At 57.8% G+C, this 47,898-nt stretch carries 42 protein-coding genes (1 of these 42 running past the window's edge); 14 read left to right on the top strand and 28 right to left on the bottom strand.

The genetic code is table 11. The features are described 5' to 3' along the window. The 3 genes from AAC076_RS04840 to AAC076_RS04830 form a co-directional block, all read right to left on the bottom strand. Window positions 1-1,119, bottom strand: a 1,119-nt coding sequence (locus AAC076_RS04840) for a hypothetical protein (RefSeq protein WP_339843277.1), incomplete at its 3' end; no start/stop codon positions are given. Further along, window positions 1,116-1,460, bottom strand: coding sequence for a hypothetical protein (locus tag AAC076_RS04835; protein ID WP_339843276.1), 345 nt, complete (start codon window positions 1,458-1,460; stop codon window positions 1,116-1,118). The genes AAC076_RS04840 and AAC076_RS04835, both read right to left, overlap by 4 nt. A gap of 755 nt (window positions 1,461-2,215) precedes the next feature. Further along, window positions 2,216-2,548, bottom strand: a complete 333-nt coding sequence (locus AAC076_RS04830; RefSeq protein WP_339843275.1) for a YegP family protein — start codon at window positions 2,546-2,548, stop codon at window positions 2,216-2,218. A 441-nt stretch (window positions 2,549-2,989) separates the two neighbouring features. On the opposite strand from AAC076_RS04830, the gene AAC076_RS04825 reads away from it, so the two are divergent. Further along, a complete protein-coding gene (locus tag AAC076_RS04825) occupies window positions 2,990-3,475 on the top strand; it encodes a pyridoxamine 5'-phosphate oxidase family protein (RefSeq protein WP_339843274.1) in 486 nt (161 codons plus the stop codon). Between the two features lie 58 nt (window positions 3,476-3,533). On the opposite strand, the gene AAC076_RS04820 is transcribed toward AAC076_RS04825, so the two are convergent. Genes AAC076_RS04820 through glyQ form a run of 5 tightly spaced genes read right to left on the bottom strand, consistent with a single transcriptional unit; the run spans window position 3,534 to window position 9,055 of the window. Further along, window positions 3,534-4,721: a PilT/PilU family type 4a pilus ATPase gene (locus AAC076_RS04820; protein WP_339843273.1), complete on the bottom strand. Its 1,188-nt coding sequence runs from the start codon at window positions 4,719-4,721 to the stop codon at window positions 3,534-3,536. 40 nt (window positions 4,722-4,761) lie between these two features. Then, window positions 4,762-5,493, bottom strand: a complete 732-nt coding sequence (locus AAC076_RS04815; protein WP_339843272.1) for a lysophospholipid acyltransferase family protein — start codon at window positions 5,491-5,493, stop codon at window positions 4,762-4,764. Window positions 5,494-5,496: 3 nt separating this feature from the next. After that, on the bottom strand, window positions 5,497-6,033 hold the full coding sequence (gene gmhB, locus AAC076_RS04810) for a D-glycero-beta-D-manno-heptose 1,7-bisphosphate 7-phosphatase (protein WP_339843271.1): 537 nt from the start codon (window positions 6,031-6,033) through the stop codon (window positions 5,497-5,499). Window positions 6,034-6,053: 20 nt separating this feature from the next. Beyond that, entirely contained in the window at window positions 6,054-8,111 is a 2,058-nt protein-coding gene (gene glyS / locus AAC076_RS04805) for a glycine--tRNA ligase subunit beta (protein WP_339843286.1), read from the bottom strand. Beyond that, the gene (gene glyQ / locus AAC076_RS04800) at window positions 8,108-9,055 is read right to left on the bottom strand and encodes a glycine--tRNA ligase subunit alpha (protein ID WP_339843270.1); all 948 of its coding nucleotides are present in this window, start codon (window positions 9,053-9,055) and stop codon (window positions 8,108-8,110) included. The genes glyS and glyQ overlap by 4 nt, the downstream gene beginning before the upstream one ends. Window positions 9,056-9,185: 130 nt before the next feature. Between glyQ and AAC076_RS04795 the strand changes: the two genes are divergently transcribed. From AAC076_RS04795 to AAC076_RS04785, 3 genes are all read left to right on the top strand, one after another. After that, complete coding sequence (locus AAC076_RS04795) at window positions 9,186-9,794, top strand: DNA-3-methyladenine glycosylase I (protein ID WP_339843269.1); 609 nt, start codon at window positions 9,186-9,188, stop codon at window positions 9,792-9,794. 95 nt (window positions 9,795-9,889) lie between these two features. Beyond that, window positions 9,890-10,774 (top strand): lysophospholipid acyltransferase, encoded by an 885-nt coding sequence (locus AAC076_RS04790; protein ID WP_339843285.1) that lies wholly within the window; start codon window positions 9,890-9,892, stop codon window positions 10,772-10,774. A 33-nt stretch (window positions 10,775-10,807) separates the two neighbouring features. After that, window positions 10,808-11,086 carry a PilZ domain-containing protein gene (locus AAC076_RS04785; protein ID WP_339843268.1) on the top strand — a complete coding sequence of 93 codons (279 nt, stop codon included), beginning with the start codon at window positions 10,808-10,810 and terminating at the stop codon, window positions 11,084-11,086. Between the two features lie 16 nt (window positions 11,087-11,102). Here the strand turns inward: AAC076_RS04785 and AAC076_RS04780 are convergent, their stop codons facing one another. From AAC076_RS04780 to def, 5 genes are all read right to left on the bottom strand, one after another. After that, a complete protein-coding gene (locus AAC076_RS04780) occupies window positions 11,103-12,551 on the bottom strand; it encodes a TrkH family potassium uptake protein (RefSeq protein ID WP_339843267.1) in 1,449 nt (482 codons plus the stop codon). A 39-nt stretch (window positions 12,552-12,590) separates the two neighbouring features. After that, window positions 12,591-13,964 carry a Trk system potassium transporter TrkA gene (trkA, locus tag AAC076_RS04775; protein WP_339843266.1) on the bottom strand — a complete coding sequence of 458 codons (1,374 nt, stop codon included), beginning with the start codon at window positions 13,962-13,964 and terminating at the stop codon, window positions 12,591-12,593. After that, window positions 13,961-15,313: a 16S rRNA (cytosine(967)-C(5))-methyltransferase RsmB gene (gene rsmB / locus AAC076_RS04770; protein WP_339843265.1), complete on the bottom strand. Its 1,353-nt coding sequence runs from the start codon at window positions 15,311-15,313 to the stop codon at window positions 13,961-13,963. Before rsmB ends, trkA begins: the two co-directional genes overlap by 4 nt. Then, entirely contained in the window at window positions 15,310-16,263 is a 954-nt protein-coding gene (gene fmt / locus AAC076_RS04765) for a methionyl-tRNA formyltransferase (protein WP_339843264.1), read from the bottom strand. Before fmt ends, rsmB begins: the two co-directional genes overlap by 4 nt. Before the next feature lie 66 nt (window positions 16,264-16,329). After that, window positions 16,330-16,842, bottom strand: a complete 513-nt coding sequence (gene def / locus AAC076_RS04760; protein ID WP_339843263.1) for a peptide deformylase — start codon at window positions 16,840-16,842, stop codon at window positions 16,330-16,332. Window positions 16,843-16,980: 138 nt separating this feature from the next. Between def and AAC076_RS04755 the strand changes: the two genes are divergently transcribed. From AAC076_RS04755 to aroE, 5 genes are all read left to right on the top strand, one after another. After that, window positions 16,981-18,006: a LysM peptidoglycan-binding domain-containing protein gene (locus AAC076_RS04755; RefSeq protein ID WP_339843262.1), complete on the top strand. Its 1,026-nt coding sequence runs from the start codon at window positions 16,981-16,983 to the stop codon at window positions 18,004-18,006. 56 nt (window positions 18,007-18,062) lie between these two features. Next, window positions 18,063-19,193 (top strand): DNA-processing protein DprA, encoded by a 1,131-nt coding sequence (dprA, locus tag AAC076_RS04750; protein ID WP_339843261.1) that lies wholly within the window; start codon window positions 18,063-18,065, stop codon window positions 19,191-19,193. A 118-nt stretch (window positions 19,194-19,311) separates the two neighbouring features. Further along, complete coding sequence (locus AAC076_RS04745) at window positions 19,312-19,869, top strand: L-threonylcarbamoyladenylate synthase (RefSeq protein WP_339843259.1); 558 nt, start codon at window positions 19,312-19,314, stop codon at window positions 19,867-19,869. A gap of 9 nt (window positions 19,870-19,878) precedes the next feature. Beyond that, window positions 19,879-20,811: an oxygen-dependent coproporphyrinogen oxidase gene (hemF, locus tag AAC076_RS04740; RefSeq protein WP_339843258.1), complete on the top strand. Its 933-nt coding sequence runs from the start codon at window positions 19,879-19,881 to the stop codon at window positions 20,809-20,811. Beyond that, window positions 20,811-21,620: a shikimate dehydrogenase gene (gene aroE, locus AAC076_RS04735; protein ID WP_339843257.1), complete on the top strand. Its 810-nt coding sequence runs from the start codon at window positions 20,811-20,813 to the stop codon at window positions 21,618-21,620. Before hemF ends, aroE begins: the two co-directional genes overlap by 1 nt. A gap of 29 nt (window positions 21,621-21,649) precedes the next feature. Here the strand turns inward: aroE and trpA are convergent, their stop codons facing one another. Then, window positions 21,650-22,462: a tryptophan synthase subunit alpha gene (trpA, locus tag AAC076_RS04730; protein ID WP_339843256.1), complete on the bottom strand. Its 813-nt coding sequence runs from the start codon at window positions 22,460-22,462 to the stop codon at window positions 21,650-21,652. Then, window positions 22,459-23,670 (bottom strand): tryptophan synthase subunit beta, encoded by a 1,212-nt coding sequence (gene trpB, locus AAC076_RS04725; protein ID WP_339843255.1) that lies wholly within the window; start codon window positions 23,668-23,670, stop codon window positions 22,459-22,461. The genes trpA and trpB overlap by 4 nt, the downstream gene beginning before the upstream one ends. Window positions 23,671-23,783: 113 nt before the next feature. Between trpB and AAC076_RS04720 the strand changes: the two genes are divergently transcribed. Genes AAC076_RS04720 through AAC076_RS04705 form a run of 4 tightly spaced genes read left to right on the top strand, consistent with a single transcriptional unit; the run spans window position 23,784 to window position 31,184 of the window. Beyond that, complete coding sequence (locus AAC076_RS04720) at window positions 23,784-24,665, top strand: LysR family transcriptional regulator (protein ID WP_339843254.1); 882 nt, start codon at window positions 23,784-23,786, stop codon at window positions 24,663-24,665. Then, window positions 24,662-25,807 (top strand): aminopeptidase, encoded by a 1,146-nt coding sequence (locus tag AAC076_RS04715; RefSeq protein WP_339843253.1) that lies wholly within the window; start codon window positions 24,662-24,664, stop codon window positions 25,805-25,807. Before AAC076_RS04720 ends, AAC076_RS04715 begins: the two co-directional genes overlap by 4 nt. After that, a complete protein-coding gene (locus AAC076_RS04710) occupies window positions 25,804-29,226 on the top strand; it encodes an EAL domain-containing protein (protein ID WP_339843252.1) in 3,423 nt (1,140 codons plus the stop codon). The genes AAC076_RS04715 and AAC076_RS04710 overlap by 4 nt, the downstream gene beginning before the upstream one ends. Next, entirely contained in the window at window positions 29,223-31,184 is a 1,962-nt protein-coding gene (locus AAC076_RS04705; RefSeq protein WP_339843251.1) for an acetoacetate--CoA ligase, read from the top strand. The genes AAC076_RS04710 and AAC076_RS04705 overlap by 4 nt, the downstream gene beginning before the upstream one ends. Here AAC076_RS04705 and dkgB read toward each other — a convergent pair whose 3' ends face one another. Next, window positions 31,185-31,985, bottom strand: coding sequence for a 2,5-didehydrogluconate reductase DkgB (dkgB, locus tag AAC076_RS04700; RefSeq protein WP_339843250.1), 801 nt, complete (start codon window positions 31,983-31,985; stop codon window positions 31,185-31,187). Between the two features lie 127 nt (window positions 31,986-32,112). Between dkgB and AAC076_RS04695 the strand changes: the two genes are divergently transcribed. Then, a complete protein-coding gene (locus AAC076_RS04695; protein ID WP_339843249.1) occupies window positions 32,113-33,150 on the top strand; it encodes a nitronate monooxygenase in 1,038 nt (345 codons plus the stop codon). An 11-nt stretch (window positions 33,151-33,161) separates the two neighbouring features. On the opposite strand, the gene AAC076_RS04690 is transcribed toward AAC076_RS04695, so the two are convergent. The 12 genes from AAC076_RS04690 to AAC076_RS04635 all read right to left on the bottom strand — a co-directional run. Beyond that, the gene (locus AAC076_RS04690) at window positions 33,162-34,292 is read right to left on the bottom strand and encodes a response regulator (protein WP_339843248.1); all 1,131 of its coding nucleotides are present in this window, start codon (window positions 34,290-34,292) and stop codon (window positions 33,162-33,164) included. Then, window positions 34,289-35,944: a diguanylate cyclase gene (locus tag AAC076_RS04685; protein ID WP_339843247.1), complete on the bottom strand. Its 1,656-nt coding sequence runs from the start codon at window positions 35,942-35,944 to the stop codon at window positions 34,289-34,291. The genes AAC076_RS04690 and AAC076_RS04685 overlap by 4 nt, the downstream gene beginning before the upstream one ends. Next, window positions 35,931-36,323 carry a response regulator gene (locus AAC076_RS04680; RefSeq protein ID WP_339843246.1) on the bottom strand — a complete coding sequence of 131 codons (393 nt, stop codon included), beginning with the start codon at window positions 36,321-36,323 and terminating at the stop codon, window positions 35,931-35,933. Before AAC076_RS04680 ends, AAC076_RS04685 begins: the two co-directional genes overlap by 14 nt. Window positions 36,324-36,491: 168 nt before the next feature. Beyond that, window positions 36,492-40,964, bottom strand: coding sequence for a PAS domain-containing protein (locus AAC076_RS04675; protein ID WP_339843244.1), 4,473 nt, complete (start codon window positions 40,962-40,964; stop codon window positions 36,492-36,494). Between the two features lie 39 nt (window positions 40,965-41,003). Next, window positions 41,004-41,777: an SDR family NAD(P)-dependent oxidoreductase gene (locus AAC076_RS04670; protein ID WP_339843242.1), complete on the bottom strand. Its 774-nt coding sequence runs from the start codon at window positions 41,775-41,777 to the stop codon at window positions 41,004-41,006. Between the two features lie 114 nt (window positions 41,778-41,891). Continuing rightward, window positions 41,892-43,256, bottom strand: coding sequence for an ATP-binding protein (locus AAC076_RS04665; RefSeq protein WP_339843241.1), 1,365 nt, complete (start codon window positions 43,254-43,256; stop codon window positions 41,892-41,894). Continuing rightward, window positions 43,253-43,915 (bottom strand): response regulator, encoded by a 663-nt coding sequence (locus tag AAC076_RS04660; protein WP_339843239.1) that lies wholly within the window; start codon window positions 43,913-43,915, stop codon window positions 43,253-43,255. The genes AAC076_RS04665 and AAC076_RS04660 overlap by 4 nt, the downstream gene beginning before the upstream one ends. A gap of 9 nt (window positions 43,916-43,924) precedes the next feature. After that, window positions 43,925-44,545 carry a tetratricopeptide repeat protein gene (locus AAC076_RS04655; protein WP_339843238.1) on the bottom strand — a complete coding sequence of 207 codons (621 nt, stop codon included), beginning with the start codon at window positions 44,543-44,545 and terminating at the stop codon, window positions 43,925-43,927. Further along, a complete protein-coding gene (locus AAC076_RS04650) occupies window positions 44,542-45,393 on the bottom strand; it encodes an SDR family oxidoreductase (RefSeq protein ID WP_339843237.1) in 852 nt (283 codons plus the stop codon). The genes AAC076_RS04655 and AAC076_RS04650 overlap by 4 nt, the downstream gene beginning before the upstream one ends. Further along, window positions 45,377-46,054 (bottom strand): iron-containing redox enzyme family protein, encoded by a 678-nt coding sequence (locus AAC076_RS04645; protein ID WP_339843235.1) that lies wholly within the window; start codon window positions 46,052-46,054, stop codon window positions 45,377-45,379. Before AAC076_RS04645 ends, AAC076_RS04650 begins: the two co-directional genes overlap by 17 nt. After that, on the bottom strand, window positions 46,041-47,528 hold the full coding sequence (locus tag AAC076_RS04640; protein ID WP_339843234.1) for an AMP-binding protein: 1,488 nt from the start codon (window positions 47,526-47,528) through the stop codon (window positions 46,041-46,043). The genes AAC076_RS04645 and AAC076_RS04640 overlap by 14 nt, the downstream gene beginning before the upstream one ends. Continuing rightward, window positions 47,515-47,898, bottom strand: the 3' portion of a protein-coding gene (locus AAC076_RS04635) for a thermostable hemolysin (RefSeq protein ID WP_339843233.1). 303 nt of this gene lie beyond the right edge of the window; the window shows 384 of its 687 coding nt (coding positions 304-687); its start codon lies off the right edge, out of view — the gene reads right to left on this strand; its stop codon occupies window positions 47,515-47,517. Before AAC076_RS04635 ends, AAC076_RS04640 begins: the two co-directional genes overlap by 14 nt.

Here is a 47,898-nt window from a genome sequence, read left to right as displayed (position 1 = left end):
CAAGTGGGTCAATTTTATTGGCCAAAAGTGGGTCAAAATTAATGGCCATTGACAGAAGGGATCACCTTTCACAAGAGCTCTGGTGAAACCACCGCCACATGCCATGCTTTGGGCGAGGATTTTCATATCGAGATACTTCGGTTGGTCGCGCCAGGCCAGGTACTGCTTGGCCATATCCGCAGGATCACAGGTGAAATCGACATGACCTTTCTTGACGCCCTCGAGAAATGCAAACAGCTCTACACCGATCTCCATAAGACCAGTGATTACTAGGCGCCTTTTAAATCCGCCTACCCCAGCGCCAAAATCGCTTGTCCAAAATACCCGCTCGTTAAGCATGCCAGTCTCATATAGCTTTAGCATGCATTCGCCCAATGATGCACCCTCTGGCATTAGGTTATCGTCACCGTAAAACCGGTTTATCCATTTTGGCCAGTCGAGGTCAGGACACATTTTCTTCAACAATACGTATGCTTTTCCAAGCTCCCCTACTTCTTCAGCGCTTCCCCCCGCCGCCAAGAAATCCTCTTTAGCATTCTGTTCCCATAAATAAGCCATGAATTTTAAGGGCAAGCTTTGTTTGGTTACCCGATCAGCAGCCATATGGGAATCCCATAGGATCTCAGCCGCTTTGCGGGACATCGGTGCATAGCTGTGACGGGCATCCCCCGTCACCAACTTGTCGATCACCGCTTCACGGTCAACGTGGTTATAGACCCGGTGGTTCTTAGGAGAGAGTTTGAAGCCATCCCGAAGCTTCAATAGTTCGCTCATGTGCCTGTAATGGTCTATGAGTGTTCTGGGGGAAGATTTTTCACGGCCGAGGACGTTATAGCCATCCTCTGCTAACGCCTCAAATCCAGGTGCTTCAAGGGCCTCCTCAACGTCAATGTTCTGCCGATCATGACGCTGATGCATGCGGCTACGAAAAGCTTGATCAAGCACCTGGTCCGCAACACTGGCCAGAGCTCCAAGTGCAATCGCATAGCCAATAGAAATGCCGTCTGATTGACTGGTGGGAAAGGCTATTCCGGAGGTCGATTTATAGTCACTATCCCAAGAATCAATAAGCTCATTACCGCCTATCTCGGCGAGGATTTGAGCAATATCGGTGCTCACGCCTGACTCCGGTAAATACCCAATTTCTCGAGTCGAGAGATAATGTTCTGCGTCTGCTTTTCGCTTAGCTTGTGTCTTTCTAGGATAGAGGATAGGTCAGCAGCATTGGACGGCTTAAGGCTTGCCACTTCAGCAATGATGCCTTCCATTTTGAGGTTTTGGCTCTTAAATGTCCGCAGAACAGAATCCATTTTCCGGTTCCCTTCCACAATTTCTTCCTCAAGACCGGCAACCACCTTTCTGTTGGATATTTTAGCCATGACCCAAGTACCCCCGGCAGTCAAAATGCTGGCCGCAGTTACCAAGGTTGCCGTCACCGCTAGTTCACCAAGACGAGCCACTTGAACTCCTTTTCACGCTTAAGCTATCTTTATAGAGGTAATGGGCACTGACATCAAAATGATATCTCGAGGGTAGGCAAGCAAACGCGGAAAGGCAACAAAAAATTGACTTGCAAAGCCGTCATGACTTTGGCGATAACAAGGGCTTCAATGGGTAGGTGAGCGGCGATTTGGCTAGGACACCAGTGCATGGCTTTATTTCGTTCGACTAGGCAAAGGGAGCTTAAGGATCACCTGGATTCCGTACTATGCTCGCGAAGCGGAATGGCCGCGCTGGTGGCGATTTCAGCACGGGTGGTTGTTTCAGCTGCTTTATTCGCTGCTTCCAATGGTCTATGATTTCCGTATTGACAAAAAGTCAATTTCGGATCCCAAGGCATTGGTTATAAAGGGTTTTTAGGGCATCAATATTTGTGGCGTTTAACTTTGTCCGAACGTAGGTTTTGGCCGATTAACTTTGACCGAAGCGGAAAATAACTTTGGCCAAAGTCGTTTAGAAGCGTGATTTTTGGTTAGGTAAGGGCCGTTTAACTTTGTCCGTCTACACCCTCGGTGCGGTAGATCAGCTCGCCAGTTATCTGGCGAGCTAGATCAAAAGTAGGGAGTCTGGGTTTGGTAGTCGCTTGCTTGGTGCTTTAACAGCAAGGACATGTGTTTCTGACTACCAAACCCGAGGCTAGCGAAGTCAGTAGTGATTATTTTGCTAAACGGTCGGCTAGTACTACGGCTGACCGAGGGCGGCAAATCACCTACCTTCAAGCTACTTCAACGACCTTTGCATCAGGGGCGTTGTTCTTAACAGACTCGATGCCATTATCTCTGGATGCAGCAGTGCTGTATGACTGACTGCTACCTATAACCTGATGGTTACCAGCTTTCAGGTTGAACATGAACTTCCCTGCCGCAGTATCTTTGCTCTCATAGCGGGCGTCGTCGGGAGCGTTTTTCTTTACCGATTCAATACCATTCAGACATCCAGATTTGTCTTTGTAGCCCTCGCTAGCGAGTATCGCCTGGCCGTTGCCTGCCTTCAGTCTGAAACGATATTCACCCGCTTTGTCTTCGTAAACTTCAAATGTACCTGACATGTTGATACTCCTGGTAAACATGGGAACGATTAATTACATGCGACGTGCGAGGTGAGTAGATGCAACAGCCCTTAGAGTAAAGCTACCTGCATCAGTCTGGTGTCCTCAAAAATGTGTAGGATCATTTTATTTGGCCATCATAACCAAGCTCGTAACTCAATAATGCCGGCAGGACGGGTACTTGCCAAGCGCTTATGAATCGCACAAACGCAGCCATGCAATTGGATAAATTGGAGCGGAACAGGGACTTCTATGGTCAATACAACCAGGCAGACACCATTGGTATGACCCTCCCTATCCTACAACGACATGTTACTGGGAGTTTCTCATTTAAATCAGGGGCTTAGGTGAGTTTTTACCTCTTTCAGCGAATGTGTCCGAATTGACGAACAGATAGGTCGTGACTAGGTTGAGGGCATCCAATTATTCAGGAGGCGCTATATGTCCAGTCCCGAGCACAAACAGAAAATCTGGAATATGATCAAGGACATCAAGACAGGAATGCTTACCACGCTACACGGCACTGAGGTGCGATCACGTCCCATGCGACTGGTACAGCAGGAGTACGACGGTACCTTGTGGTTCTTTACTGACCTGGAGTCCGAGAAGGTACTTGAGGTGGAAGGTGATAACGATGTGTGCGTATCCTTTGCCGATTCGGAGAAGGATATCTACGTTTCGCTTACCGGTGTTGGTCGACCCATCAAGGACAAGAGCCTTATCGACAAATACTGGAACGGTTTTGTCGGGGTCTGGTTTCCAGAGGGCAAGGATTCACCGAATGTGGGCATGCTGGAGATCAAGGTCCAGAAAGGTGAGCACTGGGATTCTGATACCAGCACCATGGTCAAAAGCTACAAGATGGCCAAGGCCAAGTTAAAGGGCGAACAACCCGATATCGGTGAGCATGAGAAATTCGGTTCCTGAAGGGCTAGGCTTTGAGCCTGAGCCGCCCCTCCCTCCGGGTAGTACGAATGAGCAAATTTTAGCGAAAATCGTCAGTTAAATCGGAATCAAAGGAGGTAGATGGGGCAGGTTCTGCTGGCTTCTGCTTGACGGCTTCAGGGTCTCTAGCAGGAGCAGGCTTGGCAGGCGGGGTGGATGGGTTGCTGGACGCCTCCATCCTTGTACGCAGGATCAGATCGTTGCGAGAGTCTGCCAGCCGCACAGCTTCCTTGAGGGTAATCGCTTTCTCGGTGATCAGCTGAAACAGGTGCTGATCGTAGGTTTGCAGGGCCTTGTCGTCGGTCGCCCTGGCCATAGCATCGCGAATATCCTGAATCTCCCCACGGGCGATCAAGTTCACGATGTAGGGCGTTCTGACCAGCACTTCTACAACAGGTAGACGCGATTTCTGAATGCCTTTCGCTAAACGCTGACCAATGATAGCGGCCAGGTTCATCGAAATATCCCCTAGGATCTGAGCGCGTGCATCCTCGGGGAACATGTTGGCCATACGATCCACCGCCTGGACGGTGTTGGTAGCGTGCATGGTGGCCAGCACCAGGTGGCCCGTCTCGCTGTAATGGAGCGCATGCTGCATGGTTTCGCGGTCGCGTATTTCACCGATCATGATTACATTGGGCGCTTCGCGAAGGACGTTGTGCAAGGCATCCTTGAAACTGTGAGTGTCGAGACCCACCTCCCGCTGATCAATAATCGATTCCTTGTGGTGATGAAGGAATTCGATGGGATCTTCGATGCAGACAATATGACCGGCACGGTTGGTGTTGCGGTAATCCAACATCGCTGCGAGGGTGGTGGATTTACCCGAGCCGGTAGAGCCGGTCACCAGAATGAGGCCCCTATCGAGCATGACCAATCGTTCCAGGACCGGTGGTAAACCCAGTTCGGCAAAGCTGGGTATCTGATCGTTGATGTATCGCACTACCATGGCGACTTCACCACGTTGCAAATACACGTTAGCTCGAAACCGTCCGGCGCCGGCAATGCCAACAGCCAGGTTCATCTCCAGGTCACGCTCGAATTCTTCCGCCTGGCGTTCACTCATCAGCTCGTAAGCCATGGTTCTGACGGCGCCCTTGCCAAGCGGTTCAGAGCCCAGACGCACATATGAGCCTTCACATTTGGCAGTAGGTGGCGCACCAACGCTCAGGAACAGATCCGATCCCTTGAGCTCCGCCAGACGGCGAAGATAATCATTGATACCCATAAGTAAAACGACCTCCTGACGGCAACTGGCGGATCTGGTTTCAGCCCTTGGCCACGGGGGCGAGTGCCTGATTGATCCATGCTTCGGTTTGCTTGTTGAGCTCCACAATAGCACGGGGATCACTGCCCTTGGGATACAACGCCGGGCCAATCATCACGTGGATCGTTCCGGGTTTCTTGCCCCACCCCACCTTCGGCCAGAACTCCCCCGCATTATGGGCGACCGGCACCACAGGTGCGTTATTGGCGCAGGCGAGGGCGGCCCCACCCCTGGAAAACTTGATTGTTTCCCCGGGTAGTTTGCGGGTTCCCTCTGGAAAAACCAGGATCCAGATACCCTCTGCCAACCGCTTACCCCCAAGCTGACTCAGCTGCTTGAGTGAATCTCTACCCTTGGCGCGATCAATGGCAATGGGCTTGGCCAAAGCAAAGGCCCAACCAAAGAAGGGTACATACAGCAGTTCTTTCTTGATCAACTGCGTTTGCGGACGAAACACCTGTTGCAGGAAAAAAGTTTCCCAGGTGCTCTGATGGTTGGCCAGAATTACACCAGCGCGATCGGGAATATTCTCCATGCCGCTCACTTCATAGCGAATTCCGACAATATGCACGGTCAACCAGATAGCCAGTCGGCTCCACCAGCCGACGATCAGCGTGAAACGCCACCGGTAAGGCAGCCAGGGGGCTATGATGAGCATCAGCAGGCCCCAGATGCCCGCACTGGCGGCTAACAGTAAATAGAACAGGACGACCCGCAGGGGCATCAGTGACATGGTTCAATTATCCAGGAGATGATCGGCCACAGCGGCCAGGTTATCGAAAATAGATGTGCCGGGGGGTAGGGGTTTGCTTTCGCTCAGCAAGCCCTTGCCGGTTCTGACCAGAATGGGCCTGCAGCCTACTGAGACCCCAGCTTCCAGGTCGCGCAGGCTGTCACCGACCACCGGGACGCCAGCAAGCGGCAATCCAAAGTAATCACCAATCTGGCGAAACAGACCACTACGCGGTTTGCGGCAGTTACAGCCGTCGTCCGGACCATGAGGACAAAAACGGATCAGGTCGACCTGTCCGCCCTGTTCAGCGACCTTTTGCTGCAAAGCATCATGCATCTTTTGCAGGTCGGAGACGTCGAAAAATCCGCGCGCCAGGCCTGACTGGTTGGTTGCGACTGCAATGCGCCAACCATGCCGACTCAGCCTGGCGATGGCCTCGATGGAGCCCGGAATCGGTATCCACTCCGCCAGGCTTTTGACGTAGTCATCGGAATCCTCGTTGATTACGCCATCGCGGTCGAGAATGATCAGTTTGTCCATGCCCTCACCCGCTCCTGCCATCAACCCAGTAACGAGATATCAGCGACGCCAAGAAACAGCCCACGTAATCTGGCCAGCAAAGCATAGCGATTGGTCTTCAGCTGGTCGTCTTCCGCGTTCACAAGCACCTGATCAAAGAAGCCATCCACGGGGCCGCGCAACGATGCCAGGCGTTCCAGAGCCGCGCTGTAATGGCGATCAGCGGCCAGAGGCGCAACGCTGCTTTCGGCTTCGGTAATGGCCTGGGCCAGCGTCTGTTCTGCGGGCTCGTGCAGCAGTGACTGATCAATCGTGATGCTGACTTCTGTTCCTGCCTTCGAGAGCAGGTTGGAAACCCGTTTGTTTGCAGCAGCGAGGGCCTCGGCCTCAGGTAGCCGGCGGAAATGCTGCACAGCCTGTACGCGCTGGTCAAAATCCAGGGGGGAGACAGGTGCTACTGCCCTCACGGATTGATAAACAGCAACATCGATACCTTCGTCCTCATAACGGGCACGCAGACGATCAAACACGAACTCCTGTACTTGCGCGGCAAGATCAGGCTCGGTCTTGATCTGCGAGGCATACTGCTTCACCGCTGCATCAATGGCGGCATTCAGGTCCAGCTCAAGACGTTTCTCGATCAGGATTCGCAACACGCCAAGTGCGGCTCTGCGCAGTGCGTAGGGGTCCTTGCTGCCGGTGGGCAGCATACCGATACCGAAAATGCCGACCAGGGTATCGAGTTTGTCTGCCAGTGCAACGGCAGCGCCGGTAAGGGTGCTCGGCAGCTCCGCACCCGCGCCGCGCGGCATGTATTGCTCATTCAGAGCAAGGGCCACATCCTCTGGCTCGCCGTCATGCAAGGCATAGTAATAGCCGGCGATTCCCTGAAGCTCGGGAAACTCCCCAACCATTTCGGTCGCCAGATCGCACTTGCTCAACAAGCCTGCGCGGGCAGCACGGCTGGCGTCGCCACCAATCTGGCCAGCAATGAACTCGGCGAGTGCCGATACCCGCTGGGCCTTGTCGAAGACACTGCCAAGCTGGGCCTGGAAAACCACGTTGGCGAGCTGGGTGTTGCGATCTGCCAGCGGGTTCTTCTTATCCTGGCGGAAGAAAAATTCGGCATCGGTCAGGCGTGGGCGGACGACCTTTTCGTTGCCGGACACGATCTGCGCCGGGTCGAGGCTGTCGATGTTGGCTACCGTAATAAAGCGCGGTAGAAGCTTGCCGGCGTTGTCCAGCAAACAGAAATATTTCTGGTTGTCCTGCATGGTCGAGATCAGTGCTTCCTGGGGTACATCGAGAAAGCGCTCCTCGAAACTGCAGACCAGGGGCACGGGCCATTCGACCAGCGCAGTGACCTCATCAAGCAAGTCGTCGGGCATGATAGCCGTGCCCTGCTCTGCGGCGGCCAGTTCATTAACACGCGAACGAATCATTTCACGACGTTCAGCAAAATCGGCAATCACATGTGCCCCACGCATCTGCTCGACATAATCTGCCGGGGTCGTGATACGTACCTGTTCGGGGTGATGAAAGCGGTGACCCCGCGAGCTGCGATCAGCCGTCTGGGACAGAATCTCGCCTGGGACAATAGCGTCACCCTGGAGCATGACCAGCCATTGGGTAGGACGCACAAATTCAGTTTTCCGGGCGCCCCAGCGCATGCGCTTGGGAATCGGCAGCGCAGCCAGAGCACTGTCGACTATTCCCGGCAGAAGCTGGGCGGAAGCCTGGCCAGGAATGCTCTGCACGTAGCGCAGTTTCGGGCCGCTGCTATCGAGTTCCGACACCGTTACGCCGCACTTGCGGGCGAAACCCTCTGCGGCCTTGGTCGGCTTACCCTCAGCGTCATATGCAGCCTGCACTGGAGGACCATCCATCTGGTTGGTGCGGTCAGGCTGCTGACTCTCAAGCGCATCGACCAGCACAGCCAGACGGCGCGGCGCTGCGTAAAAACGCGCAGCGCTGTAGGACAGTCCCGCCTCTTGCAAGCCCTTTTCGATACCGCTCAAAAAGGCTTCTGCGAGTCGCTTGAGGGATTTGGGGGGCAGCTCTTCAGTGCCCAGTTCTACCAGAAAATCCTGCTGCATTATTCGGCCTCCTTCAATTTGGCCAGAACTTCGTCGCGCAGCTCTGCCGTTGCCATCGGAAATCCGAGACGGGCCCTGGCCATCAGGTAGCTCTGGGCGATGGAGCGCGAGAGGGTTCGCACGCGCAGGATATAACGCTGTCGCTCAGTCACCGAAATAGCGCGGCGGGCATCCAGCAAATTGAACGTGTGTGAGGCCTTGATCACCATTTCGTAGGCCGGTAACGGCAGGTCTGCAGCCATCAGACGGTTGGCTTCGCTCTCGTAGAAATCGAACAGCTCAAGCAACTTTTCGACATTGGCGTGCTCGAAGTTGTAGGTGGACTGCTCCACCTCGTTCTGGTGGAACACGTCGCCGTAAGTCACCTTGCCGAAGGGACCATCGGAATACACCAGGTCGTATACCGAATCTACGCCCTGCAGATACATGGCCAGACGCTCCAGGCCGTAGGTGATTTCGCCAGTCACCGGATAGCATTCGACACCACCCACTTGCTGGAAATAGGTGAACTGCGTGACTTCCATACCGTTCAGCCATACTTCCCATCCCAGACCCCAGGCACCCAGCGTAGGCGACTCCCAGTTGTCCTCGACAAAGCGGACGTCATGGACGTTGGTGTCGATACCGATATGATTCAGCGAGTCCAGATACAACTCCTGCATATCCGCAGGATTGGGCTTGAGTACAACCTGGAACTGGTAGTAGTGCTGAAGGCGGTTGGGGTTTTCACCGTAGCGACCGTCACCTGGACGACGGCTCGGTTGCACGTAGGCGGCGTGCCAGGCTTCCGGGCCAATTGCGCGCAGGAAGGTGGCTGTGTGGAAGGTGCCGGCACCCATTTCCATGTCATAGGGCTGGAGCAGTACACAGCCCTTTTCTGCCCAGTAACTTTGCAGGGCAAGGATCAATCCTTGGAAGCTTTGGGTGGCTGGGTTGGTCTGAGTCACGTTGTCTGTCCGATTTGGCATTTTAAGAAAGGGCGCAGTATACAATCAGACGGGCCCCGACATACAGAAGTGGAGGCCCTCTGGCTTAACAACATGGGGTGCCCGCTTGGCGCAGCGGTGAGGAGAAAACATGAATTCAGAGGCAAAGCCGGGTGGTCAGGCCAACACGAGGTGTGCCTGGTGCTCGAACGATCCGGTATATCAGCACTACCACGATACCGAATGGGGAGTGCCCGAGTATGACGCCCAGCGGTTGTTCGAGAAGTTATTGCTCGACGGTTTCCAGGCCGGATTGTCCTGGATAACCGTGCTGAAAAAGCGTGAACGTTACCGGCAGGTGTATCGGGATTTCGATCCGCATTTCATGGCGCAGCAGAGTGATGATGATTTGCTCGAGCTACTCGATGATCCGGGAATCATCAGAAACCGCTTGAAGGTGCGGGGTGCACGGCAGAATGCTCAGGCCTGGCTGCGCCTCGCCGATGGCACTGATCCGGGTCAATGGCTATGGGCCTTTGTCGGCGGGTCACCACGGGTGAACCATTTCGTTGATCTGACAGAGGTGCCGGTGATGACCGACGAAGCCCGATCAATGAGCAAGGCCCTGAAGAAAGCCGGCTTTACCTTTGTGGGCCCGACAATCTGCTATGCCTTCATGCAAGCTACCGGGATGGTCATGGACCACACCAGAGACTGTTTTCGTTACCGTGAGCTGGCCGGGGCTCAGTCGCACCCTTGAGTTTTAATCTGGCTGGAGGATGGCCGACCTGTACGCTATAGGGTCGTTGCAAGTATGCGGCTACAATGACATTTTTGATTGGACAAGGGGTAGTTGTGGAGCGGCTAAAGGGCGCAATCATCATTGGATTTCTCAGAGTGTTTTCGCTACTGCCGTTCGCGATGGCACAGCGCCTGGGTGCTGCGGTTGGGTGGCTGTTATGGATACTCCCCAACCGCTCCAAGGACGTGGTTCGGATCAATCTGAGCCATTGCATGCCCCACCTTGCTGCGGGTGAGCGGGATGATCTGGTGCGGCAGACCTTGCTGGATACCGGTCGCAGTTTTGCCGAAAGTGCCTGCGCCTGGATGTGGAAACCCGCGAAAACCGTTGCGCTTATAAAGGAAGTCGAGGGCGCTCAGGTTTTGCAGAAGGCCCTGGAGCGTGGCAAGGGCGTGGTGAGTATCACCAGTCACCTGGGGAATTGGGAGGTACTCAATCACTGGTATTGCTCCCAATGTTCACCGGTGATTTTCTACCGCCCTCCCAAGCAGCAGTCCGTCGACGCGCTATTACGCCGGCAAAGGGCACAGCTGGGCAACCGGGTGGCGCCCTCAACCCGAGAGGGTATTACCATGGTCATGCGCGAGGTGCGCCGTGGTGGCGCAGTAGGGATTCCGGCCGACCCTGAGCCAGCGGTAAAGAGTGGCGAATTCGTGCCTTTCTTTGCGGTATCGGCGCTTACCAGTAAATTCGTTCCCAATCTCCTGCGCGGTGGTGAGGCTCAGGCCATATTCATGCACTGTGTGCGCCTGCCGGGGGGCGGATTCAAAGTCATTGTGGAAGCGGCACCCGAAGCGCTTTACAGTAGTGACGTCAACGAGGCTACAGCGTGCATGAGTGCAGTGATCGAAAGCTACGTGCGACGCTGGCCAAGTCAGTACATGTGGAGCATGAAGCGCTTCAAGAAACGTCCAGCGGGCGAGAAAAGGTGGTACTGAATTAATCCGTGGTCATTCGACAGGGACTAAAGCATGACAAATCAGCGGCAATACCCGCGCACTCCGATGAAATGCAGAATTCGAATCAGTCATCCGGACATCGGTGACGTCTACGGACAAACGCGGGATCTGTCGGACGGCGGCGTGTTTGTTGAGAATCCGGACCTCGCTGCCCTGGCTGCGGGCACTATCGTGGAAGGTCAGGTTCAGGATATGCCGATTGAAGCCCCTATTCTGAAGATGATCGTCCAGCGCTGTATCGCTGGTGAAGGGGCTGGTCTGGCTTTTCTGGATGATGAAGAGGACCAGTAGTGCTGGTCCTCTGGACTCAACGGGCCCAGAACATGGGAGTAAAGAGTACCAGCAAGGTAAATACTTCCAGACGGCCGAGCAGCATCGCAAAGCTGAGGATCCATTTCACCGTGGCACTGAGTTCACCATAGTGCGCCGACACCTCTCCCAGGCCTGGACCCAGGTTATTCATGCAGGCTGCCAGCGCCGAAAATGCTGTAACAAAGTCCAGGCCGGTGCTCAGTAGTGTCAGAAACAGCACCGCGAAGGCAAACACGTAAACCGCACAGAATCCCCAAACGGCCTCCACTACCCTGTCGGGCACAGGCTTGTTGCCGAGTTTGACCGGGAAGACCCCATGGGGGTGAATCAGCTTTTTGGTTTCCCGGGTGCCCTGCTTGTAAAGCAGCAGCACGCGAATCACTTTCATGCCGCCCCCTGTCGATCCCGCACTGGCACCGATAAAGCTCGCATACAGCAGCAGGAACGGCAGGACCGTAGGCCATGCGGAAAAATCGGTGACGCCGAAGCCTGTGGTAGTGGCGATGGAAACAGTCTGGAACGCTGCATAGCGAATTGACGTCCAGATTTCATAGGTCTGGAAGTGAATCAGGACCACGCAGCAGACAATAAACAGTGCGCTCAGAATCAGTACGTATGCCCGGCACTCGGGATCCAGCCAGTAGTTGGCCAATGAGCGAAAACGCCAGGCCAGAAAGTGTAGTGCGAAGTTGATACCCGAGATAAACATGAACAGGATGCAGATGAACTCGATCAGCGGGCTGTTGTAGTAACCAATGCTGGCGTCATGGGTCGAGAAACCGCCGATGGCCACTGTTGAGAACGCGTGCCCGACAGCATCGAACAGCCTCATGCCAGCGGCCCAGTACGCCAGGGCGCAGGCCAGGGTCAGGCCGGCATAGATGTACCAGAGCACCTTCGCCGTCTCGGCGATTCGCGGAGTGAGCTTGTTTTCCTTGAGCGGCCCAGGCATTTCGGCGCGATAAAGCTGCATGCCGCCAACACCGAGCATGGGCAGGATGGCCACGGCCAATACGATGATGCCCATGCCTCCGAACCATTGCAGTTGCTGCCGATAGAAAAGCAACGAGCGTGGCAGGGTATCCAGTCCGGTGATAACCGTCGCGCCCGTGGTTGTGAGGCCCGAGAAGGATTCAAATACCGAGTCGGCGACGCTCAGATCCGGCATCTCGAGCAAGTACAGCGGCACCGCCCCGAACAGTCCCAGGACCAGCCAGAACATCACCACGATCAGGTAGCCATCGCGGATACGTAGCTCGTTGCGCTGATGTCGAGCGGGTACCCAGACTACCAGACCAGCCACAGCGGTGATGGCAAAGGCCACGATGAAAGCTTCCATCGCCTGTTCACCGTAATACAGGCCCACCATCGCTGCCGGAAGCATGCTGGTGGAGAACAGCATCAGCAGAATACCGAGAATGCGCTGGATCTGGGTGTACTGCATGCGCCTGTTACCTGTGCTTGGAAGTCAGGGGGATCATCATCAGAAAAATGTCAGGCCGACCTGGAACAGGCGCTCTACATCACGAATATGTTTCTTGTCGATCACGAACAGGATCACATGGTCCTCGGATTCGATCAGGGTATTGTCATGGGCAATCAGCACCTCTTCGCCACGCACCACGGCGCCAATCGTGGTACCCGGTGGCAAGTCGATTTCGCCGATCATCCGGCCGACCACTTTCGAGGAGCGGGAGTCGCCATGGGCCACCGCTTCGATGGCCTCGGCTGCACCCCGGCGCAGTGAGTAGACGTTGACGATATCGCCTCGGCGCACGTGGGTCAGCAAGGTGCCGATGGTGGCCTGGGATGGAGAAATGGCGATATCGATCTCGCCCCCCTGGACCAGATCCACATAGGCTGGATTATTGATCAGGGCCATCACCTTACGCGCGCCCAGCCGCTTGGCCAGCATGGATGACATGATATTGGCTTCGTCATCATTGGTCAGGGCACAGAAGATATCCACGTCCTTGATATTCTCTTCAAGCAGCAGCTCCCTGTCGGAAGCACTGCCGTGCAGAACGATGGTCTTGTCCAGATTCTGCGACAGATAGTCGGCCCGTGGCTTGCTCTTTTCAATAATGCGTACCTGGTAGCGATTTTCGATGGCCTCGGCCAAGCGCTCCCCGATGTTGCCGCCGCCCGCGATCAGAACCCGCTTGTAGTTCTTCTCCAGCCGCCGCAATTCGCTCATCACCGCACGGATATCGTGGGTTGCGGCGAGAAAGAAGACCTCGTCGTCAGCCTCGATGATGGTATCGCCACGGGGGATGATGGGTCGATCCTTGCGGAAAATGGCCGCAACACGGGTATCTACGCCAGGCATGTGTTGACGCAGGAAGCGGAGCTCCTGACCTACCAGCGGCCCGCCGTAGTAGGCACGCACCGCGACCAACTGGACCTTGCCGTCTGCAAAGTCCAGTACCTGCAGGGCACCTGGATGCTCGATCAGGCGTTTTACGTAGGTGGTGACCGCCTGTTCCGGGCTGATCAGGACATCAATGGGTATCGATTCATTGTGAAAGAGGCCGCCACGCGTCAGATACGCCGACTCGCGTATACGGGCGATCTTGGTCGGTGTGCGAAACAGGGTGTAGGCAACCTGGCAGGCAATCATGTTGGTTTCATCGCTGCTGGTCACGGCGATCAGCATGTCCGCGTCATCCGCCCCGGCTTGCCGCAGTACCGTGGGAAACGAGCCTCGACCTACAACCGTGCGGATATCCAGGCGGTCACCCAGCTCGCGCAGTCTGGGGCCATCGGTATCGATCACGGTAATGTCGTTGGCCTCACTGGCCAGCTCGGCGGCCAGACTGCTACCTACCTGGCCTGCGCCGAGAATGATGATCTTCATAGTACGGGCGTCCCTTTGTCTTGCGCAGTGTAGCCTGTAGCTGTGGGCTCGGCGCCTATTTTTGTCAGCTTTGCCAGGTAGAAACCATCGTGGCTGGCATCATCAGGCAGCAATTGGCGCCCATGGGGTTGCGGCAGCCCGTAAGGGCCATCAACGGGCAGTTCCCTGGCCGTAGCTTGCCGGTCCAGAAAGGCGCCGATCACCTGGCTGTTCTCCTCGGGTAACACCGAGCAGGTGGCGTAAACCAGGGTGCCGCCCACATCAAGCGTCTGCCAGAGTGCATCCAGTAGCTCGCCCTGCAACGCGGCCAGCGCGGGGATGTCTTCGGCCTGTCGGGTCAGCTTGATATCCGGATGTCGGCGAATCACGCCAGTGGCAGAACAGGGTGCGTCGAGCAGGATACGCTGGAACGGCTTGCCATCCCACCAGGCTGCCAGCTCTCGTGCATCAGCGGCCTTGAGTTCGGCGCTCAACCCGAGACGCAGCAGGTTGTCGCTCACCCGCGTCAGTCTTTTGGGTTCCAGATCCAGCGCGACCAGCTCCAGCAGGCCCGTTTCCTGCTCCAGAATATGGCAGGTTTTGCCCCCGGGTGCGCAGCAGGCATCCAGCACACGCTGCCCTGCAGCCAGATCCAGCAACGGGGTTGCCAGTTGTGCTGCTTCGTCCTGAACACTCACCTCGCCCGCTGCAAAGCCAGGTAGGCGGTGGACGTCGCAGGATTGCATCAGAGTAATACCCTGGTCGCTAAAGGAGGTCTTATCGGCCGGCAGATCGGCCTCGGCTAGCTTGATCATATAAGCCTGCCGATCAATGACACGCTGGTTCACTCTCAGGGTCATCGGCGGATGAAGGTTGTTGGCGTTACAAATGGCCTCCCAGTGCTCGGGCCAGGCCTGCTTCAGGCGCTTCTGCAACCATCGGGGATGGGACAAGCGAATGGTCGGGTCGCGCTCCAGTGCGGCGAACAGCTCTGCATGTTCGCGCTGTGCGCGGCGCAGAACGGCATTCAGCATGCCCCTGGCCCACGGCTTCTTTAATGCTTTAGCCGCCGTGACGGTTTCGTCAATTGCCGCGTGGGCTGGTATACGGGTGAAAAGTAATTGGTAAAGCCCCACCAGAAGTAATGCATGCAGATCACGGTCGGCTGTTTTCAGTGGCTTTTCCAGCAAGGCACTCGCCAGACCATCCAGGCGCTGAAACCAGCGCGCCGTACCAAAGGCCAGTTCCTGGGCCAATGCCTGGTCACGTTCATTTACGTGCTGCAGCTGAGCCGGAAGACTGGTGCCCAGCGATGCCTTGCCGGCCATCACCGTCGCCAGGGCATTGGCTGCAGCCAGACGTGGGCTCATTGACCGTTACCCAGCTGCAGTCCGGGGGCAAACTGTTCGCGGCGGGCGTTGTACAGATCTCTGAACGAAAGCGGCTTGCCGCCAGGAATCTGCAGCCGGGTAAGGCGCAGCGAACCGCTACCGCAACCCACCAACAGACCGGCTTTGCTGCATTCGAGAATGCGGCCCGGAGCACCGTGATCCTCTGTGGGGCTGGCGGCGAGCACCTTCAATGTCTGGCTTTCCCACAGAGCATGGGCCTGGGGCCAGGGGTTGAAGGCACGGATCATTCGGTCCAGCTCTATGGCCGGCCGTTGCCAGTCGATCCGCGCATCGTTTTTGTTCAGCTTGTGGGCGTAAGTCGCCAGCGCATCATCCTGTGACTCGGGCCGGGCATCGCCTTTGGCCAACAGATCTATAGTTGCAATAACCGCTTGCGGGCCCAGCTCTGCCAGTCGGTCGTGCAGACTGCCGCCGGTGTCAGTGTCTGAAATCGGTGTTGTTACCTTGAGCAGCATGGGACCCGTGTCGAGCCCGGCTTCCATTTGCATGACGGTCACGCCACTTTCGCTGTCCCCCGCTTCTATTGCTCGCTGAATAGGTGCGGCGCCTCGCCAGCGTGGCAGCAGAGAAGCGTGACTGTTGATGCAGCCCAGGCGCGGTATATCCAGAACCACCTGGGGCAGGATCAGGCCGTAAGCCACCACGACGAGCAGGTCCGGTTCCAGTGCGCTCAGTTCCTGCTGCGCCTCGGGGTCGCGCAGGCTGGCCGGCTGATAGACAGGCAAGCCATGCTGCAGCGCGAGTTCCTTGACGGCGCTGACATGCATCTTGTGCCCACGTCCGGCGGGCCGGTCGGGCTGGCTATACACCGCTACAATGTTCAGGTCGGCGTCGAGCAAGGCCTGCAGGTGCGCGGCAGCAAATTCCGGTGTGCCGGCGAAAACGATGCGAAGATCTGAAGAGTTCATGCGGCTCCCGCTGCAGGCAAACAAAAAGGCTTGCCGAAGCAAGCCCTTGGATCTACAACCAGAAAATCAGGCACTGGCCTGCTGCTTATGCAGTTTTTCCAGCTTCTTGCGGATTCGATCGCGTTTGAGGTTGGACAGGTAGTCTACGAACAGTTTGCCATTGAGGTGGTCACATTCGTGTTGAATGCATACCGCCAGCAATCCTTCGCAAATTTCCTCGTAGGGTTCGCCGTCACGCCCCAGGGCGCGGACCCGTACTCGCTCTGGTCGGGTAACGGTCTCATAGAACCCCGGAACCGACAGACAACCTTCCTGCATCTCTTCCAGGTCCTCAGTCAGCGGCTCCAGCTCGGGGTTGATGAACACCCGAGGTTCACTGCGGTCTTCGGACAAATCTATGACCACCACGCGCTCGTGCACATTGACCTGACTGGCCGCCAGACCAATGCCTGGGGCCTCGTACATGGTCTCGAACATGTCATCCACCAGTTGGCGGATACGGTCATCAACCTTGTCGACAGGCTTGGCTACAGTGCGCAAGCGGGGGTCGGGAAATTCCAGAATGTTTAATATGGCCATGTCAGTTTGTGATGCAGTTGTGGAATAAAGCTAAATTGTACTGCTAAGATGATGAGCAGCTAGGAAATAACACAGGTCTGGCATGTCTAATGCGTCTTCAGACCCAATGCTGGCCTCTATAATAAAGGGATTCATGTCATGAGGAAAACATTAGTCGGCCTTCTGTTGCTCTCGATGAGCTTTTGGGTGCAGGCGCAGGAGCCGGTATTCAGGGATGGCCATCCGCAAACCTATGAAGTTGTCAAAGGAGATACCCTGTGGGATATCGCCGGGCGCTTCCTGAATCTGCCTTGGAAGTGGCCAGAAGTCTGGCACGCCAACCCACAGATCAGCAACCCGCATCTGATTTACCCCGGCGATCTGATTTCGCTGGTTTATATCGATGGTCAGCCACGCCTAACGGTGGGTCGCGGCCAGGGTGGCACCATCAAGCTTTCGCCAACGGTGCGTTTCCAGCCTATTGCCGAAGCCATACCGACCATTCCACTCGAAGCGATCGACGCCTTCCTCAAGGCTGGGCGCATCATCGATGATCCCAGTGTACTCGAACAGGCTCCCTATATTCTGGGCGGTGAGGCTCAAAGCGTAGTGGTAGGCGCCGGTAGCCGAGTGTATGCGCGCGGTCAGGTTGATCCAGCTATCGGGGCCATGGGTATCTTCCGTCGCGGGGAAACCTATATCGATCCCATTACCGGTGAGTTTCTCGGCATACACGCCCAGGAAATCGGCAACGGTGATGTAGTCGGCATTGAAAACGATATCGTCAGCCTGGATGTTACCCGTAGCAATCAGGAAGTTCGCGTCAATGACCGGCTGCTGCAGACTGAGCAGCGTCCGATTACCTCGACTTTCTTCCCCACCGAGCCTGACTCGGAGATAAACGGACTGATTATCGGCGTGCCTAACGGTGTGACGCAGATCGGCCAGTACGATGTCGTGGTAATCAACAAGGGTCTGCGTGATGGTCTGGAGCAGGGTAGCGTTCTGACTATCTACAAGACCGGTGAGTTGGTGCGTGATCGGATCCAGAACGAACGTGTCCAGTTGCCCGACGAGCGCGCCGGTATGTTGATGGTTTTCCGGCCCTACGAAAAGACCAGCTACGGTATCGTTCTTGAGTCGACCCGTCAGATGGAGATGATGGACAAGGTCCGCAACCCCTGAGTCCTCCGGCATCGCTTTACCGGTAAAGCGATGCCGACTCTGATCAAGGATGATCAATGAGCTTCACCTACGCCCCTTCGATGAAGGCGTGGCTGACTCTGTCGTTACTCGATGGAGTCGGGCCGCAGGCCTTGACGCGTTTACTGCAGCATTTCCCTGACCCAAACGACGCCCTTGCGGCGGATCTGCTCACCCTGCAATCAATTGGACTGAGACCTGCCGCTCTGGACATCATCCAGCGCTACCAGCAGGGTGAAATCTTGCTCGGTGCCCGACTGGATGCCGTTTATCGTTGGCTCGAACGTCCAGGTTGTCAGGTGTTGTGTCTGGACTCGACAGAGTATCCAGCGCTGCTGCGTGATATCCCCGATCCTCCCCCACTGCTCTACCTGCAGGGTAACGCGCAACTGCTGCACGATCCCCAGTTGGCTATGGTCGGCACTCGCCATCCCGGTCCCCATGGTGCGGCTACTGCGCGCCAATTTGCCCGCAGCTTCGCTGAAAGCGGTCTGGTCGTGACCAGCGGGATGGCGTTGGGGATCGACGGCGCATGCCATCAGGGCGCATTGGATGCAGGCGGACAGACCATAGCGGTATGGGGTACGGGTCTGGATAATTGTTATCCGAAACGCCACTCGGCCCTGGCCAGCGCCATTGTCGAGGGGGGAGGCTTGCTGGTTTCCGAGCAGCCGCCGGATGCACCTGCCCATGCTGGTCAGTTTCCCAAGCGCAATCGTATTATCAGCGGACTCAGTCTGGGCACGTTGGTGGTGGAGGCCAGCTTGAATAGCGGGTCCCTCATCACTGCACGCCTGGCGCTCGAGCAGAACCGCGAGGTGTTTGCGATGCCGGGATCGATTCACAGTACCCAGGCCCGGGGATGTCACCAGTTGCTACGCGAGGGAGCGCACCTCGTCGAGACCGTTCGTGACGTGCTGGAGGTGCTCCGCCTGCCCATTCGTGCGGCAATCGAAGCGGATACTGAATCAAGCGAGGCGGCCCATAGGGAGTTAACCAGTCCGCCAGCCAGCCCGCTCTGGCCGCTACTTGACCACAACCCGGTCAGCGTTGACTGGCTGGGTGAGCAAAGTAGTCTGCCTGTCGAGAGAGTCATGCAGGAATTGCTGGAGCTGGAGCTTGATGGTCACGTCCAGCATACCCCCCACGGGTATTCACGGGTGGCGTGAGCTGTTGTCCTTGAGCCGGGCGCGTCCCTCGGCTACTGTCTTCCCTCGAATATCTGTTCAGAGCACCTCCAAAGCCGGTAACGCCTGTGGGGTTGCGGTGGTCATAGGGGGAAGTGGCATGTTGGCACGTTGGCGTTTGATACAACTCAACCGGATTTTGCATGCTGGAGGCGTGGTGGCGTATCCGACTGAGGCAGTCTGGGGGCTTGGGTGCAATCCCTGGAAAGCCGATGCCGTCGAACACCTGTTGGAGCTCAAGGACCGTCCGGTGGAAAAAGGCCTGATTCTGGTTGCCGGCGATATCGAGCAGTTTGATTTCCTGCTCTGGGATCTGCCTGATGGTCTGCTCGCCAAGCTGCGGCTTTCCTGGCCCGGCCCGAATACCTGGTTGGTACCCCATCGCGACCGCCTGCCGCACTGGATCACCGGTGTTCATCAAACGGTGGCGTTGCGCGTCAGTGATCACCCGCTGATCCAGCAAATGTGCGAAGTCACCGGCCCCCTGGTGTCCACCTCGGCCAATCCCAGTGGCCGTCCGCCAGCGCGTTCGCGTCTGCGCATCGAGCAGTACTTTCATGAGTCACTGGATGCAGTGGTACCCGGGGCCTTGGGCAAACAGCGCAACCCCAGTATCATCCGCGATCTGCAGACCGACCAGATCATCCGTCCCGCCTGAGGTAAGCAAGTGAAAAACACGCCCGATGCCACCGATGTTGCAGCCGTCAAAAATTACCTGATGGATCTGCAGGACCGCATCTGCAGCGCCCTGGAGACTTCCGATGGTGCAGGTCGTTTTGCCGAGGAGCAATGGGAGCGCCCGGCTGGCGGCGGCGGTCGCTCACGGATAATGGAAAAGGGCGCTTTGCTGGAAAAAGGCGGAGTGGGCTTTTCCCATGTGTTTGGTGACGGCATGCCGCCCTCCGCTACTGCGCATCGCCCGGAGCTTGCCGGACGGCATTTCCAGGCCATGGGCGTATCGCTGGTAATGCATCCGGAAAATCCCCATGTGCCGACATCCCATGCCAATGTGCGGTTTTTCATTGCCGAAAAGGAGGGTGCGGATCCGGTCTGGTGGTTTGGTGGTGGTTTTGATCTGACCCCCTACTACGCCAACGAAGAAGACTGCATTCACTGGCATAGAGTCGCCCGCGATGCCTGCGAGCCCTTCGGTGAGGACGTGTATCCACGTTACAAGGCCTGGTGTGACGAGTACTTCCATCTCAAGCACCGCCAGGAGCAGCGCGGCGTCGGCGGACTGTTCTTTGATGACCTCAACGAATGGGGTTTCGAACGCAGCTTCGAGTTTCTTCGCGCCATTGGTGACGCCTACATCGAGGCCTACCTGCCGATCATCGAACGTCGGCGCGCAGCTGCTTATACTGCCCAGCAGAAGGCGTTCCAGGAGTATCGTCGGGGCCGCTATGTGGAGTTCAACCTGGTCTATGACCGAGGGACCCTGTTTGGTTTGCAGACCGGCGGGCGCACCGAGTCGATCCTGATGTCGCTGCCACCGGTGGTCCGCTGGGACTATAACTGGCATCCCGAACCCGGCACACCGGAGGCGCGGCTGACCGATGAGTTTCTTGTGCCCCGTGATTGGCTGGGAGGCACCCTCTGATGGATCGTTACGCCGTGATCGGTAACCCCATCGGGCACAGCAAGTCGCCACACATTCATCGTATGTTCGGCGAGCAGACCGGCGAGGCGATCTCCTACGAGGCTTTATTGGCTCCGCTTGACGACTTTGCCGGCACCCTGCACAGCTTTCTCGCCGACGGGCTGGGCGTCAATGTCACGGTACCGTTCAAGGAACAGGCCTGGGCATTGGTTGGCCGGCACACGCCGGCAGCCGAGCGCGCCGGTGCGGTAAATACCATCCAGCGTCTGTCCGACGGTAGCCTGTTGGGAGACAACACTGATGGCAAGGGCCTGGTACGTGACATCGAGCATAATGCCGGACTGGCATTGGCAGGCCTGAAAATATTGCTGGTCGGTGCGGGCGGTGCAGCAAGGGGCGTTGTGCAGCCGCTATTGGCAGCCGGGCCATCACAGCTTTGCATTGTTAACCGCACCGTCAGCAAGGCCGAGGAGCTGGCTGCGCTGTTTGCGGACCAAGGGCCGGTCAGCGCGGCGGGTTTCCAGTGGATTGAAGAGCCGGTTGATCTGATCATCAATGCTACCTCGGCGAGCCTGGCAGGCGACCTGCCGGACATTTCGCCCAACCTCATCCGCCCGGGGCATACCTGGTGCTACGACATGATGTACGCCAACGAGCCCACCGCGTTCAACCGCTGGGCTGCAGAGCACGGAGCTGCACGCTGTCTGGATGGTCTGGGAATGCTGGTCGAGCAGGCCGCCGAAGCTTTCCTGCTGTGGCGCGGTGTCCGGCCGGACACCGCGCCTGTACTGGCGGCATTGCGCCAGTGATTGGCTAGCCGTCTTAGGCTCTCACGGAATCAAGCCCGCGCTTGGCGGATTGCCGTTGCCAGTTCAGATACCAGGCTCAGCACATCCTTGACTCCTTGTTCTGGCGTGCTGGCATGGGCGATGAGGTCCACCAGTGCTGATCCCACCACTACCCCTTCGGCATCCTGTGCAAAACGGGCAGCCTGCTCTGGCGTTCGCACACCAAACCCGACGCAGACCGGAATGTCGGTCTGCTGACGAATAGCACCAATCGCATCACGCACCGTGGCATTGTCTGCCTGACCTACTCCCGTTACGCCGTTGAGCGAAACGTAGTAGAGAAATCCACTGGCATGATCCAGCACCGCTGGCAAACGCTTGGCGTTAGTGGTCGGCGTGGCCATGCGAATCATGTCCAGACCGGCGTCGCGGGCCAGCGGGCCCAGTTCGCTGTCGTGCTCAGCGGGAAGATCGACCACCAGCAGCCCATCGACACCGGCTTCGCGAGCATCGCGCATGAAGTTATCCGGACCGTAACGATAGATCGGGTTGTAGTAGCCCATCAGTACGATCGGTGTGGTCTGGTCTTCGGCACGGAACTGCCGGACCATTTCCAGGGTTTTCAATTGCGTTTGTCCAGCCTTGAGCGCCCGCACAGCTGCGGCCTGAATGGTCGGGCCGTCGGCCATGGGGTCGCTGAAGGGCATGCCCAGCTCGATGATATCCGCCCCTGCAGCGGGGAGCTGTTTCAGTAGTGCCAGGCTGGCATCGTGACCGGGGTCACCGGCGCAGATGTAAGTCACCAGGGCAGCACGATTGGCGCTCTTGAGTTCGGCGAAGCGGCCAGCTAAACGTGATGTCATGCCTTCTCCTCCATCAAACGCAGTACGGTAGGCATATCCTTGTCGCCGCGGCCGGACAGGTTGATAACCATCAGGTGATCCTTGGGTAGCAAGGGTGCACGCTTGGCCACTTCGGCCAGGGCGTGAGCTGTCTCCAGGGCCGGGATAATACCCTCCTGGCGGCAGCAGACATGGAATGCCTCCAGCGCTTCGGTATCGGTGACGGCGCTGTATTCGACACGGCCCTGCTCATGCAACCAGGCGTGTTCGGGGCCAATACCGGGATAATCCAGACCAGCGGAAACCGAGTGTGCATCGGTAATCTGACCATCGCTGTCCTGCAGCAGATAGGTTCGATTGCCGTGCAATACACCGGAAATACCGCCCTTGAGGCTGGCAGCGTGTTTACCGCTATCCAGGCCCTCGCCCGCTGCCTCGACACCAATCATCTGTACGCTGGGATCATCCAGGAATGGGTGGAACAGGCCCATGGCATTTGACCCGCCGCCAATACAGGCGATCAGGCTGTCGGGCAGGCGCCCCTCGCGGGCCAGCATCTGCACCCGCGTCTCGCGGCCGATTACGGCCTGGAACTCACGAACCATGGTGGGGTACGGATGGGGGCCGGCTACGGTGCCGATCATGTAGAAAGTGTTTTCGACGTTGGTAACCCAGTCGCGCAGGGCTTCGTTCATCGCATCCTTGAGGGTGCCCGTACCGGAGGTGACCGGGACGATCTCGGCACCCATCAGACGCATGCGCGAGACGTTGTCACGCTGACGGTCGATATCCGTTGCGCCCATGTAAACCACGCACGGCAAACCAAAGCGGGCAGCGACAGTGGCGGTAGCAACGCCATGCATACCCGCGCCGGTCTCGGCAATGATGCGGGTCTTGCCCATACGCTTGGCCAGCAATACCTGACCGATACAGTTGTTGATCTTGTGGGCGCCGGTGTGGTTCAGCTCTTCACGCTTAAAATAGATCTTGGCGCCGCCGTAGAGTTCGGTCAGACGCTCCGCGTAGTACAGCGGGCTGGGCCGGCCAACGAACTCGGCCTGAAAGCGATCCATCTCGGCTAGAAAGTCTGGCTCGGCCATGGCCGTGTTGAAGGCTTCCTCCAGATCGAGAATCAGCGGCATCAGGGATTCGGCGACAAAGCGACCACCGAAAGAGCCGAACTGGCCCTGGGCATCGGCGCCGCGGGTAAAGGTGCTGGGGTTCTGCATGATCGGTACCTTCATATTGGGTGCGCTTTTCAATGCGCCCACAATAGGGCAGGCGACACATGAAAAAAACCGATAAGATAGCAGCAACCTGTGAGAAAAAGTGACATATCGCCATGAGCCGAGATCTCCCCTCACTCAACGCATTACGCGTATTCGAGACGGCTGCTCGGCTGGAAAGTGTGAGCCAGGCGGCTGAAGTGCTGCATGTTACCCATGGTGCAGTCAGCCGCCAGATTCGTACCCTGGAATCGGAGCTGGGCGTGGCCCTGTTCGAGAAGGCGGGTCGGGGCGTGCAGTTGACCAGCGCCGGCCGTCGGTTGCGTGATGCCAGCCGCGATGCACTCGATAGTCTGCGCACGGTGTGTGCGGAGATCAGCCAGAGCCAGGTGAGTGCGCCCTTTCTTCTCGCTTGCCCCGGTAGCTTGCTGGCGCGCTGGTTCATTCCGCGTCTGGATCGACTGAACGCCGAGCTTCCAGAGCTGAACCTGCACCTCTCCGCCAGCGAAGGCGAGCAAGATCCGCGCAAGCCTGGCGTCACCGCTACGCTGCTTTTTGCAGAGCCCCCATGGCCTGCCGATATGCAGGTGTATCCGCTGATTCCCGAGCGTATCGGGCCGGTATTCAGTCCACGCTATGTACGAGCAGCTTCGATCGCGGATAAGCCTGCCAGTGCACTGGTCAACGAACCCCTGCTGCATACCCTGTCACGCCCCGGTGCCTGGGCTGACTGGGCGAAAGCCCTGGAGCTCGAACCGCAGAGCCTGCGCCATGGGCAGGGCTTCGAGCATCTGTATTACCTTCTCGAAGCGGCCCTGTCGGGACTGGGTGTAGCCATCGCACCTGAGTTGCTGGTCGCAGATGATATTGCCAACGGCCGCTTGCTGGCGCCCTGGGGTTTTGTTGAAACGCCCAATCAACTGGCCCTATGGAGTCCCGCGCGGCAACCGCAATCACAGGTCCGTGAGCTGGCAGACTGGTTGCAGGTGAATCTTTGAAGTTGCTCCTAGTGACGATGCTCGCAGCTCTGTTGCTTGGCGGGTGCAGCAGCATCGCCTTTGTTCAGCAATCCTGGCAGGGCCAGCGAGATGTCATGGCCCTGAGTGTGCCCATCGTCGACTTGCTGGAAAGCGACAATACCGATCCCGTACTCAAGGCGCGCCTGGCCGAGGCGCTCAAGGCACGTCAATTTGCCAGCAATGTGCTCGGGCTGCCGGATAATGCCAGCTACACCCGTTACAGTGCCTTGCCCCGCGATTACGTGCTGTGGAATCTGTTTGTCGCGCCAGAACTCTCTCTTGAGCCTGTTCAGCACTGTTACCTGTTTACCGGATGCCTGGCCTACAAGGGCTATTTTACCCCCGAGGCTGCGCAAGCCGCTGCGCAGCAATGGCGTAAACAGGGCATGGACGTTTTTATTGGTGATATCCCGGCCTACTCGACCCTGGGCTGGTACGACGACCCGCTGCTCAGTTCCATGCTGCATTGGGATGATGATTACCTGGCATTGACGCTGTTCCATGAACTGGCTCACCAACGGTTTTACCTGAAGGATGACACGGCCTTCAATGAGTCATTCGCCAGCTTTGTAGGCAGTGAGGGGCTGCGCCAATGGCGATCCAGTCGAGGGTTGGCGCCACCTGATCCGGCACTTGAGCAGCAGCAGGCAGAGTTCACCCAGCTCGTCATGGCAACACGTGAAAGGTTGCAGGCGGTCTACACCAGCGAGCGACCAGATGCGGCCAAACGAAAAGCAAAGGAGTCAGCGTTTTCCCGCCTGCAGATGGATTACCAGCAGTGGAAATCAGACTGCTGGGATAACAGCCCGCGATTTGACGGCTGGTTTGCCGAGGCACTGAACAATGCCAGCCTGCTTCCCTTCGGACTTTATGATCAGTGGGTGCCAGCCTTTGCTATGCTGTTTGAACAGACCGGCAGAGACTGGCAAGCTTTTTACCAGGCTGTCGAGCGTATGGAAAATGTGACTTCGACAGAGCGTGAGCACCTCATGCTTGGGTTACTGCAGGCGGCGCAAAAAATTGATCAATCCCGCCCGCCAGACGTAACCGGTCACCGGCATTTTTCATCTCAGCAGCCAATAAGAACAAGAGAAACAGGATGCATCGAGGAGCACCTATGACCGCATCTGATCCAGGTAAGGATACCCGGGCGGATCACCAGCATCGCAACGAGCCTGATCTGCTCAAACCGCCCCGTGCCTACTGGCTGGTTGCGCTGCTGACGACCCTTATTAGCGGTGTTCTGGCTTTCATTATCGGTTACAGCCTTTATCAGCAGAATCGAGTACAGCATGAGGAGCAGTTCGCTCACCGCGTACAGGCATATGGCCAGGGTATCGCAGATTTCGTTCAGCGTAGCCTGGGTGCGGTATACACCCTGGGCACCCTGGTTCAGATATCCGATGCGCCAATAGATGATTTCCAGCGGCTTGGCGATGAGTTGAGCACCTACTTTCCTGGAGCCTCTGCTCTGGGGGTAGCCGAAGGCGCGGTGGTCACCCAGATTTGGCCATTGGCGGGAAATGAGGGTGAGCTTGGTCGCGATCTTCTGCAGGACTCCGAGCGCGGCCCTGATGCCTTGAGAGCTTTGCAGAACAAGAGCCTGACACTGTCCAGACCCTTCGAGCTGTCTCGGGGTGGTCTAGTTGTGGCTGGCCGCCTACCGGTGTTCGTCAACGATGAATATGGCTTTGAGCGATTCTGGGGCTTTGTGATCTCAAGCATCGACCTGACAACTATCGAATCATTGCCGGAAATCCAGGCCATGCAGGCCCATCAGCTGCGTTTTCGCCTTTGGCGCCAGGATCCCAATACCAACCAGCGCGATCTTTTGCTGCCGCTGACCGAGGACCTGGATTTCCACCGTTCCCATGAGGTTTCGTTGGAGCTGGCCAACGCCAATTGGATATTGAGTGTGGAGCAACCGCGGAGCTCCGAGTTATGGCACTGGGCGTTGATGACGCTGTTGATCGGGACGGTTACCAGCCTGGCCCTGGGTTATTCGGTTCTTCAGGTGCTTAATATACGCTGGCAGCGAGAGAACCTGGCCACCCTGGTTGCCCAGCGCACGCGCTCTGCCGAGGAGGCGAGCGATGAGATGGCGGCCGTTATAAATGCGGTGCCTGATCTATTGTTTGAAATGGATAGCGAAGGGCGTTATTACCGCTTTTACTCCCAGCGCACGGATCTGATGAAAATGCCCTTCGACTCGATAAAGGGTAGAACGGTTTACGAAGTGCTTCCTCGAGCAGCGGCCAGCCAGGTTATTGCAGCCCTTGCCCAGGCGGCGCAAACGGGCTGGGCGAGCGGCTACAGCTTCGCCCTCGGTGACACGGAAATAGTTGAGGGCGAGCGCTGGTTTGAATTATCGGTGGCGCGCAAGGCAGCAAGAGCAGAGGAAAGCGACCGTTTTATAGTGCTGTCTCGGGAAATCACCGAGCGCAAACGGGCTGAAGAGCAGAACCGGCAAACCCTGGCGCGCTACCAGTCTTTTGTCAGCGCCTCCAACACTGGCGCATGGGAATACCACGTGAGCTCCGGCCGCCTGGAGTTGAGCGACGAATATTTTCTAATGCTCGGGCTGGATCCGGTTGAACAGGAACTTGACCCACAATTTGGCTCACTGCAGGTCTGGATCGATCTGTTACATCCCGACGACCGGGACCAGGCAGCTCGGTGTTTCAAGAACTACTGTGGTGATCCTGCCGAAAAGCTTTATGAGAACCGCTTTCGGGTACTCAACGCTGAGAACGAGTGGGTCTGGATTCTGGCCCGCGGAGGTTTTTTGCGGGACCAGGACGGGCGATTGACTGACCTGATTGTGGGCACCCATATCGATATCAACGAGACGGTGCGCGCGAGTGAAGAACTGAAGCTGATCGGGCGCGTCTTTGAACAGACCAGCGAAGCCTTTTTGATCACTGATGCGCAACAGCGGATCGTCAAGGTAAACCGGGCCTTCACCGATATCACCGGCTTCAGCCCGGAAGACGCATTGGGCCAGACGCCGGCCATATTGTCTTCAGGTCAGTATGACCAGGATTTTTACCGGAGAATGTGGTCGGCCATCGAGACGCAGGGGAACTGGCAGGGCGAACTGTGGAATCGCCACAAGAATGGAACACTTTATCCTGAATGGCTGCGCATCAGCCGCATGCTTGATACGCAGGGTAACGTCACCCATTACGTCGCTGTGCTGAGTGACATCACCCAGCGCAAGGCTGATGAGCAGCATATTCACTCACTGGCCTTCTTTGATGTGCTGACAGGTTTACCCAACCGCAGCATGTTCGAGCAGCAGGCGCAGGAAGCCCTGAGCTTGGCGGAGCGGCATCACAAGCAACTGGCTTTGCTCTTCATCGATCTGGACAACTTCAAGAACGTCAATGATTCCCTGGGTCACCAGGTGGGTGACGCGCTGCTGGTCGCCTTTGCACAGCGGCTCTCGGCTTTGCTGCGTGAGGAGGACATGTTGTCACGCACCGGGGGTGACGAATTCAGCCTGATTCTGCCGTCAATAGACGCTAATGGTGCCGCCCATACGGCGCAACGTATTGCCAATGCGATGACCGAATCCATGTTGGTTGCGGGTCATGAGCTGACTGTAACAGCCTCGATCGGTATTGCACTTTACCCCGATGATGCCGCAGATCTGAGTAACCTGCAGAGCAACGCCGACATCGCGATGTACCGGGCAAAGCATGATGGACGCAATGGCTACAGCTTCTTCGAGCCGGAACTGCAGACCCATTACGTGCGGACCCTGCAGATCGAGAACGCGCTACGGCATGCATTGGCTCGGGATCAGCTGAGTGTTCATTTTCAGCCACAGCACCGCCTGAAGGACGATTATCTGGTGGGAGCCGAGGCCTTGCTGCGCTGGACCCATCCGGAGCTGGGCAGTATTTCACCCGCTGAATTCATACCGGTCGCGGAAAACAGTGGCCTCATCGTACCTATTGGCGAATGGGTCCTGGCTGAGTCGCTCAAGCAACTGCTGGTGTGGCACGGTATGGGCTTTACCGATATGTACGTGGCCGTCAATCTATCAGCGGTCCAGTTCAGAGATATCCATCTGCTTGCCAAAATCGAGGCCCTGCTGGAAAGCACCGGCGTACCCGCGCAGGCTGTGGAACTGGAGCTGACCGAAAGCATGACCATGCATGACCCGGAAACGGCCATACAGATCATTTCCAGACTTAACGGGTTGGGTCTGAATCTGGCCCTGGATGATTTCGGTACCGGTTATTCTTCCATGAGTTACCTGAAGCGATTCCACCTGCAGAAGATCAAGATTGATCAGTCTTTTATTCGCGATCTGGGTAAGGATGGTGATGACGCTGCCATTGTCAGCGCCACCATCACCCTTTCTCACAGCCTGGGTATGGTGACCATTGCCGAGGGTGTCGAGACGCAAGAACAGCGGGACTTCCTGCGCCGGTCCGGTTGCAACTTCGTACAGGGCTACCTGTACAGCCGGCCACTGCCATCGCAGGCATTTATCGATTACATGGCCCAGTCCCGTCAGGAAACGCAATGATGACCCTGCCCGAAGTACTTTACAGACCAACCGGCCAGACCCTGAAACGCAGTCGTATGGCTTGCTACAGGGACTGGTTACAGGCTGCGGGTGAAGCCCCTGGCGCCGATTATTCGGCGTTGCACGCATGGTCAGTCGACGATATTGGCCGATTCTGGCGGAGCGTCTGGGATTACACAGGTGTGGTCAGCGCAGGTGACCCCGATTCGGTATTGGAGAGTCACGCATTGCCTGGCGCGCGCTGGTTTCCCCAGGTGCGCCTCAATTTTGCCGAGAACCTGTTACGCCACGCCCTGACCGGTGACGCCACCCAGCCGGCACTGCATGCCCGTTCCGAAACCCGAGGGGATTTTACCCTTAGTCGTGGTGAGCTACTTGCTCAGGTAGCGGCACTGGGAGCCTGGATGCGCGAGGCTGGCATACAGCCGGGTGATCGGGTTGCTGCCGTGGTAGCTAACATTCCCGAAGCGATTATCGGCATGCTTGCATCTGCCAGTATTGGTGCTGTGTGGTCCTCGGCATCACCGGACTTCGGCACAGCCGGGATTCTTGACCGCTTTGGCCAGATCAAGCCCCGGCTGCTGATCTGCGTTAATGGCTACGGTTATGGCGGCAAGGTATTCGACCGAACCGCCCAGGCCCTGGAGTTGCAGCAAAGCATGCCCTCGGTCGAGCAGTTGCTGATGATATCCAACCTGCCGGATATAGCCCTGCCAGAGGGCGCGGTGGACTGGCAGAGCGTGCAACAGAAACACGCTGGTGCCCAGCCGGTATTCGCCGCCCTGCCCTTTGATCACCCGCTCTACATACTCTACTCGTCCGGTACCACGGGCGTGCCCAAATGCATCATGCACGGAGCTGGCGGTACGCTGCTGCAACACAGCAAGGAGCTCATGCTGCACGCGGATCTGGGACCGGAGGATGTGCTCTTCTACTTCACCACCTGTGGCTGGATGATGTGGAACTGGTTGGCTTCGGGTCTGGTTACCGGCGCGGAGCTGGTACTCTTTGATGGTAATCCGGGTTACCCCGATATGCAGAGTCTATGGCAGCTCGGAGAGGATTATCGCGTCACGCATTTTGGCACCAGCGCCAAATTTTTGGGGGGCTGCCGTAACGCCGATCTTCATCCAGGCCAGCGTTTTGATCTGAGTCCCTTGCGAGTACTGCTATCGACTGGCTCGCCCTTGCTGCCCGAGGATTACGACTGGGTCTACGGGGCCGTCAAAAAAGACATGCTGCTGGGCTCGATATCTGGCGGTACCGACATCGTCTCCTGCTTCGTTGGCTGTTCGCCGCTCCTACCGGTGCGCCGGGGCGTCATTCAGTGCCGCATGCTCGGCATGGATGTGCAGGCATTCAACGAGGAGGGCCAGATAGTCATTGGCGAGCGGGGTGAGCTGGTTTGCTTGCAGCCGGCGCCTTGCATGCCATTGGGTTTCTGGAACGACACCGACGGCAGCCGTTACCACGCTGCCTACTTCGAGCGATTCCCCGGGGTCTGGGCCCATGGTGACTATATCGAGTTTGACGCCGAGGGTGGTTGCATCATTCATGGCCGCAGCGACGCGACCCTGAACCCGGGCGGTGTGAGGATCGGTACGGCGGAAATCTACCGCCAGGTCGAAACCCTGAATGAAATTGCCGACAGCCTGGTGGTTGGTCAGGATTGGGAAGGGGATGTGCGCGTGGTGTTGCTGGTAGTAATGAATCCGGGTTGCCAGCTGGACGAGCCTCTGCGCCAACGTATACGTCAGCGCATCCGCGACAATGCCAGTCCACGGCATATGCCGGCACGGGTCGAGGTCATTGAGCAAGTACCCTATACCCGTAGCGGCAAAAAAGTGGAGCTCGCCGTGGCGAAAATCCTGCGCCGCGAGGCGGTGACCAACCGTGAGGCCCTGGCCAACCCCGAAGCGCTGGAGCAGATTGCAGCTATTGAAGCGCTTTGGCGATAATCAGTCCCAGGCCGGCGCAAAGTCCGGATCGGCAATACGCTGGTTCCGCTCCAGTGCAGCAATAGCGGCCATGTCATCCTGACTGAGTCGCAGGTCCGCTGCGTGCAGATTGTCCTGCTGGTGCTGGCGTTTGGTAGAAGACGGAATAACCACGTAACCCAGTTGTAACAGCCAGGCTAACGTCACCTGAGCTGGGGTGACCTGGTGCGCCTGGCCGATAGCTTGCAACACCGGATCCTGCATCACCTCACCAACCGCCAACGGCATGTAAGCGGTGAGCTGAATATCATGCTCGCGGGCAAACTCGGCCACCTTGCGGTTGTGCAGAAAAGGGTGAATCTCGACCTGGTTGGTGGCGATGTTCTCGGCACCTATCAGATCGATCGCCTTGCCCAACTGTTCGATGGTGAAATTGGATACGCCAATGTGTTTGGTCAGTCCCTGCTCACGCGCCTCCAGCAGCATGGGCAGATACTCTTCCATGGGCACCTTGTCGTCGGGTGAGGGCCAGTGGATCAGCGTCATGTCCACATGATTGAGGTTGAGCTTGCTCAGGCTTTCTTCAAGGCTGGGGATAAGCTTGCGTGGAGCCAGATTGGAAATCCAGATTTTTGTGGTAACGAACAGTTCGTCACGTGCGATGCCACTGTCGGCGATGGCGCGCCCGACCGCCTGTTCGTTTTCATAGATTTGCGCGGTATCTATATGGCGGTAGCCGAGTTGCAGAGCCTGGTCTACCGAATCGATGACGTCCTGGTCCTTGAGTCTGTATGTGCCCAGACCAATAACGGGAATACCCATGCGTTGTGCTCCTCATATTCGATACATTTCAGTCTGTTCACCTTAGACCAGGATGCGCCCGCCGTGGAAGGTAACGGAAACACGCGCTAACCTGTGAGCCGCACCCGCTTAAGAAAAGGATATACCGATGCTGTTGCAGACTTTACTGGGTACCCGCCTGCCAATCATCCAGGCTCCCATGGCTGGTGTTCAGGACAGCAAACTGGCTCTGGCGGTATGCCGTGCGGGCGGCTTGGGTTCGGTTCCGGCCGCCATGCTCAGCCCCGACGCCCTGCTCGCAGAACTTACCATCATGCGCGATCAGACTGCCGGGCCCTGGAATCTGAACTTTTTCTGCCACACCTCGCCACTGCCCGATGAGGAGCGCGAAGCCACATGGCTTCAAGCGCTGGCACCCTATTATCAAGAGCTGGGTCTGGATATAGCCAACATCCGAAGTGGCGGCGGCAGACGTCCGTTCGACGCTGAAACGCTGGAGCTGCTGCGCGAGTTCAAACCCCCCGTAGTCAGCTTCCATTTTGGTCTGCCGCCGGCGGAGCTACTGCATGAGTTGAAAAGCTGGGGTAGCAAGGTGATCTCCTCGGCAACCACAGTCGAGGAAGCGCTCTGGTTGCAAGATCACGGAGCGGATGCCGTGATTGCTCAGGGCCTGGAGGCGGGTGGCCATCGAGGTATGTTTCTCACCGAGGATGTAACCAGCCAGATCGGGACCTTTGCACTTGTACCGCAGATCATCAGCGCTGTGCGCATCCCGGTGATCGCTGCTGGCGGTATAGCGGATGCCGCTGGTATCCGCGCGGCCATGGCCCTTGGCGCGGCGGGCGTGCAGATTGGTACCGCCTACCTGCTATGCCCCGAGGCGGATACCCGGCCGGTGCATCGGGCGGCATTGCAAAGTCCTATGGCCGCGCATACAGCGCTGACCAATCTGTTTTCCGGTCGGCCGGCGCGGGGTATCGTCAACCGCGTGATGCGTGAGCTGGGCCCGATGAGTGCCTTGCCGCCCGCCTTCCCTTTGGCTGGCAGCGCCATCACACCCCTGCGCGGTGCGGCGGAAAAGCACGAAAGCGGGGACTTTACACCCCTCTGGGCTGGTCAGAACGTACAGGGCTGTCAGGCCATATCGGCTACCGAGCTGACCCTTCTGATGATGGGCGCAGACTGACCCGAGCATGCTCAGGAAGCGGGTAAACCGACCCACTTACGCAACTGGGCGAGTTGCACCGGATCATCATCAAGCCCGATTTCCAGAGCCGCAATGCGCATGATCACCCGATCCTTGCGCAGGCTGCCCTGGGGCAGTTTGAACAGGGCTCCGGTCAGCTCGCGAATCAGGAACGGCAGCTTCAAATTGATCTTGATCCGATTGCCGAACTCGGGAGCAAAGCGCTTGAGCAGGGCATCCAGTTCAGAGTCTTCAAGCTGCTGGCCATAATTGAGAAAGTTCTGGATAGCGCAAAGTGTCCCCATCTCGCCAAGCCTGCACAGGCTGACGGCAGATCTGACGGGGGCGGCGTCCACTGACTGATGATGCGCCAGGCGGGTAAGAGCTTTCGCCAGCATGGCTTGCTGCTGCATAAACTGCTCGGCCTTCTCACGCAGGCGTGGGTCAAATAATACCGGACCGGTACGTGCCAGGCGGATCGCAAGCTCTATGCTGCGAGTCAGGCCCAGTTGGTTGATTGCCTGCTCCGCGCTCACGCAGTCAAAGTCGCTATCTGACCGGTTATCGCTGTTGGCCTGACGGATCAGCTCGGCAAGCAACAAAGGCTGCAGCCATGCCAGGCGCAGCAGCTCCTGCTGAGTGCTGTCGCTGTGCAAGGCCAGCACGGCCTGCTGATCTTCAGGGCGACTCCAGGGAATGAACAGCGTCTGACCGAGCCGCTGTTGTAAAAAGGTATTAATGTCGTCCATCCCGTCCAGCGTCGCAGCGTTCGCGGCACCAGTGCGGTTGATCAAACCGCTAAGGCGTTCCAGCAGTTTCTCGACGGTAAAGGGTTTGGCAATAAAGTCGGTAATCCCCGCCTGCCGGGCCGCCATCACCGTTGCTCGATCAATGCTCGAGGTGATCAATATCCGTGGGCAGTTTGGATTTTTTCTCTTGGCTACACTGATAGCCTCCAGTCCGCTGGCGTCGGGAAGATTCAGGTCGGACAGCAGCAGATCCAGAGCGTTGGCCTTGATATGGTTTACAGCAGGACCAACATGGCTGAACTGGCTCAGCTCTGCGTTCGGAGCCAGTCCGGTGATCACCTGCCTGAGCAGCTCCGCAATCCATGGGTCGTCCTCAATAATGACTATCTTCACTTGGCGGCCTCGTTGGAGCCAGGGACGGCGATTATCTGATTACGACCTTGTTGCTTGGCCTCGTATAGCATCTTGTCCGCGCTTTCCAGCAGACTATCGGTTTGCCAGTCAGGGGCCTGACTGAAGCTGATACCTGCGCTGAAGCCGCAATGAAACAGACCAGCATCGCTACTGAAAGGCAAGGCATGGAAGTCACTACGAATACTGTCAAGAATGCGCCAGGCATCTGCTGGAGAACAGTTGGGCAGTACGGCGACAAACTCTTCGCCACCGTAGCGGCCCAGGCGATCTACCTTGCGCAACCGCTGACGCAGCAGGTTGGCCAGGCTGCGGATAACATTATCGCCAACCGCATGACCGTGGCTGTCGTTCACGTTCTTGAAATGGTCGATATCGATCATCGCGACACTGAGCGGCTGTTTGTTGCGTACGGCGCGATCCGCTTCCAGCTCCAGCTGATCCTTTATATCCGCGTGCTTGAGCAGTCCGGTAAGACTGTCCTTGGCCAGGGCCTGGCTGACTCGGCGGGCCCGCTGGGCGCGTGAGTAAACCGCGGTGAGCAGGGCGCTATCGCTGATAGGTTTGGTTATGAAGTCATCCCCTGCCTTGATCAGCGCCGCCATCTGTTGCTGCACGTCGGTTTCCGCAGACAGATAGATGATCGGCACGCGCAGCCATTCGTCATTGAGCCGAATGATCTGCGCCAGCTCGGGACCGCTGTAGTCCGGCATATTGACGTCCATCATGACCACGTCTGGCTGAAACCGGCGCATCTGCTCGAGTATCAGCTCTGGCGCATCAAGGGTCTCCGCGAGCATGCCAAAACCAGCCAGGACCGCAATAAAGCGCTCTGCCAACTCGATATCATCGTCTATTACCAGCACCCGGAAGGGCTCGCTGTGCTGCAGGCTGAAGCAGCGCTCCAGTCTGTTTTCCAGACCGGGGAGGTCGACCGGATGGGTAAAGAAGCCCTGGGCGCCGGCGCGCACGGCGTGTAACTGTGCAGCAAACCCGTCTTGATCGGACAGGGCAATCAGCGGCAGGGGCTCGGGCAAATGGATTTGCACCTGCGCGACAGCGGCATCCCATTGTGCATCCCATTGCGGCAGGCTCATGTCGACGACCAGTGCATCAGGCGCCTCTGCTGCCATGATATTCAACAGCGCACCAACGTCACCACAGACTACCGTCTTGTAACCAAAACTCTCGAGGGTGTCGCTGATCCCCTGCAGTAATTGCCCGTCAGGCTCTACGATGGCAATACAGCGCACATCACTGTCGTCGTTATCAAAGGTAATCGCGGATGCGGGCTGCGGTGCTTCAGATTGATCCAGTTTGGCCGGCAGTGACTTGATACCCGCTAACAACACCTGGCGATCAGCGTGGCTCAACACTCCGCTATCCATGCTGCGGGTGATAATCAGCTCCAGCGTTCGGGCCTGAGCACCAAGCTCGGCAAAACCGAATGTCCCAGCAGAGCCGGCGAGCTTATGCAGTTCGGAGCGCAACGGGGCAAGATTGCCCGCGTCTGCCGTTGGTTGCGCAAGCAGTTCTTCGCTGCGAGCATTCATGCTTTGCAACTCAACCTGCAGGCGTGCTCGGAATGAACGGCTCAGCGCGGCGAGCTGAGCCTGGAGATCAGCATTCGCCATGGGATTGACTCCAGATGCTGCGTATCTGATCAGCCAGCGTCATGGGGTCAAAGGGCTTGACGATTACCCCGGCGGCGGATAACTGGTGATACTCGGCTATTTCCTGGGATTGAACCTTGGCCGTCATGAAAACCACGGGCAGGTTTGCTGCAAAGTCCGTATGTCTTAGCCTGGCCAGCGTTTCGGGCCCATCCATACCGGGCATCATGACATCAAGCAGAATGAGCTGGGGGGCGAAAGCTTCGAGATTCTCGAGCCCTTCGGCTCCGGAAGCGCAGCTCATGACGGTGAAGCCGCCAACTATTTCCAGCGCTACCCTCGCCACCTCCTGAATCGAGGGGTCATCCTCGATATGCATGATGCGCCTCAGTTCTGACATGATGTTCAACCTTTCTTTAAAACGTTGCTTACCATCCATTGTCGCACGTATGAGTAATCCGACGACATGAGCACGCTTATAGTGCCTCTGCCGCTAAGCTGGTGATTTCCGGTTTTTGGAAAGCCTGCAGATGCCGGGACACGTCGATATTCCCCTCTTTCGGCAGCGTCAGCTCTTATCTTTTTCGATGGGCTCTGCGTCCAGCAAACACCAGAACCGCGAACCCTTGCCTGCTTCCGATTCAAAACCCAGTTCGGCTTGCATATTTACTGCCAGCTCCTTGCAGATCGCCAGCCCCAGACCGGTGCCGCCGCGCTGACGGGTATCGGTGGCATCGGCCTGGGAAAACTTGCTGAAAATCCGGTCATGAAAGTCTGCTGCTATTCCCAGACCACTGTCCGTCACGCTAATACAGACCCTGCCCTCCGCGTAGTGAGCATCGAGCCGCACCGTCTGATCCGGGTGAGAGAACTTGATGGCATTGGACAGGAAGTTATTGAGTATCTGCCCCAGACGCAGAGCATCTACTGTGACCACGACCGGGTCTACATTGCCCAGTTCCAGGTTTATCTGGAACTGCGCGGCATAACCGCTGTTGCTTTCCAGGGCCTTGCGCAAAAGAGGGACCAGCGGTTGCGACTGGAGATTGAAATGCATCTTGCCAGCCCCGAGCTTGTCCATGTCCAGCAGATCGTTGATCAGTTTGTTCAGTTCCGTGCTGTTGCTATGGGCAATCTCAAGTAACTTGCGCATGCTCTCGGGTACCGCGCCCATCACGCCATTATTAATCAGCGCGAGGGAACCGGTGATCGAGGTAAGTGGAGTGCGCAGTTCGTGACTGACGGTGGAGACGAACTGACTTTTCAACTGGTCGATCCGTTGCTGCTCAGTGGCGTCCCAAATAAAACCACTCAGCCACAGCAGTTCGTTCTGGGCATTGTATTCGCCGCGGCCCTTCTCCCTGACCCAGACCTCGTGGCCCAGGGCATGAATAACCCGGTAGGTCGCTTCAAAAGCTTCCTGGCGCTGGATATGCTCAGCGGTAGCATAGGTCAGATGCAGATCTTCGGGATGCACAATACTGGCAAAGCTACGTACCCGGTTATCAACAAAATCTGAAGCCGGATAGCCGGTAATGGTCTGAATCTCGTCACTCATATACGACATGGTCCAGTCCAGGTCATTGTTGCAGCGGTACACTGCGCCGGGCAGGTTGCTGACCATGCTGCGGAAGCGTGATTCACTTTTTTGCAGCGCGCGGGTGGCCTGAATCAGGTCGGTGATATCGGTAGCGATCCCGAGGAAGCCGGTCAGCTCGTTATTTTCCTCGCGAATGCCGGTAATCGTCAGATTGACCAGACGATGGCCGCCGTCCTTGTGCACGTAAGTCCAGGGCAGGGTTTCGCCACCACCGTCACGAACATTGCTGGTGAACACTTCAAAGCCGCTAACCTCAAAGCCCTTCTCCTGACTGAGTTTTTGACTACGCCGTTCTATTTCGCTGGCCAGGTGGAATACCGCCGGAGTGGTTCTGTCGACGACGTCCTCTGCCTTGTAACCCAGTAGCTTTTCGGCCCCGCTGTTGAACAGGGTGATGGTGCCCTGCAGGTCGGTGGTGATGACCGCAACCTCGGTAGAAGCATCAATGACCGCCCGCAGGAAAGCCCGGGCCTGGCTGATTTTCTGATCCCGATCCATTTCAGCGCTGATGTCCGCATGGGTACCGCTCATCCATAGGGGCTGGCCTTCGGGGGTGCGGCTTATCAATTGACCACGACTGTGCACCCAAACCCAGTGTCCATCCTTGTGGCGCATGCGGCATTTACAGTCGTAGTAGTCTGCCTCGCCAGAAAAGTGTTGCTGCAACTGGCGCTCGGACTCGGCCAGATCATCCGAATGGGTCAGAGTTCCCCATGTATCAATACTAACGGGGGTCAGTTCAGCAAGTGTGTAGCCGACAATATTGGCCCAGCGTTCATTGAACAGGGTTTCTCCCGTGCTCACGTTCCATTCCCAGGTACCAATGTTGGTGCCCTTAATGATGCTCTCCAGGCGCGCCCGTTCGTGCTCCAGGGTCAGTTCAATCTGCTTGCGGGCAGTAATATCGCCGATGTAGCCGTGCCAGATGGTATCGCCGTTTTCCAGTCGTTCCGGCACGGCGCTGCCGGCTGCCCAAATCTCTCCCAATACCGGATGGTTGACACGGTATTCGCTGCGCCAGATCGATAGGTGCCTGGCAGAGTCGGCAATACCCTCAAGTATCTGCGGCTGGTCCTCCGGGTGGATAGCCTGCACGGCTGCATCGGCATCCAGTCGGACCTGCTCGGGGGTGACCCCATACACATCGATGATGCCCTGGCTACTGTATGGGAACCAGGCCTCACCCTCACTGTTGAGTTGGTATTGGTAGACTACGCCGGGTAACTGCTCAGTGAGGCGGTTGAAACGTTCAAGCAGTTGTTCGCGCTCACGATTGGCGGCGTCCTGACTCAATGCGGAGTTTACCCAGCGGCTCATCAGCCGGATAAACTCCAGGTCGGTATCGGCGAACGGCTGTTGCCGTGGCTCCTCGGAGGTAAAGTTGAGCGTCCCGTAACGCTCACCGTCGACTATCAAAGGCACACCCAGATAGCTCTCAAGACCAAACAGGTTGTAGCAGGGATGGCCGCTGAATCGTGACTGACCCATGAACTCGATGGCCAATACGTCGGCCTGTTGTAGTGTCAGGGCGCAATAGGTAGTTCCAAGGGTGAAATACTGACCGATGGCAATATTATTCTCGGGGCTGTACTGGGCCACTACTCGGTAATCATCATCAGTGATGGAACTGATAATACCCACGTTCATTCGCAGGTACTGGCAGCCCAGCTCCAGGGCCTTGTTCAGGCGTGTCTCCAGGCGCAGGTTGGGCAGAGCTGCAATCTCGTTCAAGGCGCGTAGCGCCTTGCGCTGCAGCTCGATGCGCAGGGTGGAAGCCCGTTCTTCTTCATCCCTGCGCAGAGCGTGTATCAGCTGGCCGAGTGAATTGAGCAGAGGCGTTAGATAGGCCAGTTGCTCAAGGGTGTATCCACCCTCCCGGTTAGCCAGCCCGATCATGCCCACCATCTGATCGCCGAACAAGATAGGCAGTCCGGCAAAACTCTCCAGGGCCGGGTGACCCGGTGGCAAGCCACCCCGATTGGGGTCATTCACAGGATCATTACTGATGTATGCAACGCCACTTTGCAGTACCTGGCCAAACAGGGTGTCCAGGCGCGTAAAGCGCAAGCCGGTGGCCCGATGCTCCTCGTAAAATGCACGGCTTTGATCGTCCCAGGCGATATTGCTGATGGCATAGGTCTGCAGAAAGGGCTTGCCGTCGCCATCGCGCAATAGTTGGCCGACGAAACCAAAGCGGCTTCCGGTCAGCTCGAGTATCTGGGCGAGCAATTGATCAAAGCTGTCATTCAGGTTGCTGGCCTTGATATAGGCGGACTGGGTTTGCGAAACAATGTTCAGTAGGTGCGCGGTCTGCTCGCGCTCCTTTATCTCCTGCTTGAGACGACCCTGGTGGTCATGCTCGCGCCGCCGGACACTTTCACGGGTGGCCAGCAAGAGACCACCGAGTAACAGCATGGCGGCGATAAAGGCAGTCAGCCAGGTGAGTAAAGCCCGACTTTTTTCTGTCAGGTGTTGCTGCCAGAGTGGATTTATATCGCGCCAGACCAGAACCAGCGCCGAGGGATTACCCTGACCATCCAGACGTGACTGAAAGTCTTCCAGGGGGACGCTCGTGAGTAGATGGTAGCGGCCATTGATCGCCAGCTCGGCACTGCCGTCCTGCTCCAGGGCCTGTGCAACCGAGTCGCTGGAGAGCCAATCCATTGCTTCAGTACGTGACGACTGATTCAGCCACCAGGGGCTGCCCTTCAGCTCGACCAGGCCAGCCTCGTCATGGTCGAGCACGATATCTTCCAGCAAGTGCCGGTTGAGCAATAGCGCCAGGCCGGCCTGCAACTCTTCATCCAGCAATTGCAGCTCCGGCAGCATGCCAAAGCCGACCTCCAGGCTGGCGATGACTTCTGCGTCGGGACCGGCTCTGTTTTTAATGGGCACAATGCCGCGCATGCCAGAGCCATGGCGGCCGGTTTCCATGCCGCTCAGTGCCTGCCCCTGGGCTTGCACCAGCTCTATCATGGGGCGTATGCCCTCCAGGCTGTCACCCCAATGGTCGGGTTGGTGCATACGCAGCAAGCTGACCGCACCGGGTGCCAGATGCACGTGCAGTTGATTGGCACCTGCCTCCTCGAGTATCCGCCAGAAGCCGGAGAGGTCGTTACGCAGTTGGGCACGCAGAAGATGCAGCACCGGATCGTCGAGACCGTTGCGCTGCTTGAGCAAGGCAATACGACGTATCAGCCGCAGGGTATCGGGATCTTCCGCCAGACTGTTGGCCGCCATAAGGGCCTGGCGTCGTACAGCCTGTTGCGACTGTTCAACGGCCATGCGCTGGATTTCGGACTGGGCATGTAATTGCTGCTGCCACAGTGAGTCACGTTGGTTGCGATCCGACCAGGCCAGATAGGAAAAAAACAGGGCGAGCAGAATGACCCCGGTCATCAGCAGGGGACGTTCGTTGCGGCGTAAATCAATCAGGGGCATTGGCCTGTGAGTCCTCTGGGCGCGCTATTCGCTATCTATTCACAGACTATTGCACAAATGGCCCCCGTCCACATTGATCACGGTGCCTGTTATGAACGAGCCAGCTTCGCTGGCGAGCAATAACAGGGGACCACTGAGCTCATCCAGCTGGCCCAGGCGGCGCATGGGTACTTTTTGCTTGATATAGTCCTGGCCCTTTTCAGACTCGAAATAGTCGTTGTTCATTTCGGTGCGGAAGTAGCCGGGGGCGATGGCGTTGACGCGGATGTTATCGCGGGCCAGTTCAATGGCCATGGCTTTGGTCAATTGCACCACGCCGGCCTTGGCGACCGCGTAGTGGCTCAGGCCCTGGCCCACGCGCAGGCCGAGAATCGAAGCGATATTGACGATGTTGCCGCCCCGCTGTGACTTGGCTATGGCCACGGCTGCCCGATGGGCTACCCGCCAGGCGCCATCGAGGTTGGTATCGAGCATGCTGCGCCAGTTGCCCTCGGTCATTTTCAGAAAGGGCACGCCTTCGCCAATCCCGGCATTGTTGATCAACACATCCACGCTGCCAAATTGCGCTTCGGCCTCGCTGAAGCCGGCGTCGATGCTATCGGAATCAGTTACATCCATGGTCACCGCTAAAGCCTCAAAACCCTGGGTTCGCAGATCCTGGACGAGCTTTTCCAGGCGTTCGGCGCGGCGTGCGGCTACTACAACACGGGCACCGGCAGCGGCAAGCACGCGCGCGAAGTGCTCTCCAAGTCCGCTCGAGGCGCCGGTAATCAGTGCGGTTTTTCCGGTCATATCAAAGTGCTTGTCAGTCATATCCTGTATCCCGTGCGAGTCATCTGTAGATGGCATGTGGTAACAGTATCGACTATGCCGAACTCAGGCTCCAGCAGGTTGCGCAGTTGTGATACGCGGCTATCAACAGTCGCTTTAAAGCGGCAGGTGAATATCCACGCGCAGGCCACCCAGACTGCTGTCATTGAGCTCTATGTTGCCGTGATGACGCTCCACTACCCGCTGCACAATGGACAGGCCAAGACCGGCGCCAGGGTGATTGCTGCCCGTATAGAAGCGTTCGAGTAACCGCTCGCGCTTGGCGCCGGGTACGGGTTCACCGCTGTTCTCTATGCTGAGCAGCAGACTGGAGGGTTGTGCATTCTCGCGTTGCAGGTGCAACTTGATGATGCCGTTATCAGGGCAGTGCTGGATGGCATTACCGAGGAGATTTTGTAGCAGCATGCCAAGGCTGCCCGGTTCCATGTTCAGGGTCTCGGGTAGCGCCGGATCAATGTCGAACTGCAGGTCCTGATGGCGCTTTAGCGCCAGGGGCAAAAGCTGCGCGAGCTCATTGCGACAAGTCTGTTGCAAGGCGATGGGTTGGCGTTGCAGTTGTTGCTCGTCGGTCAGGCGCGCCAGTGTCAGCATCTGACTGACCAGCCGCGTTGCGCGTTCTGTTGCACTGAGCAGGTGAGCAAGGGCGGCGTCGCGTTCGGCCGGGTCGTTGGCGGCCCGTGCGTTTTCAGCATGAATCTGCAGTATCGCCAGTGGTGTTCGCAGCTCATGGGCTGCATCGGCAATAAACCGCTGTTCGCGAGCCAGCAGCTGCCCCACCTGATCGAGCATGCGGTTGAGCGCGGCTTCCATGGGTTCCAGCTCGGCGGGCAGGTCACTGACCAGCATCGGTTGCAGACTATCGGGGTCACGCTGGCGTATCAGCCGGGCCATGCGCTCCAGGGGTTTGAGGCCTGAACCGATGGCCAGCCAGACCAGCAGGAGCATGAGGGGTATTCCCACCAGGTCGGGGATAAGTGTGGAACGTACGATCTTGTTCACCAGCTCGCCGCGCACATCGGCACGCTCGCCAACCCAGATCGCCATTTGCTGCTCGGAATCCTCCAGAACATAGCGCCGCCATTGATCCTCACCCTGTCCAAGGGTGGCAAATCCAGGTAACCAGTTGTCCTCGCCAATGCTGGGCACATTGAAGGATCTGGCAATAATCCGGCCGTCAGCGTCGCGTACCTGGTAAGCCAGCTTGCTTTCGTAGCGATGCGCCAAAGTGGGTTGCCGGCCGGCGGACTCGTTCAGTACTGCTGCCAATTGCTGGTGATCTATCTGCGCTTCGGGCAGGCGTAGCAGGCCTTGTAGCACCCGCGCACTTTGCCCCAGTTGGGCGTCGAACAGCTCCTCTATTTCATGGGTTGCATCCCCGTAGCTGACGGCGCTGAGAATCAACGAGCCGATAAGAAGCAGACCCAGTACGCGCAGCAGAATTCGCTGGCGTATGGATTTCATACCTGCCGCTCGATCATGTAACCCACGCCACGCAGGGTGCGAATCAGTTCGGGGAAGAGTTTGCGGCGTAAATGGTGGATATGAACTTCCAGGGCGTTGCTGCCCACTTCCTCGTTCCAGCCGTTGAGAACCTGCTCCAGACGGTCCCGGGTCAGTACCCGGTCAGGTTGGGCGATCAGTTCGTGCAGCAGGACAAACTCCTTGCGCGAGAGGCTGACCACGTTGCCATCCAGGGTCACCTGCTGGTTCTGCGGATCAAGAATGACGCCGCGCAGGTTGATCTGCGGTTCTGCACGGCCATTGCTGCGCCGCAGCAGGGCGCGCAGGCGCGCCTTCAGTTCGGCGCTGTCGAAGGGCTTGGTCAGATAGTCATCGGCGCCGGCATCCAGCCCGGCGATGCGATCCTGGACGCCATCGCGGGCCGTGAGGACCAGCACCGGAATACTGTGGTGGCGGTCACGCAGGGCCTTGAGAACCTTCAGACCATCCATGCGTGGCAAGCCCAGATCAAGAATCGCCAGATCAAAGGGCTCGCTGCTCAGGGCATGCAAGGCACTGACACCGTCCTGCAACCAGTCGAGCGTGTAGCCCTCGGCTTTGAGCGCCGTCAATATGCCCTCGCCGAGGGACTTGTCATCTTCAACCAGCAACAGTCGCATGTATGTTACTCAGAGTGTTTTCAGCAGCTTGCTGATTTCCTGCTGCCGGCCTTTATCGGCGAGCTCGCGGCCTGGTCGTGGGGGCGCTGCCTGGGCTTTCAACAGCACGGTCTTGGCCTCAGCATAGCGCTTTTGGTCGATCAGGTAATCCGCCCAGAAATAGTTGCTGTCGATCCCATCGGGATTCAGTGCCAGGGCCTTTTGCAGCAGTTCGGCGGCTTTGTCGTCATCACCGAAACCGATAGGCCAACCGGGCACCTGATAGTAAAGCGCTCCCAGACTCGTGTAGGCCGAGCCTTGCAACGCCTCGGGATCAAGCGACAAGGCCTGTTCCAGCTCAGCCTTGGCCTCCTTGACCTTGCTGAGGGCACCCAGTCCGCCTTCGGCGCCGGCCCAGCTGCTGAGAATGATGCCTTGCCAGATATGCGCTGCAGCGCTGTCGGGGTGCGCCTCGGTCAGGTGTCGTGCGTCGGCTGCCAGCAGTTCATAGGCCTTGGGTTGCTGCTTGGCCGGCAGGTCATAATGAATCTGCGCCCAACGCTGTTGCAGGTCACTGACTTCTTCTGCCTGGACGCCGATGCTCAGCCCCCAGAAAGCAGCCGTCAGGGCCAGTTGTTTGAGAATGTTCATGATCTTTGCTCCAGGGTTTCGGTGGGAACAGGGGTGCCAGCCACAACGTTGGCTGCCATGACAGGTGGCGCGGCGAAATGTTGAATGGTCGGTAACTGGCGACGTAGTGCTTTGTCCAGCAGCGAAGGAAGCAGGCTGTTGAGGCGCACGAACAGCCGCTCCGGCCAACCAAGATGCACCTCGCGCAGATCACGTTCCAGTGCGCTGATCAGTTGCTTGGCAACCTGTTCGGGGCTGTCTGTAGCGACCTGCAGGGCACTGTTCATAGCATTCACCTGGGAACTGTTCATCTCCGTACGGGTAGCCCTGGGGGCTAGATACAGCACCCCGACACGGGTATCGGCGAGTTCGCGGCGCAGCGCCTGGGAAAAACCACGAAGGGCAAACTTGCTCGCACAATAGGTGCTGAAACCGGCATAGCCAATCGAGCCAAAGGTCGAGCCTATATTGACTACACAGGCCTGGGGCGCGGACTTCATGAGCGGCAACAGTGCGCGCGTAAGCTGCAGGTTCGCGGTCAGATTGATGTCGATCAGGTCCGCTATTGCCGAATCATCCATGGACTCGAACAGCCCGAAATGGTTTACCCCCGCCGCATTGACCAGCAGGTTGAAACCCTTCAGCTTGCGAGCGGCCGCGACAACTCTGGCGCGATCATCCGGCCTTCGCAAATCGGCCTGCACGCAGGATACGCGGCTACCAAAGTCACGTTCCATGGCCTCCAGTGCCTGTGTTTGGCGCCCTACCAGAAGCACCTGGGCACCTGCCTGACACAGTGCCGCAACCATGGCCTGACCCATGCCGCCGGTGGCGCCGGTCAGGATCACAACACTATCCTGCAAGCGCATGGGGCACCTCCAACGAACCAGGCAGACTGCGGAACATGTCGGCATAGAGTCGATAAATGACCCGGGCGGTATGGATAACGGCTTCCTGATCGGCCGGATCGTCCAGCTGGTTGACCAGTTTTTCGAAGAACTTCATGTGTTCCTGGTCCAGCGAGCCGTGGGAACTCAAATAACTGAAGGCCTTGTTCGGTAATCCCAGACCTTTCTGCAGGCTGTTTGCCGCCTGGGTAGCCAGGGCAATGCTGGTGCCTTCGAGCACGAAGACCATGCCCAGCATGGATACCGGATTGAGCCGATTGATGCGGTCATACATGGTGCTGACCATCAGTTCCGTTGCCAGTGCTGGCTGGCCATGGCGCACGGCTTCAGCATCGGCACCACAGGCGCGCAGGTCGTTGAGAATCCACTCCTGGTGGCCCAGCTCTTCTTCGATGTACTCGGCCATGGCGTTGCGAATCCATTCCTGTTTGGCGCTCAGTCGCGCGCCGCAGGCCATCAGCAAGGGTACGGTGTGGCTGACGTGGTGGAATGCCTGCGTCAGGAAAGCGATATAGCTGTGGCGCTGAACCTGCCCAGTCAATGCGGCCCGGATCAGCGGGGAGGCAAACAGGTACTCGCGCTCGGCCTGCGTGCTTTCGTGTAAACGATCAAAGAAATTCATGGGCTAACTCCTTGGTTAACAGGCCCTCTAGAGCCTGACGATAGTGCTGGAAAATGGCGTCTCGGCGCAGTCGACCATTACTGGTCAGCAGGCCGTTGGTGGCGGTAAAGGGCTGCTGGATGACCAGCCAGTGATGGACCCGGGCGTAGCCGGGCAGGCCGGCATTGATTCGGGCGATGGCGTCTTCAATCTCGTCAGGGGTGACCTGCGCATTGCGCGGCATTACCAGGGCCAGATTGCTGGGCAGCGCCTCGCCATGGACGAATGCCTGGCCAATGGCCGGCTCACTGGTCAGCTCGGCCTCGATCCACTCTGGGTTGACGTTGCGGCCAAAGGCGGTAATGAACTGATTCTTCTTGCGTCCCAGGATGGTGAGAAACCCATCATCCAGGCGACCGATGTCACCGGTAGGCCAGGGCGAAGCGACAGGCTCGGTGTCCCCCAGATAGCCCAACGGACCGTTGCCGTGTACCAGTATTTCACCATCCTCGGCGAGGCTGACCTGCACGTGTGGCAGGGGCTTGCCTACGGTGCTGGGCCTGCGCTGGGTCGGGCGATTCAGACACACCACCGAGGCACATTCCGACAACCCGTAGCCTTCAAAGACCGGCCACTGCAGTTGCGCAGCCTGGTTGAGCAATGCAGGGGCAATATGTCCACCGCCGACGGCAATAAACCGCAGGCTGGAAGGCGGGTGCAGGCCGGCACTGGCGGCCTGTAAAAGCCCCTGGAGCAGTTGAGGCACCAGCACCAGACTGTTCGGCTTGGCCTCATGCAGAACATGCATGAGTTGCTGGATGTCGAGCGTGTTGTTCTGCACCCCTGTGCGTTCCGGCAAAGTGATGCTGGCGCCCGCCAGCAGCGCGGCATACACACCGATATTGTCCAGCAGCACGCCCAGGGGCAGCAGTACCAGGTGGCGTTCGGGGCTGATGTCGGCGCAGGCGTCCTGCAGGCTGAGCGCTACGGTCATCAGGGTGTCTGCGGCCAGGCACACCCCTTTTGGCTGCCCGGTCGTGCCGGATGTGAAGGTGATCTTGCAGGTGCCCTCAGGCATGGGTGCCCTGGTCTGCTGCGAGGTTATGGGTGTCAGCCGTTGCCAGCCCAGACTGGTGCGGCTGAAGCCCTGCTCCTGCGGACTCACGCCGTCGGGCAGGCGACCGATGATGCTGTCGATGCCGGCGCTGTCGAGCAGGTGGTGAACCTGTCCGGCGCTGAAAAAGGGCGGCACGGGCACACAGACAAGGCCACTGTGCAGCAGGGCAAGATCCCAGAGAATCCAGTCGATACCATTCTCCAGAGCCAGAGCAAGCCTGCTGCACCCGCTGCTGATCAACTGCTGGCTGCGTCTGGCTATGTGCTCAGGGAGCTCGCCATAGGTCACGCTGCCATGGTCGTCGGTCAGGGCCAGCTGGTCTGGCTGGCTCTCGGCATGACGACTCAGCGCCTGCCAGAAGGATTCAAGCGCTGACATGGGAAACCCCCTGGTGATGCGCGTAAAGGGGGCGGTAACCCAGGCGCCGGAAAACGCCGCGCTGCTCAAGCTGAACCAGACCCTCGGGAATGTACCCTGCCATCACCCGCGGCCGGGTTGCGTAATAACTTCCCCACTCCGCTTGCCGGTCGCCGAGGCGTTCCGGCTTGGCCTCACCCAGATCAATGGGGCTGAGGGCCAGCCGCTGGAAGCTGTTGAGGAGCATTGCCGTGCCGGTGAAAACCACCCAGGTGTAACCCTGGGCGGCCAGGTAATGGGTCAGCGCAATGATCAGGACCCGTGCTCCGCCCGGGGCCAGAGCAGCCAGATTGCCTACCTCCACCATATGCTCGCGCTGCAGGGGCATGCC

Origin of the sequence: uncultured Halopseudomonas sp., from assembly GCF_963977355.1 — a bacterium.
In the GTDB taxonomy this organism is placed as follows: domain Bacteria; phylum Pseudomonadota; class Gammaproteobacteria; order Pseudomonadales; family Pseudomonadaceae; genus Halopseudomonas.
The sequence above is the reverse complement of the archived record's forward strand: the minus strand, read 5'-3'. Positions and strand labels throughout refer to the sequence as shown.

Bases quoted from the DNA above. Each gene is read 5' to 3' on its own strand.
- rsmB (WP_339843265.1), bottom strand. From the start codon at position 15,313: ATGAGCCCACGTCTGGCTGCAGCCAATGCCCTGGCGACGGTGATGGCC.
- AAC076_RS04795 (WP_339843269.1), top strand. From the start codon at position 9,186: ATGAATTCAGAGGCAAAGCCGGGTGGTCAGGCCAACACGAGGTGTGCC.
- AAC076_RS04665 (WP_339843241.1), bottom strand. From the start codon at position 43,256: ATGAAATCCATACGCCAGCGAATTCTGCTGCGCGTACTGGGTCTGCTT.
- dprA (WP_339843261.1), top strand. From the start codon at position 18,063: ATGAGCTTCACCTACGCCCCTTCGATGAAGGCGTGGCTGACTCTGTCG.
- AAC076_RS04720 (WP_339843254.1), top strand. From the start codon at position 23,784: ATGAGCCGAGATCTCCCCTCACTCAACGCATTACGCGTATTCGAGACG.
- AAC076_RS04655 (WP_339843238.1), bottom strand. From the start codon at position 44,545: ATGAACATTCTCAAACAACTGGCCCTGACGGCTGCTTTCTGGGGGCTG.
- AAC076_RS04780 (WP_339843267.1), bottom strand. From the start codon at position 12,551: ATGCAGTACACCCAGATCCAGCGCATTCTCGGTATTCTGCTGATGCTG.
- AAC076_RS04710 (WP_339843252.1), top strand. From the start codon at position 25,804: ATGACCGCATCTGATCCAGGTAAGGATACCCGGGCGGATCACCAGCAT.
- AAC076_RS04685 (WP_339843247.1), bottom strand. From the start codon at position 35,944: ATGGCGAATGCTGATCTCCAGGCTCAGCTCGCCGCGCTGAGCCGTTCA.
- fmt (WP_339843264.1), bottom strand. From the start codon at position 16,263: ATGAACTCTTCAGATCTTCGCATCGTTTTCGCCGGCACACCGGAATTT.
- AAC076_RS04640 (WP_339843234.1), bottom strand. From the start codon at position 47,528: ATGTCAGCGCTTGAATCCTTCTGGCAGGCGCTGAGTCGTCATGCCGAG.
- trpB (WP_339843255.1), bottom strand. From the start codon at position 23,670: ATGCAGAACCCCAGCACCTTTACCCGCGGCGCCGATGCCCAGGGCCAG.
- AAC076_RS04650 (WP_339843237.1), bottom strand. From the start codon at position 45,393: ATGCGCTTGCAGGATAGTGTTGTGATCCTGACCGGCGCCACCGGCGGC.
- def (WP_339843263.1), bottom strand. From the start codon at position 16,842: ATGGCCATATTAAACATTCTGGAATTTCCCGACCCCCGCTTGCGCACT.
- AAC076_RS04695 (WP_339843249.1), top strand. From the start codon at position 32,113: ATGCTGTTGCAGACTTTACTGGGTACCCGCCTGCCAATCATCCAGGCT.
- AAC076_RS04670 (WP_339843242.1), bottom strand. From the start codon at position 41,777: ATGACTGACAAGCACTTTGATATGACCGGAAAAACCGCACTGATTACC.
- AAC076_RS04660 (WP_339843239.1), bottom strand. From the start codon at position 43,915: ATGCGACTGTTGCTGGTTGAAGATGACAAGTCCCTCGGCGAGGGCATA.
- gmhB (WP_339843271.1), bottom strand. From the start codon at position 6,033: ATGGACAAACTGATCATTCTCGACCGCGATGGCGTAATCAACGAGGAT.
- trpA (WP_339843256.1), bottom strand. From the start codon at position 22,462: ATGACATCACGTTTAGCTGGCCGCTTCGCCGAACTCAAGAGCGCCAAT.
- AAC076_RS04645 (WP_339843235.1), bottom strand. From the start codon at position 46,054: ATGAATTTCTTTGATCGTTTACACGAAAGCACGCAGGCCGAGCGCGAG.
- aroE (WP_339843257.1), top strand. From the start codon at position 20,811: ATGGATCGTTACGCCGTGATCGGTAACCCCATCGGGCACAGCAAGTCG.
- AAC076_RS04785 (WP_339843268.1), top strand. From the start codon at position 10,808: ATGACAAATCAGCGGCAATACCCGCGCACTCCGATGAAATGCAGAATT.
- AAC076_RS04815 (WP_339843272.1), bottom strand. From the start codon at position 5,493: ATGTCACTGATGCCCCTGCGGGTCGTCCTGTTCTATTTACTGTTAGCC.
- AAC076_RS04830 (WP_339843275.1), bottom strand. From the start codon at position 2,548: ATGTCAGGTACATTTGAAGTTTACGAAGACAAAGCGGGTGAATATCGT.
- AAC076_RS04825 (WP_339843274.1), top strand. From the start codon at position 2,990: ATGTCCAGTCCCGAGCACAAACAGAAAATCTGGAATATGATCAAGGAC.
- AAC076_RS04680 (WP_339843246.1), bottom strand. From the start codon at position 36,323: ATGTCAGAACTGAGGCGCATCATGCATATCGAGGATGACCCCTCGATT.
- trkA (WP_339843266.1), bottom strand. From the start codon at position 13,964: ATGAAGATCATCATTCTCGGCGCAGGCCAGGTAGGTAGCAGTCTGGCC.
- AAC076_RS04820 (WP_339843273.1), bottom strand. From the start codon at position 4,721: ATGGGTATCAATGATTATCTTCGCCGTCTGGCGGAGCTCAAGGGATCG.
- AAC076_RS04745 (WP_339843259.1), top strand. From the start codon at position 19,312: ATGTTGGCACGTTGGCGTTTGATACAACTCAACCGGATTTTGCATGCT.
- AAC076_RS04705 (WP_339843251.1), top strand. From the start codon at position 29,223: ATGATGACCCTGCCCGAAGTACTTTACAGACCAACCGGCCAGACCCTG.
- AAC076_RS04755 (WP_339843262.1), top strand. From the start codon at position 16,981: ATGAGGAAAACATTAGTCGGCCTTCTGTTGCTCTCGATGAGCTTTTGG.
- AAC076_RS04675 (WP_339843244.1), bottom strand. From the start codon at position 40,964: ATGCCCCTGATTGATTTACGCCGCAACGAACGTCCCCTGCTGATGACC.
- dkgB (WP_339843250.1), bottom strand. From the start codon at position 31,985: ATGGGTATTCCCGTTATTGGTCTGGGCACATACAGACTCAAGGACCAG.